Origin of the sequence: Streptomyces pseudovenezuelae, assembly GCF_029892565.1 — a bacterium.
GTDB classification, from domain to species: Bacteria; Actinomycetota; Actinomycetes; order Streptomycetales; family Streptomycetaceae; genus Streptomyces; species Streptomyces pseudovenezuelae_A.
In genome coordinates this window covers 115,344-172,355 of the sequence record NZ_JARXVH010000016.1, presented here as the reverse complement: position 1 = coordinate 172,355, position 57,012 = coordinate 115,344, and the positions used below count along the sequence as shown (strand labels likewise).

Annotated in this window: 51 protein-coding genes and 1 pseudogene (2 of these 52 running past the window's edge); 13 read left to right on the top strand and 39 right to left on the bottom strand. The window is 70.9% G+C overall.

Going from position 1 to position 57,012, the window contains the following annotated elements; all coding sequences use genetic code 11:
* On the bottom strand, window positions 1-977 hold the 5' portion of the coding sequence (locus M2283_RS38730; RefSeq protein ID WP_280881205.1) for an Lrp/AsnC family transcriptional regulator. It extends 49 nt beyond the left edge of the window; only the first 977 of its 1,026 coding nucleotides appear in the window; it begins with the start codon at window positions 975-977; its stop codon lies off the left edge, out of view.
* Window positions 978-1,092: 115 nt separating this feature from the next.
* Between M2283_RS38730 and M2283_RS38725 the strand changes: the two genes are divergently transcribed.
* Together M2283_RS38725 and M2283_RS38720 are read left to right on the top strand one after the other, a co-directional pair.
* Window positions 1,093-2,646, top strand: coding sequence for an AbgT family transporter (locus tag M2283_RS38725; RefSeq protein WP_280881204.1), 1,554 nt, complete (start codon window positions 1,093-1,095; stop codon window positions 2,644-2,646).
* Between the two features lie 57 nt (window positions 2,647-2,703).
* Window positions 2,704-3,888 (top strand): M20 family metallopeptidase, encoded by a 1,185-nt coding sequence (locus M2283_RS38720; RefSeq protein ID WP_280881203.1) that lies wholly within the window; start codon window positions 2,704-2,706, stop codon window positions 3,886-3,888.
* A gap of 23 nt (window positions 3,889-3,911) precedes the next feature.
* Here M2283_RS38720 and M2283_RS38715 read toward each other — a convergent pair whose 3' ends face one another.
* From M2283_RS38715 to M2283_RS38705, 3 genes are all read right to left on the bottom strand, one after another.
* The gene (locus tag M2283_RS38715) at window positions 3,912-4,754 is read right to left on the bottom strand and encodes a class I SAM-dependent methyltransferase (protein WP_280881202.1); all 843 of its coding nucleotides are present in this window, start codon (window positions 4,752-4,754) and stop codon (window positions 3,912-3,914) included.
* 67 nt (window positions 4,755-4,821) lie between these two features.
* Complete coding sequence (locus M2283_RS38710) at window positions 4,822-6,042, bottom strand: FAD-dependent monooxygenase (protein WP_280881201.1); 1,221 nt, start codon at window positions 6,040-6,042, stop codon at window positions 4,822-4,824.
* On the bottom strand, window positions 6,039-7,436 hold the full coding sequence (locus M2283_RS38705; RefSeq protein WP_280881200.1) for an MFS transporter: 1,398 nt from the start codon (window positions 7,434-7,436) through the stop codon (window positions 6,039-6,041). Before M2283_RS38705 ends, M2283_RS38710 begins: the two co-directional genes overlap by 4 nt.
* Window positions 7,437-7,514: 78 nt before the next feature.
* Between M2283_RS38705 and M2283_RS38700 the strand changes: the two genes are divergently transcribed.
* Window positions 7,515-8,177 carry a TetR/AcrR family transcriptional regulator gene (locus tag M2283_RS38700; protein ID WP_280881199.1) on the top strand — a complete coding sequence of 221 codons (663 nt, stop codon included), beginning with the start codon at window positions 7,515-7,517 and terminating at the stop codon, window positions 8,175-8,177.
* A 349-nt stretch (window positions 8,178-8,526) separates the two neighbouring features.
* On the opposite strand, the gene M2283_RS38695 is transcribed toward M2283_RS38700, so the two are convergent.
* A complete protein-coding gene (locus M2283_RS38695) occupies window positions 8,527-9,879 on the bottom strand; it encodes a cytochrome P450 (protein ID WP_280881198.1) in 1,353 nt (450 codons plus the stop codon).
* A gap of 201 nt (window positions 9,880-10,080) precedes the next feature.
* Complete coding sequence (locus M2283_RS38690) at window positions 10,081-10,377, bottom strand: putative quinol monooxygenase (RefSeq protein ID WP_280881197.1); 297 nt, start codon at window positions 10,375-10,377, stop codon at window positions 10,081-10,083.
* Between the two features lie 51 nt (window positions 10,378-10,428).
* Between M2283_RS38690 and M2283_RS38685 the strand changes: the two genes are divergently transcribed.
* Entirely contained in the window at window positions 10,429-10,956 is a 528-nt protein-coding gene (locus tag M2283_RS38685; protein WP_348538955.1) for a DJ-1/PfpI family protein, read from the top strand.
* Here the strand turns inward: M2283_RS38685 and M2283_RS38680 are convergent.
* Both M2283_RS38680 and M2283_RS38675 read right to left on the bottom strand, forming a co-directional pair.
* Window positions 10,917-11,219 (bottom strand): annotated as a pseudogene (locus M2283_RS38680) (AAA family ATPase); the annotation flags it as partial. The gene M2283_RS38685 and the pseudogene M2283_RS38680 sit on opposite strands and share 40 nt — an antisense overlap.
* Before the next feature lie 65 nt (window positions 11,220-11,284).
* Window positions 11,285-12,085: an amidohydrolase family protein gene (locus tag M2283_RS38675; protein ID WP_280881195.1), complete on the bottom strand. Its 801-nt coding sequence runs from the start codon at window positions 12,083-12,085 to the stop codon at window positions 11,285-11,287.
* A gap of 101 nt (window positions 12,086-12,186) precedes the next feature.
* On the opposite strand from M2283_RS38675, the gene M2283_RS38670 reads away from it, so the two are divergent.
* The 3 genes from M2283_RS38670 to M2283_RS38660 all read left to right on the top strand — a co-directional run bounded on the left by M2283_RS38670 (window position 12,187) and on the right by M2283_RS38660 (window position 17,264).
* Window positions 12,187-12,543: a MerR family transcriptional regulator gene (locus M2283_RS38670; protein WP_280881194.1), complete on the top strand. Its 357-nt coding sequence runs from the start codon at window positions 12,187-12,189 to the stop codon at window positions 12,541-12,543.
* A 68-nt stretch (window positions 12,544-12,611) separates the two neighbouring features.
* Entirely contained in the window at window positions 12,612-14,639 is a 2,028-nt protein-coding gene (locus M2283_RS38665) for a S9 family peptidase (protein WP_280881193.1), read from the top strand.
* Window positions 14,640-14,867: 228 nt separating this feature from the next.
* Complete coding sequence (locus M2283_RS38660) at window positions 14,868-17,264, top strand: M4 family metallopeptidase (RefSeq protein ID WP_432423182.1); 2,397 nt, start codon at window positions 14,868-14,870, stop codon at window positions 17,262-17,264.
* Window positions 17,265-17,350: 86 nt separating this feature from the next.
* On the opposite strand, the gene M2283_RS38655 is transcribed toward M2283_RS38660, so the two are convergent.
* From M2283_RS38655 to M2283_RS38645, 3 genes are all read right to left on the bottom strand, one after another.
* Complete coding sequence (locus M2283_RS38655; protein ID WP_280881192.1) at window positions 17,351-18,550, bottom strand: glycoside hydrolase family 64 protein; 1,200 nt, start codon at window positions 18,548-18,550, stop codon at window positions 17,351-17,353.
* Window positions 18,551-18,790: 240 nt separating this feature from the next.
* A complete protein-coding gene (locus M2283_RS38650) occupies window positions 18,791-19,546 on the bottom strand; it encodes a dienelactone hydrolase family protein (RefSeq protein WP_280881191.1) in 756 nt (251 codons plus the stop codon).
* A gap of 122 nt (window positions 19,547-19,668) precedes the next feature.
* A complete protein-coding gene (locus M2283_RS38645) occupies window positions 19,669-20,289 on the bottom strand; it encodes an L-threonylcarbamoyladenylate synthase (protein WP_185146275.1) in 621 nt (206 codons plus the stop codon).
* A gap of 156 nt (window positions 20,290-20,445) precedes the next feature.
* On the opposite strand from M2283_RS38645, the gene M2283_RS38640 reads away from it, so the two are divergent.
* Complete coding sequence (locus tag M2283_RS38640; RefSeq protein ID WP_280881247.1) at window positions 20,446-21,978, top strand: helix-turn-helix domain-containing protein; 1,533 nt, start codon at window positions 20,446-20,448, stop codon at window positions 21,976-21,978.
* A gap of 138 nt (window positions 21,979-22,116) precedes the next feature.
* Here the strand turns inward: M2283_RS38640 and M2283_RS38635 are convergent, their stop codons facing one another.
* From M2283_RS38635 to M2283_RS38605, 7 genes are all read right to left on the bottom strand, one after another.
* Window positions 22,117-23,349 (bottom strand): cytochrome P450 family protein, encoded by a 1,233-nt coding sequence (locus tag M2283_RS38635; protein WP_280881190.1) that lies wholly within the window; start codon window positions 23,347-23,349, stop codon window positions 22,117-22,119.
* Complete coding sequence (locus M2283_RS38630; protein ID WP_280881189.1) at window positions 23,346-24,584, bottom strand: cytochrome P450; 1,239 nt, start codon at window positions 24,582-24,584, stop codon at window positions 23,346-23,348. Before M2283_RS38630 ends, M2283_RS38635 begins: the two co-directional genes overlap by 4 nt.
* Window positions 24,581-25,186 (bottom strand): GTP-binding protein, encoded by a 606-nt coding sequence (locus M2283_RS38625; RefSeq protein ID WP_280881188.1) that lies wholly within the window; start codon window positions 25,184-25,186, stop codon window positions 24,581-24,583. The genes M2283_RS38630 and M2283_RS38625 overlap by 4 nt, the downstream gene beginning before the upstream one ends.
* Window positions 25,161-25,520, bottom strand: a complete 360-nt coding sequence (locus M2283_RS38620) for a DUF742 domain-containing protein (RefSeq protein ID WP_280881187.1) — start codon at window positions 25,518-25,520, stop codon at window positions 25,161-25,163. Before M2283_RS38620 ends, M2283_RS38625 begins: the two co-directional genes overlap by 26 nt.
* Window positions 25,517-25,939 (bottom strand): roadblock/LC7 domain-containing protein, encoded by a 423-nt coding sequence (locus tag M2283_RS38615; protein ID WP_280881186.1) that lies wholly within the window; start codon window positions 25,937-25,939, stop codon window positions 25,517-25,519. Before M2283_RS38615 ends, M2283_RS38620 begins: the two co-directional genes overlap by 4 nt.
* Complete coding sequence (locus tag M2283_RS38610) at window positions 25,936-27,306, bottom strand: ATP-binding protein (protein WP_280881185.1); 1,371 nt, start codon at window positions 27,304-27,306, stop codon at window positions 25,936-25,938. Before M2283_RS38610 ends, M2283_RS38615 begins: the two co-directional genes overlap by 4 nt.
* A 179-nt stretch (window positions 27,307-27,485) precedes the next feature.
* Window positions 27,486-27,980 (bottom strand): MarR family winged helix-turn-helix transcriptional regulator, encoded by a 495-nt coding sequence (locus tag M2283_RS38605; protein WP_280881184.1) that lies wholly within the window; start codon window positions 27,978-27,980, stop codon window positions 27,486-27,488.
* An 84-nt stretch (window positions 27,981-28,064) separates the two neighbouring features.
* Here M2283_RS38605 and M2283_RS38600 point away from each other — a divergent pair, with 84 nt between their 5' ends.
* Window positions 28,065-29,375 carry a multidrug effflux MFS transporter gene (locus M2283_RS38600; protein WP_280881183.1) on the top strand — a complete coding sequence of 437 codons (1,311 nt, stop codon included), beginning with the start codon at window positions 28,065-28,067 and terminating at the stop codon, window positions 29,373-29,375.
* A 94-nt stretch (window positions 29,376-29,469) separates the two neighbouring features.
* Here the strand turns inward: M2283_RS38600 and M2283_RS38595 are convergent, their stop codons facing one another.
* From M2283_RS38595 to M2283_RS38565, 7 genes are read right to left on the bottom strand one after another with little or no spacing between them, the layout of a single operon-like run.
* Complete coding sequence (locus M2283_RS38595) at window positions 29,470-30,270, bottom strand: N-acyl homoserine lactonase family protein (RefSeq protein WP_280881182.1); 801 nt, start codon at window positions 30,268-30,270, stop codon at window positions 29,470-29,472.
* 54 nt (window positions 30,271-30,324) lie between these two features.
* Entirely contained in the window at window positions 30,325-31,305 is a 981-nt protein-coding gene (locus M2283_RS38590) for a PDR/VanB family oxidoreductase (RefSeq protein ID WP_280881181.1), read from the bottom strand.
* Window positions 31,295-32,734 (bottom strand): glutamine synthetase family protein, encoded by a 1,440-nt coding sequence (locus tag M2283_RS38585; RefSeq protein ID WP_280881180.1) that lies wholly within the window; start codon window positions 32,732-32,734, stop codon window positions 31,295-31,297. Before M2283_RS38585 ends, M2283_RS38590 begins: the two co-directional genes overlap by 11 nt.
* Window positions 32,735-32,739: 5 nt before the next feature.
* Window positions 32,740-34,092 (bottom strand): aromatic ring-hydroxylating dioxygenase subunit alpha, encoded by a 1,353-nt coding sequence (locus M2283_RS38580; RefSeq protein ID WP_280881179.1) that lies wholly within the window; start codon window positions 34,090-34,092, stop codon window positions 32,740-32,742.
* A gap of 30 nt (window positions 34,093-34,122) precedes the next feature.
* Window positions 34,123-36,069: a primary-amine oxidase gene (locus tag M2283_RS38575; protein ID WP_280881178.1), complete on the bottom strand. Its 1,947-nt coding sequence runs from the start codon at window positions 36,067-36,069 to the stop codon at window positions 34,123-34,125.
* Window positions 36,066-37,760: a gamma-glutamyltransferase family protein gene (locus M2283_RS38570; RefSeq protein WP_280881177.1), complete on the bottom strand. Its 1,695-nt coding sequence runs from the start codon at window positions 37,758-37,760 to the stop codon at window positions 36,066-36,068. The genes M2283_RS38575 and M2283_RS38570 overlap by 4 nt, the downstream gene beginning before the upstream one ends.
* Complete coding sequence (locus tag M2283_RS38565; protein ID WP_280881176.1) at window positions 37,757-38,410, bottom strand: cyclase family protein; 654 nt, start codon at window positions 38,408-38,410, stop codon at window positions 37,757-37,759. Before M2283_RS38565 ends, M2283_RS38570 begins: the two co-directional genes overlap by 4 nt.
* Before the next feature lie 154 nt (window positions 38,411-38,564).
* Here M2283_RS38565 and M2283_RS38560 point away from each other — a divergent pair, with 154 nt between their 5' ends.
* Window positions 38,565-39,266: a GntR family transcriptional regulator gene (locus tag M2283_RS38560; protein WP_280881175.1), complete on the top strand. Its 702-nt coding sequence runs from the start codon at window positions 38,565-38,567 to the stop codon at window positions 39,264-39,266.
* 29 nt (window positions 39,267-39,295) lie between these two features.
* Here M2283_RS38560 and solA read toward each other — a convergent pair whose 3' ends face one another.
* From solA to M2283_RS38495, 13 genes are all read right to left on the bottom strand, one after another.
* Entirely contained in the window at window positions 39,296-41,767 is a 2,472-nt protein-coding gene (gene solA / locus M2283_RS38555; RefSeq protein WP_280881174.1) for an N-methyl-L-tryptophan oxidase, read from the bottom strand.
* Window positions 41,764-43,221: an aldehyde dehydrogenase family protein gene (locus M2283_RS38550; protein ID WP_280881173.1), complete on the bottom strand. Its 1,458-nt coding sequence runs from the start codon at window positions 43,219-43,221 to the stop codon at window positions 41,764-41,766. The genes solA and M2283_RS38550 overlap by 4 nt, the downstream gene beginning before the upstream one ends.
* 65 nt (window positions 43,222-43,286) lie before the next feature.
* A complete protein-coding gene (locus tag M2283_RS38545; protein ID WP_280881172.1) occupies window positions 43,287-44,135 on the bottom strand; it encodes a creatininase family protein in 849 nt (282 codons plus the stop codon).
* 32 nt (window positions 44,136-44,167) lie between these two features.
* Window positions 44,168-44,617: a cytidine deaminase gene (locus tag M2283_RS38540; RefSeq protein ID WP_280881171.1), complete on the bottom strand. Its 450-nt coding sequence runs from the start codon at window positions 44,615-44,617 to the stop codon at window positions 44,168-44,170.
* Window positions 44,614-45,378, bottom strand: coding sequence for an amidohydrolase family protein (locus M2283_RS38535; RefSeq protein WP_280881170.1), 765 nt, complete (start codon window positions 45,376-45,378; stop codon window positions 44,614-44,616). Before M2283_RS38535 ends, M2283_RS38540 begins: the two co-directional genes overlap by 4 nt.
* A gap of 11 nt (window positions 45,379-45,389) precedes the next feature.
* Window positions 45,390-46,352 (bottom strand): ABC transporter ATP-binding protein, encoded by a 963-nt coding sequence (locus M2283_RS38530; protein WP_280881168.1) that lies wholly within the window; start codon window positions 46,350-46,352, stop codon window positions 45,390-45,392.
* On the bottom strand, window positions 46,349-47,383 hold the full coding sequence (locus M2283_RS38525; RefSeq protein ID WP_280881167.1) for an ABC transporter ATP-binding protein: 1,035 nt from the start codon (window positions 47,381-47,383) through the stop codon (window positions 46,349-46,351). Before M2283_RS38525 ends, M2283_RS38530 begins: the two co-directional genes overlap by 4 nt.
* Window positions 47,380-48,069: an alpha/beta hydrolase gene (locus tag M2283_RS38520; protein WP_280881166.1), complete on the bottom strand. Its 690-nt coding sequence runs from the start codon at window positions 48,067-48,069 to the stop codon at window positions 47,380-47,382. The genes M2283_RS38525 and M2283_RS38520 overlap by 4 nt, the downstream gene beginning before the upstream one ends.
* Window positions 48,070-48,074: 5 nt before the next feature.
* Complete coding sequence (locus M2283_RS38515; RefSeq protein WP_280881165.1) at window positions 48,075-49,169, bottom strand: ABC transporter permease; 1,095 nt, start codon at window positions 49,167-49,169, stop codon at window positions 48,075-48,077.
* Window positions 49,166-50,104, bottom strand: a complete 939-nt coding sequence (locus M2283_RS38510; RefSeq protein ID WP_280881164.1) for an ABC transporter permease — start codon at window positions 50,102-50,104, stop codon at window positions 49,166-49,168. Before M2283_RS38510 ends, M2283_RS38515 begins: the two co-directional genes overlap by 4 nt.
* Window positions 50,097-51,737 carry an ABC transporter substrate-binding protein gene (locus M2283_RS38505; RefSeq protein ID WP_280881163.1) on the bottom strand — a complete coding sequence of 547 codons (1,641 nt, stop codon included), beginning with the start codon at window positions 51,735-51,737 and terminating at the stop codon, window positions 50,097-50,099. The genes M2283_RS38510 and M2283_RS38505 overlap by 8 nt, the downstream gene beginning before the upstream one ends.
* A 224-nt stretch (window positions 51,738-51,961) precedes the next feature.
* Window positions 51,962-52,462 (bottom strand): cysteine dioxygenase, encoded by a 501-nt coding sequence (locus M2283_RS38500; protein ID WP_280881162.1) that lies wholly within the window; start codon window positions 52,460-52,462, stop codon window positions 51,962-51,964.
* Window positions 52,459-53,346 carry an amidohydrolase family protein gene (locus M2283_RS38495; RefSeq protein WP_280881161.1) on the bottom strand — a complete coding sequence of 296 codons (888 nt, stop codon included), beginning with the start codon at window positions 53,344-53,346 and terminating at the stop codon, window positions 52,459-52,461. The genes M2283_RS38500 and M2283_RS38495 overlap by 4 nt, the downstream gene beginning before the upstream one ends.
* Before the next feature lie 168 nt (window positions 53,347-53,514).
* Between M2283_RS38495 and M2283_RS38490 the strand changes: the two genes are divergently transcribed.
* The 3 genes from M2283_RS38490 (at window position 53,515) to M2283_RS38480 (ending at window position 56,840) form a co-directional block, all read left to right on the top strand.
* Window positions 53,515-54,519, top strand: coding sequence for a LacI family DNA-binding transcriptional regulator (locus M2283_RS38490; RefSeq protein WP_280881160.1), 1,005 nt, complete (start codon window positions 53,515-53,517; stop codon window positions 54,517-54,519).
* 183 nt (window positions 54,520-54,702) lie between these two features.
* On the top strand, window positions 54,703-55,482 hold the full coding sequence (locus M2283_RS38485) for an alpha/beta fold hydrolase (RefSeq protein ID WP_280881159.1): 780 nt from the start codon (window positions 54,703-54,705) through the stop codon (window positions 55,480-55,482).
* A 116-nt stretch (window positions 55,483-55,598) separates the two neighbouring features.
* Complete coding sequence (locus M2283_RS38480; protein WP_280881158.1) at window positions 55,599-56,840, top strand: PP2C family protein-serine/threonine phosphatase; 1,242 nt, start codon at window positions 55,599-55,601, stop codon at window positions 56,838-56,840.
* Between the two features lie 2 nt (window positions 56,841-56,842).
* Here the strand turns inward: M2283_RS38480 and M2283_RS38475 are convergent, their stop codons facing one another.
* Window positions 56,843-57,012 carry the end of a hypothetical protein gene (locus M2283_RS38475; RefSeq protein WP_280881157.1) on the bottom strand. It continues 457 nt past the right edge of the window, so only the last 170 of its 627 coding nucleotides appear in the window; the start codon falls outside the window, past its right edge; its stop codon occupies window positions 56,843-56,845.

Sequence of the window (57,012 nt, the reverse complement as noted above, 5' to 3'; positions counted from 1 at the left end):
CGGTCCAGCCAGTAGCGGCGCGGTTCCGCGAGCATGACGTCGACGCTGACGGCGAGCAGGCCGGGGATCCTGGCCAGCTCGTGGTCGACGAAGAGCGCGAGGGCGGAGCGGTCGGCGACCAGACCGGTGGCGAGGACGGACATGTCGCTGGCGACGTGGGCGGCGAGCCGGGTCTGGGGGAGTTGGTCGATACGGCGCATGACGTCGGGGGTCTCACCCGGCGCCACGCGCAGGCGGAGGATGAAGGCAGTCCGGAAGCCGAGCCACTCCGACACGATCTCCAGCCGCGGCTTGACCCACCCCTCGTCCAGGACCCGGCGGACGACGCGGTGCGCGGTGGAGGTGGCCAGGCCGGCGGCCCGGGCGATGCTCGCGGCCGATGCGCGGCTGTCCTGGAGCAGTTGGGCGACGACGGTGCGTTCGCCCTCGCTGAGCGGTTTCGCGGGGGGCGTCGCGGTCGCGGTGCCCTCGGGACGGGCGCCGGTGAGCTTCAGCAGGTCGGCGCGCTCGGTCTCCGTGAGAAATTGGGGGTCCCAGGTTCTGCCCCGGCGCAGGGTGCTGAGCGCGGGCAGGGCGTTGACGCGGCGGACGCCGGGGACGGAGAACATCCGGTCGATCGCCTCGCTGGTGGCCGCCTCGGACGGGGCGTGCACGACGGCGTAGAGCGGGTAGTCGCCCGAGATCTGTGCCAGCAGTTGGATGTGGGGCAGGTCGTGGAGCCGGTGGAGGACCGCGAGAGGGGTCTCGCCGGTGATGTCGAGGAAGACGTGGATCGGCATGGCCGTGGAGTGCATGCCCCAGTCGGCCTGCCCGATCACACGGACCATCCGCGCCTCGTGCAAGCGGTCGTAACGGCGTTTGAGCGTGCTGGCGTCGGCGGCGAGGATCTCGCCGATGTCGTCCCAGGTGGCCCGGGGTGCCAGGTGCAGCGCGCCGATGAGGCGCCGGTCGAGCTCGTCGAGGAGAGGACGGGTCATGGTGCTCCACTTTAGGGTGCCGTTTAATCCCACTGTTACATCTAAGATATAGAGAATCTCTCACTCGGATGCCATTGTTCGCAGGAACATCCCCCCAATGCACGAAGAGGTACCGATGAGTGTCACCTCCGCTCAGCCTCAGCCGACCGAGCCACAGTCGAGAGCCCTCCGCATCGCGTTCCGGAGCTTCGCGGCGATCGAGAAGGTCGGCAACAAACTCCCCAACCCGTTCTGGCTGTTCTGGATCCTCGCGGGGGTCGTGATCGTCCTCAGCGCGGTGATGACGGCGGCCGGTGTCAGCACCGTGCACCCCGGGACGCACGAGGCCATCAAGGTGCAGAGCCTGCTCAGCAAGGCCGGCCTGACGACGATGATCGAGGGGGCCGTCGACAACTTCGCGACCTTCCCGCCGCTGGCCACGATCCTCATCGTGGGCTTCGGCATCGCCGTCGCCGAGGCGAGCGGGCTGTTCACGACGATGCTGCGCCGCATGGTCGCACGCGTACCGGGCAAGTACCTCACCTTCGCGCTGTCGATGACCGCGATGGTCGCCCACGTCGCCGGCGACGCCGCGTACGTCACCCTCATCCCGCTCGGCGCCCTCATCTACCGCGCCGCCGGCCGCAGCCCGGTGCTCGGCTGCATCGTCGCCTACGTCTCCATCTCCGCCGGCTACGACGCCTCCCCGGCGATCACCACGACCGACGTGCTCCTGTCGTCGATCTCCACGGCCGCGGCCCACACCATCGACGCGGACTACGTCGTCACCCCGGTGGCCAACTACTTCTTCGCGCTCGCCTCGTCGGTCCTGGTGGCCCTGGTGATCACGCTCGTCGTCGACAAGGTCATCGCCAAGCGCTCGGACCTGGACCCGGACGAGCCGATCACCGCGCTGAGCGCCGACGAACTGAAGACGATCGAGGTCACCGAGGTGCAGCGCCGCGCGCTGCGGATGACGGGACTGGTCGCGGTCGGCTTCGTCGTGGTCCTGGCGGTGGCTCTCATCCCGGTGTCCTCACCGTTGCGAGGCGCGGGCGGCTCCATCGTCGAGTCCCCGTTGATCACGGGCATGTCGCTGGTCCTCTTCCTGTTCTTCACGCTCCTCGGCTGGGTCTACGGCCGGATGGCCGGGACCTTCCGTGCCCCTCGTGACATCGTCGACGCGCTGGTCGAGGGCACGCGCACCTACGCCCCGATCCTGGTTCTCTTCTTCGCGATCTCGCAGTTCCTCGCCTACTTCAAGTGGACGAACATCGGGAACGTCATCGCCATCGAGGGCGCGGAGACCCTCAAGGACATGCACCTGGGCGGCTGGACCGTGCTGGTCGGCATCGCCGTACTGATCACCTTCATGAACCTCGTCATCACCAGCGGCTCCGCCCTGTGGGCCCTGGCCGCGCCCATCCTCGTGCCCATGCTGATGCTCATCGGCATCGAGCCCGAGACCACCCAGGCCATCTACCGCGTCGCCGACTCGGTCACCAACTGCGTCACCCCGATGAGCCCGTACTTCGCGATGGCGCTGGGCTTCATCCAGCAACACAAGAAGTCCGCCGGCATCGGCACGCTGGCCTCGTTCACGATCCCGATCGCCGCCGTCGTCTGGGTCGTCTGGGTCGCGTTCTTCGTGGCCTGGTACCTGCTGGGCATCCCCTTCGGCGTCAGCTGAAGCCGCACTCCGACAACAGAGCCCACCCCTCCACGCCTTCGTACGAGAAAGCAGATCATGACCGCATCACCCGCAGCCGCCACCCTCACCGCCCGCGCCCAGGACGTCTCGTCGCAGATCGTCGACGACATCCTGACCCTCGTCCGCCAGGAGACCGGCAGCTACGACCTTCCCGGCCTCGCCACCGGCCTGGACCTGCTGCGTGAGCTGACCGTGCAGCGGCTCGGCCGACCCGACCACGAACAGCGCCACCCCGGCGGCGAATGCGGCGACACGCTCACCCTGACCTACGCCGGAACCGGCGCCGGGCACGTCGCGCTCGTGGGCCACTACGACACCGTATGGCCGACCGGCACCCTCGCCGGATGGGAGCAGCCGGGGCCGTCGGACGACGGTCGCGAGAAGCTCGGCGGACCGGGCATCTTCGACATGAAGACCGGTCTGGCGCAAGGGATTTGGGCCCTGAAGCTGGCCCGGGAGAGCGGGGCGCCGCTGCCCACCGTCACCTTCGTCTTCAACGGCGACGAAGAGATCGGCTCGTTGTCCTCGCGGCCGGTGATCGAGGAGGTCGCGCAGAAGGTCGACGTCACGCTGGTGTTGGAGCCGAGCGCTCATGGCGCGGTCAAGACCGCCCGCAAGGGCACCGGGATCTTCCAGGTCACGGCGACCGGCGTGGAGGCGCACGCCGGGCTCGCGCCGCAGGACGGGGCGAGTGCGATCACCGCGCTGTCCGAGTTCGTGGTCGCCGCCGCGAAGGTCGCCGCCCCCGAGAAGGGGACCACGATCAACACCGGGCTCTTCAAGGGCGGTTCCGCCATCAACGTCGTCGCCGGGCAGGCCACCGCCGGCGTCGACATCCGGGTCAGCAGCGAGGCCGAACAGGACCGTGTCGACGAGGAGTTCGAGGCCATCGAGGTCAGCGACCCGCGCGTCCGCATCGAGATCGACCACGCCTGGAACCGACCGCCGATGACCCTCAACGCCGCGTCCGTGCCCCTGCTCGACCTCGCCCGCGCGGTCGCCCGCGAACAGGGCCGCGACCCCCTGCGCGACACCGCCGTCGGCGGCGCCAGCGACGCCAACTTCGTCGCCGCCCTCGGGCTGCCCGTGCTGTGCGGCATGGGCGCGGTCGGCGACGGCGCCCATGCCCAGGGGGAGTTCATCTACCCGGACACCGTGCCTGCCCAGACCGCGCTGGTCGCGGGGATGTTGGGACGACTGGTGCAGCCGCTGCGGGGCTGAGCCGTGATGTCAGAAGCGCCGGTTCATCGCGGGTCCTTCCACCAGACGAACACCTCGGTGCTCGGCTGGCGTTCGGAGAACCGGCCCGCGGGGGAGACCTCCCGCAGCAACTGACGCAGATCCGCCTCAAACTCGTCACGGCGTGAGCCGAACAGATGCGGGGCCGAGTACGACATCGAGAACACCCCCGCGACGAGGTCGTCACATGTGCGCTCCAACGCCTGGCCGCCCGGGACGACATGACGCTCCGGACCGGAGTATCCCGCCCGGGCGAACACGGCGGCCTCACCGCCGGGTGTTCCCCGCGGCAGCACGCCTCGGCCGGCTCTTCGGACCGGTCCGAGGTAGTGCCTGATCAGTTCATCGATCGCGGCGCAGGGCTCCGCCGGATACGGCAGCCCGTCGACCGTCCGGGTCTCCGACTTGAGGTCCGAGATGTGCACCAGCGCCCCGCCGGGCCGGAGCATGCCCCTGACGGTCGCCGCCACCAGGTCGCGATCCATCCAGTGGAAGGACTGGGCGAAGGCGGCCACCGTGAACGTGCCGAGATCGGCGGGCAGTTCCTCGGCCCGCGCCCGCACCCACCGAGCCTTCTCGGCCACTCCTCTCTCGACGGCCTCACGACCGGCTTCGGCGATCATCTCCCGGTCCGGGTCCAGGCCGACGATCTCGCCGAACAAGTGCGCCAGACTCAGCGCGACGACTCCCGGTCCGCATCCCACGTCGATGAGGCGCCCTCGCCCGGCGAGCTCCAGAACCTCGGCGAGTACGTCCGCCAGCCCGGGCGCATAGGGAAGCCGCCCGCGCCGGTAGTAGGCGGCGGTACCCGCGAACAGCGTGTCATCCCATTCCCAACCGGCCACCACGTACGTCCACCGCTCTCACAGAGATCCGCAATTGCCCGGCTACCGATCATTCCACTTGCAGGTCATCTCAATGCACGGGCATGAACTCGGGCAGGGTGAGCGCCGAGTGGGCCGGTCGTCCCTCCGTGGCCGGCATGTTGCTGAGATTACGCAGCATGTCGTTGCGCTGCTCCAGGGCCCGAGCCGTGGTGGGGAAGAGTGCGGCGTCGCCCTCGCCGATCTGGTCCTGGTTCAGGGTCACGAACTCACGGGTGTCGCGTTCGTAGGCCGCGAAGCCCTCGGCGGCGTCCCGGTCGGCCAGGGAAGCGGCGAGCATGTACGCGCCGACGAGCGCGAGGCTGGAGCCCTGTCCGGTGAGGAACGACGGTGCGTACGCGGCGTCTCCCACCAGCGCGACCCTGCCGCTGGACCAACGAGGCAAGCGGATCTGGCTGACCACGTCGAAGAACAGATCGTCCGCGTCGCGCATGGCGGTGATCATGCCCGGGACTTCCCACCCCGCGTCGGCGAAGATCCCGGTGACCAGGTCCCGTTGGGCCTCTGGGTCACGGAACGCGCCGAAGGGCGCTTCCGGGCGGGCGAAGTTGAGGAAGGCGTGCACTTCGTCGCTGTCCCCCACGGCGTAGAGAGCCGCGGCCCTGCCCGGGGTGTTCCACATCGTGACCTCGTTGGAGAGACCGAAGGTGTTGCGCATGGTGAACCCGGCGAAGCAGTAACCGAGGTAGCGGTGGAACTGCTCTTCGGGGCCGAACAGGAACTCCCGGGTACGCGAGTGCAGACCGTCCGCGCCGAACACCATGTCGAACGTACGGCTGCCGCCCCCGCGGAAGGTGACATCGACCCCGTGGTCCGACTGGTCGAGGGTGTCGATGGAGTCGTTGAACACGAACTCCACGTCGTCACGGACCGCCGCGTAAAGAGCGTCGGTCAGCTCCCCGCGGGGCACCTCGATGTCCTGTCCCGCGACACTGCCGGCGACGGCATTCGGGTCGACCGAGGCCACCTTGCCGCCGTCTCCGTCGAGAAAGGTGATACGGCGCAAGTCGACGTGCAGGTCCTGGAGTCGGGGCAGGATCCCCATCCTCCGGACGACCTCCAGTGCGGCGCCGCGCACGTCGATGGGGTAACCACCGCTGCGCAGTGAGGCCGCCTTCTCCACCACCGTGACGGCGTATCCGTGGCGGTTCAGCCAGAACGCGAGGGCGGGACCCGCGATGCTGGCCCCCGAGATCAGGACCTTGCGCCTCGGCGTGGTAGGGGTATGCGTCAACTGATCGGTACGGGTCAAGTCTTGACTCCTTTGTTCAGGGTGCGGACGACAAGCAGGGACAGCGCCGTGACGGCGCCGGCGATGACGAAGCCGGTGACGAAGGCCGATTCGGCCGGGTCGTCCATCCCGGGTTGGGTCCCGGCGGTGAGGAAGGCGCCGCTGACCTGTGCGCCCGCGGCGAAGCCGATCACGCGGGTCACCAGGACCAGGCTGGTGGCGGTGCCGGTGTTGCCGTGATCGACCGAGGTGGCGGTCTTGACGACCATCGCCGTGATGCAGACACCACTGGCCAGGGCGATCAGCGCCTTGGCGACGATGAGGTGCCAGACCTCGCCGTGCAGGAACGCGAGGGCGACCAACGTGGCCGTCATGACGCCGATTCCCGTTGCGACCACGGCGCTTGAGCCGAAACGCCGCGCCGCGATCCCTCCGAGCGGCCCGCTGATCGCCGCCGTGACGGCGCCGGGTAACAGGTACCGCCCGATGTCGGTGGAGCTGGCCCCGAAGCCGTATCCGTCGGCGGACACCGCGAGCAGTTGCGGCACGAGATACATCGCCACCGAGGTGCCTACGCAGACGGCGAAAGTGATGACGTACGAGCTCCATATCGCGGGCTTGGCCAGCAGGTTCAGATCGACCATCGGCGAGGGTGACCGGCGCTCGACGACGGTCCATCCGGTCACGAGGAGGGCCAGCAGTACGAGGAGGGCGAGGAGTACGAGCGGTTGGCTGCCGGCGCTGGGCGCCAGCGCGAGCACGAACATGAGCGTCAGCAGAACGCCGCTCAGCAGGGCCAGGCCGGGCCAGTCGATCCTGGCGTCCGACCGGGCCGGCGGATCGTTCGGCATCAGCCTGTGGACCAGCACGGTCGCCACGACGATCGCGATCGTCGGTATCGCGAACATCCAGTGCCGGGACAGGCCTTCCGCGACGGGCCCGGCGATCAGCGTCCCCAGCATGCCGCCGCCCACGAACAGCCCGCTGACCACCCCGATGGCCACCTGGGACTCTCCGGTCGGGAGGTGCTTGCGTACGAGGATGAACGAGAGGGGCATCGCGCCGACCATCGCGCCCTCGAGTACCTGACCGAGCAGCAGCACCGGCAGGTTCGGTGCCAGCGAGGACACCAGACCACCGGTCGCGACCACCGTCATCAGCCGGAGCATGACCCGTTTCCCGCCGTAGCGGTCACCGAGGTTGCCCGCGACCGGCGTGACGAGGGCGCCGGTGATGAGCATCGTGATGCTGAGTAACGCCCCTTGGGCGGGGCTCATGGACAGTTCGCGCTGCAACAGCGGGAGCGTCGGTGTCACCACCGACTCCAGGGTCCCGGTCGCGGCTGCCAGCATCCCGAGCGCCCAGACGGCGGCCTTCCCGACGCGGACCTGGGGAGCGGCCAGGGTTGTGGTCATGAACGTCCTTCCTTCGTTGGCGGGCGAGCAATCGAAATTACACTACACCGTACAGTGTAGTCAGGTTAGAGTATGGCCATGCCGACCACGAAGACGCCGAGCCCGAAGAAGCCGACCGCGAAGACACTGCGCGAGGGGTCCACGCCGAAGCGGACCGCCATCCTCGCCGCGGCCCGGGAACTGTTCCTCGCCGACGGTTTCGACCGGACCAGCGTCGACGCGGTCGCCGCCCGGGCCGAGGTGTCCAAGCGGACCGTCTACGACTACTTCGGCGACAAGCAGACGCTGCTGCAAGCGGTCGTCGACGGCGTCGGCCAGTCACTGATCAGCACGATCCGGCGCATTCTCGACGACACCCTGACCGACCCCACCGAGGCCGCCGACCTGGAGGACGTTCTGGTCGCGTTCTCGATGCGTATCGCGACCGACATGCTCGGCTCGTCGGAGTACGTCACGCTGCAACGGTTGGTCCGGGCGCAGTCCCACCACGTGCCGGACGGGGGCGAGAACTCCATGGCCGACGCACCTGAGGAGGCACTCGCCGAGCGGTTCGCCGCTTTCGCCGAGGCCGGGTTGCTCGACGTCCCCGACGCCCTGCTCGCGGCCGACCAGTTCATCGCGCTGACCTTCAACGTCGCGCTCAACAGGTTCGGTTCGGCGAATGCCGCGGAGGACGCCCGCGTCCGGCCGCTCATCGTCGAGGGAGTGCGGACGTTTCTGCGGGCGTACCAGGCCAAGTAGGCCTGGTAAGGCGTGAGTTGTCAGCCAGATGGCCGGGTGCGACGGAACAGGGCGACCCGCGCGAAGCGAGACCACACCTGTGCGTCCCGGACGGACACCTCAAAGAAGTGCCTGTTGCGGCGCGCGCAGGGAATGAGCGTCACTTCAGGCAGCGCGAGCACTTTGCCGCGTAGGCACCGCTGCAGTTCATCCCGAGTGAACGTCTGAATGCTCCACGCCCATCCGGTTACTTGGAGAAATAGTCGGCCAGGACTCGCGCCGTGACGAGGCCCGCGTACCCTCCGCCGATGACGACGGCCTTTCCCCACGTGGGAGCGCATTGCGGTGTGACCGTGGTACTCCAAAGCCGTCACACGCGGGTTCGGGGCGTGACGCGCATGTGCAGCCGCTGTGGACTCAGGGTGAGCGCCAGGGAGGGGCGAACTCGGCTGCCCGGCAACGGTTCCAGGCGCCACTGGGCGGCAACCGTGGCCAGGATGATGACGGCTTCCGTGATGCCGAACTGGTCGCCGATGCACTTACGGGCCCCGCCACCGAACGGGATGAAGGAACCGTCCGAGGGGTTGAGGCGCTGAGGACTGCTCCAGCGCTCGGGGTCGAAACGCTCGGGATCGTCGTACTGGTCGGCGCGGTGGTGGAGCAGATAGGGGCTGTAGATGATGGCCGTACCGGCGCGCAGGAAATGCCCGCCGAGTCGGGTGTCGGCGGTGGTGGTACGGCTGATGAGCCAGCCCGGCGGGTACAGCCGCAGCGTCTCGTTGATGACCCGGCGCGTGTACTCCAGCCTGGGCACATCGTCGAAAGTCGCCGCGGCGCCGGCGAGAACACTGTCGACCTCGGCGTGCAACCGCTCCTCGATACGGGGATGGCGCGTCAACAGATGCAGCGACCATGCCAGGACGGCGGCGGTGGTCTCGATCCCGGCGAAGAAGAAGTCCATCAACTGGTCGATGATCTCGGCATCGGACAGGCCCTGGTCCCTGTCGCCCTCAGCGGAGGCGGGACTGTCCAGGAAGACCGACAACAGGTCGTCGTCGCCGGTGCCGCCTGAGCGGCGATCCGCGATGACTCGGGCCATCGTCTCGCGCAGACGAGAACGCGCCTGGTGGTACCGGCGGTTGCCGGGGGTGGGGAGCCCGTTCAGCCACGGTGGCGTGATCATGCGCCTGAAGATGCCCTCCGTGATGACGCCGAAATCCTCCAGCATCTCGGCGAGGGCGGAGGCGGACAGGGTGTCGGCGAACACCGTCGCCACGAAGCTCTGGGCAGCGATCCTCTGCATCTCCACGTAGACGTCAAAGGTCTGTCCGTCGTGCCAGGAGCCGGTGACGGCCGCTGTCACGCGGGTCATCACGCGCGCGTACGCGGGAAGTCGGGCGGCGCGGAACGCCGGCTGGACCAGCCGCCGTTGGCGACGATGTTCGGCATGCGGGCAGAGGGGGAGACCGTTGCCCAGCGCTTCCCTGGCCTGTTCGATCTGCGGTCCGCCCTTGTCGAAAGTCCGGTCGTCGACGAGGACTTGGCGAGTCAGGCCGGGGTCGCACACCGCGAGGGCCTTGAGAGGGCCGATACGGATGTAGACCAGGTCGCCATGAGCGGGCAGTGACGTGAGGAACCGCAGAGGATCGCGCATCAGCGGGAGAAGGTGGCCGAGGAGGGGAAGCCCTCCCGGCGCCGAGCCGACGGAAACGGCCGTTGTCATGACTACTCTCCGATCGGAGACCGATCCTCAAGGCTTGCCGACGCGGTCCGTGCGGGGAGGGGCGCTCGGGGGAGCGTATGGATGCAAAAGGGATCGCCGATGATTCCCCACAACCTCCTAACTGGGTAACTGATGCTCTCAGTTACTGCTGCTGTTCTCGGCGACCGCGGACGCCCGGGCGGGCCGGGCGTCCGCGTCGGTTCAGGAGGCCTTGACTCCCAGCAGGTCGACCGGGGCGATCACCGGCGCCGCGCTGAGCTTCGTCCGCGCGGCCTCCCCGAGTGCCGCGGCGATCCGGCCCGCCAGGTGTGCCTGGCGTCCCTGTTCGTCCTCGAAGGTGTCGAACACCCCGAAGGTGGTGGCGTTCTCGCGGAACGCGAACCAGGTCACCGTGCCCTGCTCCTGCTCGGCCAACTCCTGCGCCCCGCGCAGCATGGCCTCCACCTCATCGGCGTATTCCGGCTTGGCCTCGATGCGTACCAGCAGACCGACCTTCATGTGACCGCTCCTCGCGTAGGGACCGCCGGTTTCCCGGCGCACGACGAACCTATGGCGGCGGTCAGTGATCACATCAGCGGCAGAAACGACACGGTGGATAGTGTTCCCGCCAAACAGGTAGCGGTCGTCGTCTACGACGGAGTGTTCGACTCAGGGCTCGCGGCCATCCTCGATGTGCTGGACAACGCCAACGCACTGGGCGGACAGATCCACGAGTCGTCGCCCACGTGGAAGGTGACACTGGTCGGCCCCGAACCGCAGGTACGGACCGGGGCGGGATTCCTCGTGGCGCCCGAGCCACTGGAGCACGCGCGGACGGCGGACCTCCTGGTCGTCCCGGCACTCGCGGGGAGCGATCCCGCGGCCCTGCTCGACCATGTCGGCGGCGACGCGTCCCGCGCCGTGCGCGACCTCATCGCGGAAACCCGTGCCCGCGGTACGACCATCGCGTCGGCCTGCGCCGGTACCTTCCTGCTGGCCGAGGCGGGTGTGCTGGACGGCCTGCGCGCCACGACGACCTGGTGGCTGTCACCGGTGTTCCGCAGCCGCTTCCCCTCGATGCCGGCCAACAGCGGCTGAAGAACCTGATGGAGCCCCGCGAAACTGATGGTGCTCTCGAACTCCACACCGGCAGCACGCACCATCCGCGCGCCCGCACCGTGAGCCTGCTCGGCCGCCGCGTCAAGCAACACCGTCTTGCCGACTCCGGCGTCCCCGGACAACAGCAGTGCCCCGCCGGAGAGCGTGGCCTCGTCGACGAACCTCTGAATCAGTACGAGGTCGTCGTCGCGCCCGATCAGCTGTGCCGTCGGACCCGGCAGTGGAGACCCATTCCGGTGCATGTACATCTCCCTTCCGACCTCGGCACTTTACCTGTGGGCATCGGCAGACGGGCATCGGTCGCCGGTCAGGACAGGTGGAGCAGCTCCGCGAGGTTCCCGCCCAGCACCCGTTCCCGGACCTCCCCTGGCTGAGTGACCCGTTCCACCGTGGTGCGGGCTACGACGGGGTCGCCGTAGGGGGCGTCCGAGCCGAAGAGGGTGCGGGAGGGGAGTTCGCGGATCGCGAGTCGGACCGCGAAGATCAGGCCGGCCGTGGAGAGCTCCAGATAGACGTTCGGCGAGGTCCGGGCCAGTTCGATCGCTTCCATCCAGTTGGTTCCGGCCAGTTGGCCGATCACCAAGGGGACTCGCGGGTAGCGGACCGCCAGGCCGACGAGCGTGCGTACGTCCGCCGCGGTCGTGGGGGCGAAGCCGTGGACGACCACGGGCAGCCCGCCGTGGTCGTGCGCCGCCTGGAGAACCGGCTCGACCAGGTCCGCCCGGTCCGGCGGGGGAGTCAGCTCACCTATGCCGTGCAGTCCGCGAGCGACCACGTCCCGGTCCACGGCGGCCGCGATCTCGGCAGCGGGGCGGTCCAACCGGACGGAGCCGAAGCCCAGGAACCGGTCGGGGTGAGCGGCCAGGGCCTCGTCCAGCTCCCGCCACGCCGCGGCACGGCCGTCGTCCCCGCGCGTACCGGCGGTGCCCCCGCCACCCAGGGCATGGTCGAGCACGCTCATCTCGCGGCGCAGGGAGGCCAGATCCGTCGCCCGCTCCGGGTGCGGGCGGGTGGGAAAGAGGACGGAGCGGTCCACACCCGCGTCGTCCAGCGCGGACAGGTGCACGTGGAGGGGGTCGTGGACGTGGCTGTGGGCATCGATGATCATGTCTGCCTTCCGGAGTGGTACGGCCCCCGACGGAATGCCGGCGGCCGTGAGCAGTGTTGATCTCTGACACCGTTGGAAGGTCAAGCGAGAGGGGCGGGCCGATGCTGATCGGGGAGCTGGCCGAGCGGACCGGGACCAGCGAACGGCTCCTGCGCTACTACGAGCGAGTAGGGCTGCTGAGGCCCGAGCGGCTGCCCAACGGCTATCGCCTGTACACCGATTCCGACACCACCGCCGTACTGCGCATCCGTTCCCTTCTCGCCGCCGGGCTGCTCACCCGCGTCATCCGCCAGGTCCTGCCCTGCACTTCAGGCACGGCCGCCGTGCGGGCCTGCCCGGGAGTGCTCGACGCGCTTCGGGACGAGCTGCATGCGCTCGATCGGCGGGCCGCTGAACTGGACGCGGCCCGCGAAGTGTTGCGGGACACGATCGCGCGAGCTGCGACTGAGCGGCTCTAGCCGCGTCGCCTCAAGCAAGCATATTCGAACGTACGTTTAATTCTGATGCCGGGTGGAAGGTGCCGCACGTGGCGATCTCCCCTCTCCTCGAACAACTCATCCGCACCGACCGCTTCACCCACGGCGTCCCCGCCCACCTCACCCTCACGCCCGACGGCAACACCGCCCTGTTCCTCCGCTCCCGCGCCGGAGACGATCCGATCGCCTGTCTCTGGACGCTGGACCTCGGCTCCGGGGCGGAGCGAGCGGTGGCGGACCCAGTGGCTTTGCGCGGTCGGGAGTCGGTCGGCATCGGGGTATACGCCACGAGCCGAAGCGGTGATCTGGTCGCCTTCGTCCTGGCGGGGGAGCTGTGGGCGGTGCGCGTCGCCGACGGGCGGCCGTGGCGCCTGCCGGCATCAGGCCCGGTGTCCGACCCGCGTCCCGATCCCGCAGGGCGCCGGATCGCGTACGTCACCGGTGGCGCCCTGCGTCTGATGAACGCCGACGGCACCGGGGATCGAGCCGTCGCCGAATCCGACGTCCCCGACGTCGAGTTCGGGACCGCCGTACACGCGGCCGCCACCGCATCCAACGGCCCGCTCGGCCATTGGTGGTCCCCCGGCGGCACCCAACTCCTCATCGCCCGAACGGACTCCGGCCGCGTCCACCCCTGGCCCGCACTCGACTCCGAGACACCGACGCCCGGACGGCGTTTCGCGGCCGTCGGTACGCCCAATGCCGACGTCACGCTCTGGATCGCCGATCTCAACAGCCCGCTGACACAGGCCAGTTGGGACCGAAAGTCATTCGAGTACGTCGTCGGGGCCGGCTGGGACGGGCACGGGCCCTACGCCGTCGTGCAGTCCCGTGACCAACGCACCGTCCGCTTCCTCGCGATCGACCCCGGCGACGGGAGTACGACGGTCCGCCACGAACAGCGCGACGACCGCTGGGTGCACCTCGTCCCCGGACTCCCCGTCCGCACCGACTCCGGCACCCTCCTCGCTCACACCGACCTGGACGGCACTCGCCACCTCACCGTCGACGGCGTCCCCGTCACGCCACCCGGGCTCCAACTCCGGTCCGTGCTCGGCGTCGACGCCGACGAGGTGCTGTTCGCCGCGTCCGAATCTGACGAGCCCACCGAGACGCACCTCTACAGCTGCCAACCCGCGGCCGGCATTCGTCAGTTGAGCTCGGGTCCCGCCTTCCATTCCGGCCTGTTCCGTGGCGGCACCCTCGTCCAGGTCGCCCGCGGCGCGGACCGACCCGGTGGGCGAACCCACGTGCGGCGGAGCGGGCAGCCGGTCGTCGCGATTGCCTCGTACGCCGAGCAGCCCGTACTCGACGTGCACCTCAGCCGTCTCGTCCTGGGCCCGCGCGGGCTGCGCGCCCGGCTCCATCTGCCGTCCTGGTACCGGCCGGGGAGCGGTCAACTGCCCGTCCTCGCCGATCCGTACGGGGGTGCGGCCGCGCAGCGGGTCACCGCGGAGTTGGACTGGCGGGTGCTGGTGTCGCAGTGGTTCGCCGAACACGGTTTCGCGGTGCTTGCCGCCGATGGGCGGGGGACTCCGGGCCGTGGGCCGGAGTGGGAGCGTGAGGTCCACGGGGACCTGTTCGGGGCGGCGATCGACGACCAGGTCACCGCGCTGCGGGAAGCCGCCCGGCTGCATCCCGAGCTGGATCTCGGGCGCGTCGGCATCCGGGGCTGGTCCTTCGGCGGGTCCCTGGCTACCGCCGCCGTCCTGCGTCGCCCGGACGTCTTCCACGCCGCCGTGGCCGGTGCGGGTGTCACCGACCAGCGGCTGTACAACGCCCACTGGCGTGAGCGGAGTCTTGGCCACCCCGACCGGTTTCCGGAGCGGTACGAAGCCTGCTCGCTCGTGCGGGACGCACCGCGCCTCGCACGGCCGTTGCTGCTGATGCACGGACTCGACGATCGCAACGTGCCGCCGCTCAACACGGTGCGTCTGTCCGACGCGCTTCGGGAGGCAGGGCGCCCGCATGAGGTGTTTCTGCTGCCGGGGGTCGGTCATCAGCCTGTCGGGAGTTCGGTCACAGAAGAATTGATGAGCCGTCAGGTTCGGTTTTTGCAACGGCACTTGGGCGGATGAGGGGTCGTCCCTCTGTGTCCGTCCGGCGCAGAGGGATAACCCTCGATTGTCCCCGGCCTTGCTGACATGCCTAGGTCAAGCCTGTCATCCTCCCCCCAACTGCGGCACGTACCCCCCACGTTCTCTTCACGCAGTCTCGGCCCCGCACAGCTCGGCTCGTCCCGGTCAGCACACCCGGCTGACCGGTCTGTCCGGCCGCCCCACGCGGCCACCGCAGTAGGAGAACGAGTGAGACGCATCGCCCGCAAGCGGATGGCGGTAGGAGCCCTGGTCTCCACCGCAGCCTTCCTCGCCGTCGGCATCCAGTCGGTTCCGGCGAACGCGAAGCCCGCTGCCCCCCACCCCAGCCCCGTGCGCACCGGCGGGCTGGAGGCCAAGCTCACCCCCGCCCAGCACACCGCGCTGATCAAGAGCGCGGCGCAGAAGACCACGGCGACGGCCCGCACGATCGGCCTCGGCGCCCAGGAGAAGCTGGTCGTCAAGGACGTCGTCAAGGACAACGACGGCACCCTCCACACCCGCTACGAGCGCACCTACGCCGGCCTGCCCGTCCTTGGCGGCGACCTGATCGTGCACACCCCGCCGGCCGCCGAGGCCACCGGCACGGTGAGCACGACGTTCAACAGCAAGCGCAGCGTGAAGGTCGCCTCCACCGCCGCGACCTTCACCAAGGCGTCCGCGCAGACCAAGGCCCTCAAGGCGGCGAAGTCCCTCGCCGCCGAGAAGCCCACCGCCGACAGCGCCCGCAAGGTCATCTGGGCGGGCAGCGGCACCCCGAAGCTCGCCTGGGAGACGGTGGTCGGCGGTCTGCAGGACGACGGCACACCCAGCCAGCTGCACGTCGTCACCGACGCCACCAGCGGCGCCGAGCTCTACCGCTACCAGGGCATCAAGACCGGTACCGGCAACACCCAGTACAGCGGCACGGTCACGCTGAACACCACGCTGTCGGGTTCGACGTACCAGCTGTACGACACCACGCGCGGCGGCCACAAGACGTACAGCCTCAACAACGGCACCTCGGGCACCGGCACCCTGATGACGGACGCCGACGACGTCTGGGGCACCGGAGCCGGCTCCAACACCCAGACCGCCGGCGCGGACGCCGCCTTCGGCGCCCAGACGACCTGGGACTTCTACAAGAACACCTTCGGCCGCAGCGGCATCAAGAACGACGGTGTCGCCGCCTACTCGCGCGTCCACTACAGCACGGCCTACGTCAACGCCTTCTGGGACGACAGCTGCTTCTGCATGACCTACGGCGACGGCACGAGCAGCACCCACGCGCTCACCTCGCTGGACGTGGCCGGACACGAGATGAGCCACGGCGTCACCTCCAACACCGCCGGGCTCAACTACACCGGTGAGTCGGGCGGGTTGAACGAGGCGACCTCCGACATCTTCGGCACCGGCGTCGAGTTCTACGCCAACAACTCCACCGACGTCGGTGACTACCTCATCGGCGAGAAGATCAACATCAACGGCGACGGCACGCCGCTGCGTTACATGGACGAGCCCGACAAGGACGGGGGCTCCGCCGACAGTTGGTACTCAGGCGTCGGCAACCTCGACGTGCACTACTCGTCCGGTCCCGCGAACCACATGTTCTACCTGCTCTCCGAGGGCAGCGGCACCAAGACCATCAACGGCGTCACCTACAACAGCCCGACCTCCGACGGCGTCGCCGTAGCCGGCATCGGCCGGGCCGCCGCCCTGCAGATCTGGTACAAGGCGCTGACGACGTACATGACGTCCAGCACCAACTACGCCGCCGCCCGCACCGCCGCGCTCAACGCCGCCGGGGCGCTGTACGGCACCAGCTCCGCCCAGTACGCCGGAGTGGGCAACGCCTTCGCCGGCATCAACGTCGGCAGCCACATCACCGTGCCGACCACCGGCGTCACGGTCACCAACCCGGGCAGCCAGTCCTCCACCGTCGGCACCGCGGTCAGCCTGCAGGTCTCGGCCAGCAGCACCAACAGCGGCACCCTGACGTACGCCGCGACCGGACTGCCCACCGGCCTGTCCATCAGCAGCTCGACGGGCGCCATCGCCGGCACCCCGACGACGGCCGGCACCTACAGCACCACCGTCACGGTGACCGACAGCACCGGGGCCACCGGTACCGCCGCCTTCACCTGGACCGTGAGCTCCAGCGGTGGCGGAAGCTGCACCTCGACCCAGCTCCTCGGCAACCAGGGCTTCGAGTCCGGCAACACCACCTGGACCGCCACCAGCGGAGTCGTCACCAATGACAGCGGTGAGGCCGCCCGCACCGGTTCCTACAAGGCCTGGCTGGACGGCTACGGATCCACCCACACGGACACGCTGTCCCAGTCGGTGACCATCCCCAGCGGCTGCACCGGCACCACCTTCACCTTCTACCTTCACGTCGACACCGCGGAGACCACCACCAGCACCCAGTACGACAAGCTGACGGTCACCGCGGGGTCCACCACCCTGGCCACCTACTCCAACCTGAACGCGGCCTCCGGCTACGTCCAGAAGTCCTTCAGCCTGTCGGCCTTCGCGGGGACCACGGTCGCCCTGAAGTTCTCCGGCGTCGAGGACTCCTCGCTCCAGACCAGCTTCGTCATCGACGACACCGCGGTGACCACCAGCTGACCGACATCAGCACGACGTGAGGCCTCACCCCGCGCAGTGCGGGGTGAGGCCTCGGCCGTCGGGTCGTAACTCTCGCCCGGAACCGTCTAGTTGAAGGGATCCAGCGTCAGGTACGCCTGCTGCGGGTTCCCGTCGTGGACCAGCGACTCCTGGTTGCCGACGTCGTCGAAGGCGAACGCGTAGGCCTTGCCGTCCGCCATCTGCGCGTGGATCTTGCGTGCGTAGTGGTTGGTCACCGAGTCCAGGTAGAAGTTGGCCGTGCCGGTGTCCGGCTGGTTGGGGTTGACCAGGAGCGTGGAGCGGTTGAAGCCCGCGCACAGCGTGCGCGAAATCGGGCCGCGGACCAGGTCGTTGGGCGCGTCGAGGTACTTGTAGCAGCCGAAGATGCTGGCCGCGTCCGGCTTCTGGAAGCTGGTGACGACCGCGCCCGAACTGTTGGTGAAGTTCATGACGTTGCCCGACACCCGGCCGAAGTACTTCGTGTTCGGCTGATCGGTGAACGGGGTGACGGTCAGGTTGGTCGTCGCGTACTTCTGCCATACGCGGTTGATGTAGTCGTTCATCACCGTGGCGGGCAGGGCTCCCGTCTCCAGCCCGTAGGTGGGTGACAGCGCCCGCAGCACGGTGCCGTCGGACCGGGTCTGGATCAGGTTCGCCCAGCCGCCCGGCTGACCGCGCAGCGCGTTGAAGAACCCGGTGTAGCCACCCGACTTGAGGTGACCGGTGTTCAGTGTGCTCCCGTCGGAGCGCTGCACGCCGACCGCGTAGGGCGCGGAGAACATGTCCACCTGGGTGCTGTTGATCCACAGGCCGGAGTCGTTGAGCGTGTACTCGGACCAGTTGAACAGGATGTTGCGGTTCGGATCGGTCGGGTTCTGGACGGCGGGCTGCACCAGACCGCCCGTGGTCAGCTTGAAGACGAGCTTTTGACCGTAGGAGAAGTAGATCCGGCCGGAGAACTTCGGGATCCGGATGGTCTTCGTCTGCCCGTTGGCGGGACCCGCGATGGACGCGTCCGGCGCCGGCGTCGGCGGATTGCCGCCGGCCGGCCAGGCGTGGAAGGTGCCGTTCGCGTCCGCCCAGCCCTGCTGCCCCGTACTGAGCAGGGTGCCCAGGGTGTAGACGTAGACCGCGTCACCGCGGCCGGAGTTGTTGGTGAGCTTCAGGGGGATCGTGGCGGGCACCGCCGCGTCCGCGGACGACGGTGTGATGACCGTGAGGACGGCGCCGAGCAGCGCGGCCGCCACCGCCGGCGCCAGGATCCGGCGAGTGAGCTTTCTGAGCACGCTCCACCTCCGTGTGGGGGGTCACTGGGGGAGATTGGTCCGTACCTGTTCTGAGAGCGCTCTCAAAGTGACACTGGGATCGCGTGCATGTCAACGTCCGGAACACATTCAAATCCCGCCCGCGCAGGGCGAGTCGAAAGAGCGGTGGGCATCCGAGAGCCTGGTCGACGCCTCACGGAAACGGGTCGGCGCCCGCAGATCGCAACCGCGGGCGCCACTGTGCGGGTCGGAGGGTGTCGGTCAGAACGTGCGGTCGAGGAGGTCGAGCAGCGCCGCCCAGTGCCGCTCGTCGCCCTCCTTGTTGTACGAGGAGGTGTCCGCCTGCGTGTAGCCGTGGTGCGCGCCGGGGTAGACCTCGCTGCGGTGCCGTACGCCCACCCTGGTGAGCGCGTCCTCCAGGCGCTGCTGCTGCTCGGGCGGCAGCGACTGGTCCTCGTCGGCGTGGCCGAAGTACAGCTCGGCGGTGATGTGTTCGGCCACCAGGTGCGGGCTGTCCGGCGCGTCGGTCGCCAGCCGTCCGCCGTGGAAACCGGCCGCCGCCGCGACCCGGTCCGGGTAGGTGCCGGCGGTGAACAGGACCAGCCGGGCGCCCATGCAGTAGCCGGTCAGCGCGACCGGACCGTCGGTGACGAGCGGGGAGTCGGCCAGCCAGCGCAGGTAGGCGTCCGCGTCCCGCATGGCGAGCTCGGGCGTCAGGGTCTGCACCACCGGCATGATCTGCTCGAAGATCTCCGGCCGCGCCGACGGGTCGATGAACTCGGGCAGGTCGAAGACCGGCGTACGGCCGTTCCGGTAGAACACGTTCGGAACGAGCACCGTGTAGCCGGCCGCGGCGAGCCGGTCGGCCATCGACTTCAGGTGCGGGCGGATGCCGAAGGCGTCCTGGTAGAACAGGACGCCCGGGTGGGGACTGCCGTTATCGGGGTGGGCCAGATAGGCGTCGGTGACGCCGTCCTGGGTGGGGATGTCCACGTCTGATCCCTGTACGGAGGTCATGGGGGCTGCCTCTCTGCGCAGTCGTCGGCGAGCGACCGGGCGGCCTGACGGGCCGGGTCCCGGTCATCGTTGCACGCACCATCCACCTGCCTGAGAGGACCCCCGCCGTCGGGCGAGCGGCCTCACTCGAAGCGCGAGGTGTCCCCGGCTCCCTTGCGGATGATCTCGGCCTCGCCGCCGGAGAAGTCGATGACGGTCGTCGGCTCGGTGCCGCAGTCCCCGGAGTCGACGACCGCGTCCAGTACGTGGTCCAGCCGGTCCTTGATCTCCCAGCCCTGCGTCATCGGCTCCTCCTCGTCGGGCATGAGCAGCGTGCTGGACAGCAGCGGCTCCCCGAGCTCGGCGAGCAGGGCCTGGGTGACGACGTGGTCGGGGATGCGCACGCCGACCGTCTTCTTCTTGGGGTGCTGCAGCATGCGCGGCACCTCCTTCGTCGCGGGCAGGATGAAGGTGTAACTGCCCGGCGTGGACGCCTTGATGGCGCGAAAGACGTCGTTGTCGATCCGTACGAACTGACCCAGCTGCGCGAAGTCCTGGCACACGAGCGTGAAGTGGTGCCGGTCGTCCAGGTGCCGGATGGTCCGGATCCGGTCGATGCCGTCGCGGCTGCCTAGCCGGCAACCGAGCGCGTAACAGGAGTCGGTCGGGTAGGCGACCAGCCCGTCGGAGCGGATGATGTCGGCGACCTGGGAGATGGTGCGCGGCTGGGGGTTGTCGGGGTGCACGTCGAAGTACTTGGCCATTCGACGAGCTTAGGGCGTGCCCCGGCGGCGGGGCGCGGGACGTCCGGCCGGTCGCACCCCGCGACCGGCGGGCAACCGTGAGGTAACGTCCCCGACCGAAACGCCGACGTCGATGCGATGCACGAGAAGAACGAGATGAACCGGGAGAAGGCCGAGATGGTAGGCCGAGAGGACGGGAGCCGCCCCGCGGACGGGACGGACGTCGATGGTGCGACCTGGGCACGGGAACTGCTGGACCACCTGCGGCCGGGCGGACGGGACCTACGCAAGGTCGTCGCGTGGCTCGCGGACGCCGTGGCGGGAACGGCCTGCTTGGAGGACGGCGCAGGGAACCTCCTCGCCGGCACGCGGACCCCGCTGGACCGGCAGCTCGTCGCGGACCTCGTCACCGGTCGTATCGCCTCCGCGGCCTGGGAGGACGCAGGCCGCCACCAGCGTCTCGTCCGGGTCGCGTCCACGGACCCCGGCGCGGCGGCCGTGCTCGCCGTCTGTCGCACGACCCCCTTCGACCGGCGGACGTCCGACATCGTCACCCACACCGCCCAGGTGGTCGAGCTGCTGCTCAGGGCGCGCGAGACGACCGCGGCCGGCCGCCGACTGGCCCGGGCCACCTCCGACCTGCGGCTGGCCATACTGCAACTGCTGATGGTGGAGGACACCGTCTCCGCGCGCCGGGTGGCCTCGGGCCTGTGGCCCGGGCTCCTCGACACCGACTCCGCATGCGTGTACGTCCTGGAGGGCCGGGCCGAGGACCGCGACCGGATCGCCGAGGAGTGCCTGGACGCCACGGCCGAGCACGCCCTCGTCGTGCGCTGCCCCGCGACGGACGAACACGTCATCGTCGTCACCCCGCGCGATGCCGCGGGGCGGGAGCTGCGGTCCGTGATCGACCGGCGGGCGACCACCTTCCTCGGCGGCAGCGCCCCGCACAGCCTCGCCCGCACCGCGACCGCGTACGGCCAGGCCGTCAGCGCCCTCGCCGTCGCCCGCTTCCGCCCGGACAAGCAGGCCGTGTACGCCGAGCGCACCCACCCCGAACGGCTGATGGACCCGGACACGCTGCACGGTTGGACGGCCCAGGTGCTGCGCCCGCTGGACACACTGGCCCACCACACCCGCGCCGAACTCCTGGCCACCACCCGCCTCGGCCTGGAGTTCACCGCCGTGAGCGCCGCGAAGATCCTCGGCGTCAGCCGCAACACCGTCCGCGCCCGCATGGAGCGCGTGGAGGCGCTGCTGTCCGCCGACTTCACCGGCCTCACCGTCCGCGCCGTCGTCCACCTTGCCCTCAACTCCCAGGTGGGCCTGGCCGACGAGCCGCGGCTGCCTGCCGCCGCCGCAGCGGCCGACGCCCGCATCGGCGACCTGCTCGCCGGACCGGCTCTACGCGCGTGGGCGCATGACCTGCTGGGCCGCCTTGACCCGGACGCCCGCGACCTGCGCCGCACCCTGCGCGCCTGGATCGCCGCCGGCGGCAACGCCGAGCGGGCCGCCCACGCGCTGGGCATGCACCCGCAGACGGTCCGCGACCACGTACGCAGCGCCGAACCCGTCCTGGAACGCCAGCTGCTGGCCGCCGGCAGTGATCTCTACGAGGTCGTCCTCGCCCATCTGGCCCTCGGCGATCTCGACCCGCCCGCCCTGCACCGGACAGAACCGGACCATCCGGGCTCACCTGTGCACAGGTGAGCCCCGCGGACACCGCAGGGGGCATCGGCACGATTCACAACGTATACGTCCCGCGCGTAGGTTCGACGGACCGCGGGGGGCACGACCGGAACGGGGGACCGGTCGGGCCGCCCGTGTCCCGATTCCCGGCCCCCTGCCTCAGGCTCGCAGCCGCACGGGCACTTCCTGCCAGCCGAACGCGATGAACGACGGCACCTGCCGCAACTCGTCGGCGTCGGCGGCGAGGCGCACGTCCGGGAAGCGGTCGAAGAACGCGGGCAGCGCGGTCAGTGCCTCCACCCGGGCCAGTGGCGCGCCGATGCACCGGTGCACGCCGATGCCGAACGCCATGTGGTCGTCCGCCCCACGCGCCGCGTCGAAGACCTCCGCGTCCGGCCCGTAGTGCGCCGGGTCGAGACCGGCGGCGGCGTACGTCGTGATGATGGCGTCACCGGCGGGGATCGTGATCCCGTCGACCGTGATGTCCTCGACGGCGTAGCGCAGCGGCAGCGAGGCGATGGACGGGTGCACCCGCAGCGTCTCGTCGACGACCGCGTCCCAGCCGACCTTCCCGGACCGCACCGCCGCCAGCTGCTCCGGCTGCCGGAGCAGCGCGACCACGGCGTTGCAGATCAGGTTGACGGTGGTCTCGAAGCCGGCACCGATGACCAGCAGCAGCGTGTACAGCAGTTCCTCGTCGTCGAGCCGGTCGCCGTCCTCGTCGCGTACCCGGATCAGCTCGGTGGTCAGGTCGTCCCCGGGATGCTCGGTGCGGTGCGCGATCAGTGCCGGCAGCACCGTGCCGATCTGCCGCTGCACGGACTGCGCATGAGCCGGCGTCGGGTCGGAGGTGTCCATGATGGCCGCGATCATCCGCCCGGTGTCGGCCGTCAACTCGTCGGGCACGCCGAACAGTTCGCAGATCATCCGCATCGGCAGCGGATACCCCAGCAGTGCCCGTACGTCGACCGTCTCGCCGTTCTCCCCGGCCGCCGCCAACTCGTCGAGCAGTTCGGCGGTGATCGCCTCCACCCGGGGCCGCATCGCCTCGGTACGCCGTTGCGTGAAGCTCGGTGCGACCAGCTTGCGCAGCCGCGCGTGGTCGACGCCGTAGGTGTTGAGCATGTTGACCACGCCGACCCAGACCAGGATCCAGCCCCAGGACGGGTGTTCACCGATCTCGGGCCACAACTTCCAGTGCAGCCGGGGGTCCTTGCTGACCCGCGGATCGAGGATCAGTTCCTTGAGGGTGTCGTAGCCGGTCGGCGCCCAGGCCGGGATGCCGCCCGGCAGCTCGACGGGCACGATCGGGCCGAGCGAGCGCAGCCGCTCGATCTCACCGGCGATGTCGGTGCCTAAGGGGTCGAGGGCGATGCGGTCGGTCACGGTCATGACGGATCTCCAGGCTGGTCGGGGGAGCGGGGAGTGAACCGGACGGGCAGCGCGGTGAGCGATCGGTGGAACGGGCCCGGCCGCCAGGTCAGCCGCTCTCGCGGCAGGACCGGCTCCAGGTCGGGCAGCCACTGGGTGAGCCGCTCGATCGCCTCCGTGGCGATGAGCAGCGTGTGCTGCTTGACCGGACAGGCGTGCGGGCCCGCCGACCAGGACAGATGGGAGGCGTCCTTCGGATGCCGGCCGGTGGTGACCTCCTGCTCGGCGAAGTGCGCGAGCGCACCGAACGAGATGACGACCGGCACGGCCGCGCGGATCCACGCCCCGTGGAAGGCCAGGGGCCGACGGGCGAAGTGGACGCCGTAGTTGGCCAGTGGCGTCTCGTGGTGCAGCACCTCCACCACGGCGTCCATCACCGGCCGGGCGCCGCCGGTGAGAGTGGAGTAGTACAGCGAGTGACCCAGGATGCGGGAGAGCGCGTTGGACACCAGGTTCGCGGTCGGCTCGTGCCCGGCGCCGAGGGTGAGGAACACCTGCCAGGCGACCTCCTCCGGGGTCAGCCCGGCCGGATGGTCCAGCAGCCAACTCGGCAGATCGTCGCCGCGCATCTGGGCCTTGGTCCCGATCAGCTCCAGCACATAGCCGCCGAACTCCGCCTCGCCCGCGGCAGCTTGGTCCCCGCCCTCCATCATCTTTCCCAACGCGGCGTTGAGCCGGTCGCTCTGGCTGTCCGGCAGTCCGAAGAGGCTGTTGAACACCAGCGCCATCAGCGGCCGGGCGAACTCGCCCACCAGATCGGCCTCGCCTCGCGGCCCGATCCGGTTCACCAGCACCCGCACCGCGCGGTGCACCAGCGCGCGCAGGTCGTGCGGCTCGATCCGGTCGAAGGTGTCGATCAGCGAGGACCGGTAGCGGACGTGCGCCGCGCCGTCGGCGAACAGCGAGTTGGGGCGCCAGCGCATCATGCCGAGCACCGGCGAGTCGTCCGCGACCGTCGTCTCCCACGCCCGCGGATCGTGCGAGAACGTCTCCTCGTCGTGCAGCAGGTCCAGCGCGGCCCGCCGGTCCGTCACGACGTACGCGGGCACGCCCGGCGCCAACTCCGCCCAGCCGACCGGACCTTGGGCGCGCAGGGTGTCGTAGTAGGTGTACGGGTCGAGAGCGAAACCGTCCTCCCACAGGCGCACCGGCGCCGAGAGGTCGAAGTCCTGCTGGTCGGGGGGATAGGTGGTCACCGGTGCTCCGAGGGGTCGCGGTCGATGAGGTGGTGGACCAGGGCGAGCAGCGCGTCGAGGGACGAGTCGGCGTCACGCGCGTCGCACGTCACCATCGGCGTCGTCGGATCCAGGTCGAGCGCGGCACGCAACTGCGCGTCGGTGTGGTGGCGGGGCGAGTCGGGGAAGGCGTTGAAGGCGACCGCGTACGGCAGTCCGGACTCCTCCATCAGCCCCAGCACGTCGAACGACGCGTCGATCCGCCGGCTGTCGACCAGCACGAGCGCCCCCAGCGCCCCGTACGCGATGTCGTCCCACAGCGCCCGGAACCGCTCCTGCCCGGGCGTGCCGAACAGATACAGCACGACCCCGTCCGGCAGGCTGATCCGCCCGAAGTCGACGGCGACCGTGGTCGTCACCTTCTCCCGCACCCCGTCCAGGTCGTCCACCTGCGCGGACGCCTCGGTGAGCTGCTCCTCGGTGTGCAGCGGCCGGATCTCCGACACCGAGTCGATCAGGGTCGTCTTGCCCACCCCGAACGGACCCGCGACCAGGATCTTCACCAAGTCGTGGGCGGTGTCGGGCAGGTGGACGGCACTAGTGCTTGAGGGCGCGGAGGCCATCGGCCACTCTCTTCAGCAGGTCGGGGTCGAAGCGGTCCGCCGCCGGGATCGGCGCGCGGGACAACAGCAGCCCCCGGTCGATCAGGTCCGCGGCCAGCACCCGCACCGCGGAGACCGGAAGCCGCAGCAGGGCGGCGGCCTCCACCACGGTCAGCGAGCCGCCGGCCAGGACGTCCAACAGGGCGAGCCCGGCCGCGGGCAGCTCGGCCGGGGCGGGCGGGCCGGCGGCGGTCAGCACCGACAGCCGCTCCAGGTGCGAGCGACTGGGGCGGGCCACACCGCCGGTCGACAGATACGCGGGAACCAGGGGACGGCCGCCACGGCGGCCCGTCATGCCGGCGCGCCGCCGTCGGCTCCTCGGGGCCCTGCGGCCATCGCCTTCTCGCCCAGCTTCGCCACCTGCGAGTGCACCCGGTGCGCCAGCAGGTCCAGGCGCACCTCGACGTTCCCGTACGCGGCCACGCAGGTGCCGTGGTCCGTGGGCACGATCAGCACGTACCCGAGGTCCGACTCGATCACCACCTGCCGCACCTCGGCCCGGTCCTGGTCGGCGAAGGCCGCCGCCGCGGTACGGGCCGCCCCCTGCACGGTGCCGGTGATGGCCGCCACCCGCTCGGCCGACGCCTGCGACAGCGCGTCCGTGTACCCGGACACCAGCCCGTCCCGGGTCAGCAGTACGGCGGCCACCACATGCGGCACCTGCAGGATCGGATCGAGCACCCACGCGTGCTCGCCTGTCTCGCGGCTGGTCATCTAGCCGCTCCCCCTTCGACGTCGGTCTGATCGGTGTCGTCCCCGGCCCGCGCCGCCGCGGTACCGGACTGCAGCGCGCCGAGCGCCGCGGCCGAGTCCGCCGGGCGACGCACCGGCTGCTTCTTCGGAGCGCCCGCCTCCTCGCCGGTCGCCCGCACACGACGGCGCCGCTGCGGCAACTCGCCCGCGTCACGCGGACTTTGATGCCCTGATACGGCGGTGGAGGCGCCGTCGTCCCCCTCGGCGCCGAACCCGTGCGAGGCGACGGAGACCGCCGTGCCGTCCCGCGCCGGCTTGCGCGTCGAGCGCGGCGCACTGGCCGCCGGCGGCTGCTCCACCGGGTCGACATGGCTCAGCAGATGGCTCTCGACCCGCAGGACCGCCCGCACGCCTCCGTACGCGGAGGGCGAGGACACGTCGACGCCCAGGTCGAACTGCCGGGTCAGCTGGCCGATCGCGGCGAATCCCATCCGCGGCGGATCGCCGAGGTCGGTGAGCAGGACAGGCTCGGATCCGGCCACCAGTCCCTGGGCGCGGGCCCGTTCGTCCTGTGTCATGCCGACGCCCGCGTCGTCGATCGTGACGCACACGCCGTGGTGCACCTGCTCCAGATTGACCACGACGTCGGTGTCCGGCGCGGAGTGTCTGAGGGCGTTGTCCAGCAACTCGGCGACGATGATCGCGACCGGTTCCACCGCGTGCGACACCAACGCGGTGCCCGCCTCAAGGTGGTTGTTGACGCGCACCCGGTGGTAGCCCGAGAGCCGGGCCTGACCGCCGGTCACCGCGTCCACCAGATGCGACTCCTCGCGGGCCAGCCCCACCCACGCCCCGCACACCACCGCGGCCACCTGGGCACGCCGCAGCGACTGCTCGTTCTCGTGGTCCAGCTGGAAGAGCGTCTGCGTCAACTCCGGTTCGTCGTACTCCTGTTGGAGCTTCCGCAGCGCGTCCTGCAACCGGTACAGCGCGGCCTGGATCTCCCGCGTGGCGCCACGCATTCCGGCCTGCGCCGCCGCGTCGATGCGGGTGCGCTGCGCGACGAGCTCGGCGCGCAGCGACCGAAGGACGCTCTCCAGACCGATGCCGAGCGGCGACGAGGAGGTCCGCGGTTGCAGGGGACCGGGCACCAGCACGTTCGGATGCGTCAGTTGCCGCGCGGCGGCGGGCACGCGCTGCGCCGCGAGGTGCTCGACCTCGGAGGTGAACATCTGCAGTACGCCGTCGAGTTGACCGCGCAACCGGGCGATCTCCGCGCGTTGCACGGCCAGTCGGCGCCGTGATCGCAGAAGTCCGCCGCCGAGGGCGAGTGCGGACAGTGTGCCGAGGGCGAGACCGCCGGCGGCCAGGTCCGGTAATTCGATCATCGAATCGGTTCCAGGGGGAAGTCGGGCAGGGCAGAGTCCGCGTCCCCTCGGGGAGGCATGCGCAGCACAGTACACACAGTCATCGATCGATCTCGCACGGTTGAACGAGACTTCGCTTCGAAACTTCCCGACCCCTGTTCACTTCTGTGCGAAGTGTCTGAATTGCCGTCTGGGCTACGTCAGTTGCGGCCCTCGCGTCCCTCCATGACCTCCACGAGCCGCCCGAGCGCCTTCAGGACCCACTCCCGGTCCTCGCCGAGCCCCTTCAGCAACGCGACCTCGGCGGCGAGTTGGCGGGGGAAGAAGGCGTCGACGGCCTTCGCGCCGGCCGGTGTGATGGTGACCAGGGCGGCGCGCCGGTCGGCGGGGTTCGGGGTGCGGGCGATGAAGCCGCGCTTCTCCAGTTTCGCGAGGGTCTTGCTGACGCCGGCGCGCGAGAGGCCGAGACCGTCGGCCAGGCCGCGGGCGATCATCGGATCCTTCGCATGCCGCAGGGGGATGAGCATGTCGACCTCCGGCGCGGTGAGCGGGGCGCCCGCGTAGAGAGGCTCGACGGCATGGGTGAGCAGGCCCGTGACGTGTTTCAGCAGGCCCACCAGTTCCATGGGGGAGGTGTCGAGCTCGGGGTGGTGCTCGGCCCATTGGGCGCGGACCTCGGCGGGGGAGGAGGGCATGCGGCTCGTGTTCTCGCTTCCGGACTGTCGTGTTTGCTGACCAGTATATTTGTTAACTAGTGAATCATTGGTTACCTTTATTCCATGGTATCGCCGTCCCCCTCCTCTGGCGCCTCCTCACGCGCCCCCGTCGCAGTCACTTCCCCGCCGCAACCCGCCCCGTCCCAGCGGTCCGCCGGGGCGCTGGTCGCGGTCCTGGCTGCCCTGACCGCGGTGGCCCCGCTCGCCATCGACATGTACGTGCCCGGCTTCCCCGAGATGGGGGACTCGCTCGGGGCGAGCAGCTCCGCGGTGCAGCTGACCATGACGGCGTTCCTCGCGGGACTCGTCGTGGGCCAACTGCTGATCGGCCCGATCAGTGACGGACTGGGCCGGCGCAGGCTCCTGACCGGCGGCGCGATCGCCTTCATCGTCTTCTCCCTCGCCTGCGCGGTCGCACCGAACATCGCCGTCCTGACCGGCGCCCGCTTCCTCCAGGGCGTGGCCGGAGCGGCCGGCATGGTGCTGGCCCGAGCCGTCCTCACCGACCGCTTCCACGGGCCCGAACTGCCCCGCTACTTCGCGGTGTTGTCCCAGATCATGGGCGTCGCACCGATCGCCGCCCCCGTGCTCGGCGGGGCGCTGCTGGCCGTGTCCACGTGGCGTGCGGTGTTCGTCGCCCTCGCCGTGGTGGGCGTCCTGCTGCTGTACGGCGTGGTGCGCGGTGTCCCGGAGTCCCTGCCGCCCGAACGACGGCACCGCGGCGGCGTGCCGAGCACCTTCCGCGCGATGGGGACGCTGCTGGCCGACCGTACGTTCATGGGCTACGTCCTGGTCCTGGCGATGATCTCGGCGGCACTGTTCGCCTACGTCAGCGGCTCCAGTTTCGTCTTCGAGAACCTGCACGGCGTCTCGTCCACGACGTACTCCCTCATCTTCGCGAGCAACGCCGTCGGCATGCTCATCTCCGGCGCGGCCTTCTCCCAACTGGCCTCACGCGTCGGCCTGAACGCCCTGCTCACCGCGGGTGTCGCCGTCGCGGCGCTGGGCGCCGTGGCCCAGGTGCTGCTGGTGTCGACCGCGGGAGAGACCCTGGCGGGCACCTGGGCCACGCTGTTCGTCACCGTCCTCGGCATCGGCCTGGTCATTCCCTCGACGATGGCCATAGGCCAGACCCTCGGCCGCAGCGCCCCCGGCGCCGCCTCCGCACTCCTCGGCGGCTTCCAGTTCTTCTTCGGCGCCATCGCCTCGCCCCTGGTCGGCCTCTTCGGAGAGGACAGCTCCCTGCCCATGGCCGTCATCATGCTGATCGCCGCGGGTGCGGCGGGAGTCGCGCTGGTACTGCTCGCCCGGCCGTGGCTGGGGCTCGGGGAGCCCACGGCGGTGAAGGCGGGGAGTGAGAACCGTCCCTCGTGAGGAAGGCGTGGTCCCGGCCGCGGCGGAGTGAGCAGGGTGTGGCCTTGGCCGAGTCGGAGTTGGCAGGGCGGGCCTCGGCCGCGCCGTAGGACGGTCAGCGCACGGTTCCCTGACGCTTCATCAACTCCGGCCACACCACCGGATCATGGCCCGGAACCAACTCGTACCCCTTCTCCTTCGCGAGGCGCTTGAGCCGTCGGATGGGTTCGACGGTCGCCTGCGGGTCCACGCCGATGGAGGCGCCGACAGGACGTTCGTCGGTGATGTTCTCCGTGAGATCGGCCGCGTCGAAGGCGAAGACGAAGCCGCCGCCCCCGGCCAGGTCCACCACGAAGCTCTGGTGGCCGGGGGTGTGGCCGGCGGTCAGTACGGCCGTGACGCCGGGGACGATCTCGGTGTCGCCGTCGGCCTGGCGCCAGTCGATGCGCGGATCGTCGAAGTCCACCCGGAAGATCGTGTGCCGCTCGACCTCCGGCCGCCCCGACAGCCCGTACGCCAGCTCCGCGCGCTGCACATGCACGGGAACGCGCCCAGCGAAGTGCTTCAGGCCGCCCGCGTGGTCGGCGTGGAGATGGCTGACGGCGACCGCCGTGACGTCCTCGACGGCTATTCCGACGCCGACCAGCGCTGCCTCCAACGGCTCGCCGGGGCCTGGCAGTTCGGGTTGGTAGGAGGGGGAGGGATAGTAGCGCCGGCGTAGGGCGGGGTCCCGCAGCAGGGCCGTGTTGAACCCGGTGTCCAGCAGCAGCCAGCCGTCCTCGCACTCCAGCAGGATCCCCGGGACGGGCTCGCGCAGCCGTTCCCCGTGCGGGGCGCCGTGCACCGAGACCGACTTGGGCAACTCCTCCCAGCCGAGCAGCAGCGGCAGGACGCGTCGTACACCGCGACGGGGCATGGGTTCTCCTCTGTGAGCGTGGTCGGAACGGGATGGGGCAGAGAACGGGATGGGTCAGAGGTCGAGTTCGAGGACCGGTGACGCGGAGCGGCTGACGCAGATCATCATCGACGTGGCGGTGGCACGTTCCGACGGTTCGAGCACCGTGTCGCGATGGTCCGGCGACCCGGCCAGCACCGGTGTCTCGCAGCTGCCGCAGTAGCCCTCCTCGCACGAGTAGGGAACGTCCGGCTGCCGCTCCCGTACGACATCCAGAATCGACCGGTGGGCGGGCACCGTCAGCCGCAGGCCCGACCGGCACAGCACGACGTCGAAGTCCCCGTCGGGGCGGTCGAGCTGGGGTTCGGCATCCGGGGCGGCGAAACGCTCGACGTGAACGGGCCGCTCCGGTACGGCGGTTCGGCACAGGGCGGTCACCGCGTCCAGCATCGGCGCCGGGCCGCACGCGTACACGATGTGATCGGGCGGGGCGGCGGCGAGTTCGGCGGACAGGTCGGGCAGGCCCGCCTCGTCCTGCGGGACCAGCAGGATCCGGTCCCCGCCGAGCGCGGTGAGTTCTTCCGCGTAGGCGAGGCGCGAGCGGTCCCTCGCGCCCAGCATCAGCCGCCAGGGCAGCTCGCCGGCGGCCAGCTCACGGACCATGGGCAGCAGCGGCGTCACGCCGATGCCGCCCGCCAGGAACAGATAGCCCGCGGCGGGGACCAGCGGGAAGCGGTTGACCGGCCCGTCGACCACCAACTCCCGCCCTACGAGGGCCGTTTCGTGGATCTCGCGGGAACCGCCACGACCGTCCGGGTCCCGGTGGACGGCGATCGTCCATGCCGAGCGGTCGCCCACCGCGCCGCACAGCGAGTACGGCCGGCGCAGTCCCGAGGGCAGTGTGAGGTTCACATGGGCTCCGGGCTCCCAGGCAGGCAGTACATCGCCGTCCGGCCGGGTGAGACGCAGCTCCAGCACGTCCTGGGCGATCCAGCGGGCCTGCTGGACCAGGAGTCGTCGGGTCGTCGCGGACGGGGAGTCGAGGTCAGAAGACACGGAAGTACTCCCGCTGTTCCCAGTCGGTCACCTCTTGGTCGAAGCGGGCGATCTCGGCGCGCTTGATGCTCGTGTAGTAGGCCACGAAGTCCTTGCCGAGGCGGTCGGCGAGCACGCGGTCGGAGTCCAGCGCGTCCAGGGCCTCGCCGAGAGAACGAGGGAGCGGTTCGGCCTGTGCCGCGTAGGGCTCGTCGGCGGCCGGTCCCGGGTCCAGGTCGCCCGCCACGCCCTCAAGGCCGGCGGCGAGTTGGGAGGCGAGGTAGAGGTAGGGGTTGGCGGCCGGCTCGCCGATCCGGTTCTCCAGCCGGGTTGATGACGGTCCGTCACCCAGGACACGCACCATCGCCCCTCGGTTGTCGCGGCCCCACACCGCGCGGTCGGGTGCGAGTGAGAGCGAACGGAACCGTTTGTAGCCGTTGAGGGTCGGTGTCGAGAACGCGCTCGTGGCGCGTGCGTGGCGCAACAGGCCGCCCAGAAAGGCCGTGCCGTACGGGGAGAGGCGGGGCCCGTCATCCGGTGCGGCCGTGCCCGGCTCGGGCGCGAAGACGCCGGCGCCGTCCCTGAGGACGCTCTGGTGCAGATGCCAGCCGCTGGAGAACACCCCCGGCAGATGGGGACGGCACATGAAGGTGGCGTGGTGCCCGTGCCGTGCGGCGACCTGCTTGACGGCACTGCGCAGCAGCACCATCGCGTCCGCCGTACCGAGCCCGTCGGCCGGCTGCAAGGTCAACTCCACCTGACTCGGGCCGAATTCGACCTCCATGCTCCGCAGCGGTAGTCCAAGACCCTCGATGTTGTCCCGCAACACGTCGAGAAGCGGGTCGAGTTCGTCGTAGCGCAGTTCGCTGAGGTACTGGTAGCCGTGGTTGAGCACGCTCACCTCGGGCGCCGCGCCCGGCTGGCCCATGTCGGCGACGCCCAGGCGCGGATCGGCGAGCCGGAAGAGGTGGAACTCCACCTCCAGGCCGGTGCGGTAGGTCAACCCGTCGGCCTGCTCCAGCACCGAGCGCAGCAGTCCCCGCGTGCAGAGCGGGACCGCGGTGCCGGAGGTGAAGCGCAGGTCGCACAGCAGCCAGCCGGTCCCCGGTGACCAGGGCAGCATCCGGAAGGTGAGCGGGTCGGGCACCATCACCATGTCGGCGGCGCCGCGCAGTTCGGGCAGGCCGAGCGGGGTCTCCTTGGTGAAGAGCGGGAAGACGGTCCGGCCCGAGGTGTCCTTGGCCAGCAGCGACGAGGCGATGCCCGTGCCGTCGCGGAGGACGTTCGCCACCTCGTCGGCGGTGACGGTCTTGCCGCGCAACAACCCGTGCTGGTCGGCGAAGACCAGCCGTATCACCTTCAGACCACCACCCTCGGCGCGGGAACGGATCTCCTCGGCCGCCGCGGCCTGTTCGGGCGTCCACAGAGCGTGGCGTTCGACGAAGCCCACGCCGCTCAGCCGTCCGTGCCCAGCGGCTGCGCCCAGCCGCTGTCGGCGCGCTGTTTGGCGGTCACCGTCGCCCAGTGCTCCGACCAGCCCTCGGTGGGACCGATGCCGTCGAGGGTGACGGGGCCGCGCAGCTCGGCCGCCCGTTCGGCGGGCAGCACCAGGAGCGGGTCCTCGCCGCGCTCGACGGCGGAGATCGCCTCGCCCAGCATCCGCCGGTACATCACGATCGCCTTGTCGGACCGGCCCAGATGCTCACGGGTACGGTCCTGGATCGCACCCTGGCCCTCCACCGCCCACTGATCGTGCACGTTGATGTCCGTGCCCAGCCCGGTGTACGTGGTGGTGAGCTGCTCGGCCGGGTCGTAGCCGTAGCCGTTGGTGCGGCCGAAGCGGGGCCGGTAGTCGGGGAGGGTGACCGCGCCGACCCGCTGGCGGCGCATCTCGGCCCGGTCGACCGGCCCGCCGACGCTGGTGAACAGGGCATACCAGTAACTGGAGTTGTCGTCGATCGGCACGTGCCACTGGGTGATCGCGGTCTCCGCGTCCAGCGGGATGTGGAAGGCGTGCGGGAAGACCTGATGGGTGACGCGGACATGCGTGCGGCTGCCGTCCATCGGACGGCCCGCGCTGTCGGTGCCGTCGAGGGTGCGCAGGGCGGTGATGCGGATGCCGTACGGGGTGCGGGCGGCGTCGATGTCGGGGCGGCCGTACTCGCGCAGGATCTTCGTCATAGGCAGGTCGGTGCCCTGCGAGGCCGCGCGGAACTGTCTGCCGTAGCTGTCCTCCGGGTCCTCGTCCTGGAAGAAGCGGTGCAGATAGGAGGCGTGGGCCGGATCGATGCCGACTTCCAGGGCCTGGAGCCAGTTGCACTCGAGCAGGCCCTTCCAGGCGAACGCGTGGTCGGCGGGGGCCTGGAAGCAGTCCAGGGCGGGCAGTTCGGGTGGCTCGCCCGGGCCGAGGTAGCCCCAGATGATGCCGTTGATCTCGCGGACCGGGTAACTGCCCAGGAGGACCCGGGACTTGAGTGGGCTGTCGGCGGGCTCGGCGGGTGTGTCGAGACAGGATCCGTCGCGGGCGAACAGCCAGCCGTGGAAGCAGCAGCGCAGTCCGCCGTCCTCCAGCCGCCCGAGCGCCAGATCGGCGCCCCGGTGCAGGCAGCCGCGGTCGACGAGACCGAGTTCGCCGTGCTCGTCGCGGAACAGCACCAGGTCCTGGCCCAGCACCTTGGGCGCCACCAGCGGTCGTACGCCGTCGAGTTCCTCACCGAGGGCGATCGGCTGCCAGTAGCGGCGCATCCAGTCGCCGGCCGGGGTGCCGGGCCCGGTCCGGGTGAGCCGTGTGTTCTCTTCCTCGCGCATGGGACGCCTTTCGGGGGAGGGGAGGCGCGGTCAGCCGCAGCAGTGGTCCGGTGCCGTGGGGCTCGGCGTGTGGCAGGAGACGGGGGCGGGCACGTCCAGGGCAGGGTTGCGATCGAAGAAGCCGTCCGGTTCCAGCCGCAGCCGTGCCTTGGCCACCGGCATCACCGGCCACTCCTCGGGGCGCGGGAAGTGGTGCGAGCCGACGGTGGCCCACAGGACGAGATCCGTGCCGTCCAGCGACCGGTTCTCCTCCTGCCACTTGTGCACGCCGTCGGCGCCGGGTTCCGCCTGGTTGGGGTACTCGCCGGCCACGAATCGGCGGGCAGAATCGTAGGCAGTTGCCCACAACTGCCGTCCCACGAAGGGCGCGCGGCGGGCGCAGACGCTGTCCTCGCGTACCGGCAGCACGGCCGTGTTCTCCACGTGCAGCCGGTAGGCGGTGGGTTCGCCCATGCGGTTGCGAGCCTCGGTGTTCTCCACCCGCCAGTGCAGGGCGCGGGAAGGGTCGGTGCGCCGGGCGCCCTCGGACTCTGTGCGGATCGGTCGCAGCACGGTCCGGGCGGCGTTGCCGTACGGGTCGAGCGCCGGGTCGGGTTCGTGCTCGGCGGTGACCTCGACGAGGCGGTTGCTCGGACCGTCCACCGCCATGTCCAGCCGTACGGCGAAGTGGTGTTGGTGGTTGGTGACCGCCACGTTGGGCGCGACGCGCCGTGCGTACGGTGTCTCCTCGTCCTCCGCGACACCCGTCGCGGACAGGATGCCGGTCATCTTGATCTCCAGCATCACCGAACCGTCCTGGTACAGCGACCAGTAGAAGCCGTAGTCGTAGTTGGCGACAGTGGCGAACGCGGAGATGATCAGGCGCCGGGAGCGACGCACCTCGGTGCGGCCGGTGCGGCCGTCGTGGTGCTTCCAGAGGATGCCGTCGTCCTCCTCGTGCAGGCAGATCGCGTTGGGGATGAGACGGGGCACGCCGTCGCCGCCGAGGACCGCGGCGTCGAAGTACTGGATGACGCCGAGGCAGTCGCAGCCCAGCGCAAGGGAGTTGGTGAGCGGTCCGGCCCCGTACTCGCCCCAGTCGAAGAAGTTCTTGCGGTACTGGGTGGAGGCGGTGTCGAAGTACGGCACGTACATCTCGTTGACCGCCGCACGTCGAATCACCTGCCGGGGGCCCTTCCCGGCCGCGTCGAAGGTCAGGTCGTGCAGCACCAGGCCCTCGCGGTGGCTGAAGCCGACCCGCAGCGACCAGCCCTGCCAGTCGATGCGCCGACCGGTGACCGCGAAACTCGGCCCGTCCGGCTGGACCACCTCCAGCGGCCTGAGCCCCGCCCGCTCGGGCACCGTCCCCGCGGCGAACACACCGGACTCCTCCGACAGGGGAACGACCCCGTGGTCCTCGACATACAGAACCTCCATCGACTCCATGTCGATGAGCGGCACCACACCCTGCACCGGCCGGGCATAGCCGTTGTCGTCCTCGGACGTGCGGTGCCAGACGCTGCCCCAGGTCAGGCGGCGGCCCGCGTACTCGGGCGGCTCGAAACCGCCGATCGACTCCGGGTCCACCATCACAAGGGACACGTCGTGGATGCCCCGCAGCGCCAGCGCCTCACGGAAGCGCGGGTCCGCCCGGCACACGGCGGCGGCCTGCCGTGCCTCCTCCGACGAGCAGCCCGGACTGCGCACGTCCAACCCCCGCCAGGCCGTGGACTGCGGCTTCTCACCGAGTTCGACGTCCACCTCGTAGGCGCGGCGCACGGAGGGGCAGAGCACCACGGCCCGCGCCCGCCGCGTGTCCTGCGGGCCGGCCACGCGCGCGTGATGCTCGTCGAGGGCCACACCCCAGAACCGGGCGTCCTCGGTGACCCGGGAATCGGAGCGCAACACCCTTACGACGACGGCGAGTTCGTCGACCGTCAGCGGATCGAGCGGGTGCGGTGCGGCGGTGGGTACGGGCTCGGGGGCGAGCGTGCTCATGCGTGCTTCCCTTCCGGGGTGGTGCGGGTGGTGGCAGATGTCGAGGCGGAGTCGGCGCGGTCGTGGCGGGGGATGGACGCGGGGTCCACGGGGGTGCCCGGACGGTCACCCGTAGCCGTCGGCAACTGCCCAGTCCTGTCCGGGAGATGGCGTACGACTCCGCCGTCGGCGCGCGGGTCGGAGGCGCCGTCGAGTCGCCCGTCGCGGGTCAGTCGGACGACCTGGGTGTGACCGGCCAGGTCGGAGGGGCCGGCGGTCACGACGACCGGAACTCCCTTGAGTGGCGCGAGTGTTGCGGCCGGGACCGATCCCGGCTCGGCCAACAGGGTCTGCTCCTCCTGACCGATGTCGCGCGCGCCGATCACCCAGCGCGGACGGTCGAGCACGGCCACGGGATCCGCCGCCGGGTCGACGAGAAGCGGCAGCGTCTGGGCGAGGATCTGCGGCTGGGCCCGCCCGCCCTGACAGCCGGCCGCCAGCAGCAGATCGGCGGAGGCGCCGATCACGGGGCAGAGCGTGTGCGGCGGGCGTGCGCCCGGTCGGAGCACGCCGGGATGGCCGGGCGTGAGGCTGAACGCCGATCCCCGGTTGTGCAGGACGATGCCGGTGCCCGGATCGCACAGACCGGAACCGAAGGTCTGGTAGACGCTCTGGATGAGGGACACGGCCAGCCCCGAGGAGTCCACGGCGGTGATCGCGACGGTGTCGCCGGAGGGTCGGAACGGCGGCTTCGGAGGCAGTGCGCCCGCCAGGGGCGCCGGATCGAGGAGTCCCTCCACGTCGATGTGCGCGCCGCGTGGGTCGCCGAGGAGTCGGTCCCGAGCCGCCCCGGCCTCCTGGCAGCGGGCGGCCAGCAGCCAGGTGCGCTCCGGTTCCGACCGGGCGACGGCAGTCTTGAGCAGCGCCGGGAGGATCACGCCCTGGCTGGGCGGGGGAGCGGTCCACCAGCGGGTGCCCGCGAGTTCCAGCGTCAACGGCTCGGCGAGTCCGGTCTGGTGGGCCGCGAGGTCGGTGGTGGTGAGCGGGCTGCCGAGGCGGCGCAGACCGGCCGCGAGGGCGTCGGCGATCGCTCCCCGGTAGAAGGACGCCGGATCGTCGGCTAGCTGCCGCAGTACCTCGGCCAGCCTTGGCTGCGGAAGCGGGGCGCCCTCGCCCAGCGGGCGGCCGTCGGCCCCGGTCAGCAGCGCGGACAGGCCGGGGTCGGCCGCGATCTGCGCGGCACGCTCGCGGACGGCGCGGGCCAGCCCGGCCGAGACGGTGGCGCCCTCCTCGGCGAGCGCGGCGGCGTCCCGCAGGGTGGCGGACAGTGCGCCCGGAGTGCCGTACGCCTCCGCGAGTGCCGTCCAGCCCGCGACCACTCCGGGCACGGTCACCGTCTGCGGGCCCTGGGCGGGCATGCGGGAGTCGGCCGCGCGCAAGGCCTCGACGTCGACGGCGAGCGCGGCGGCCCCCACCGAAAGCACCGCCCGCACAGTGCCGCCCGGCGCGTGCACGAGGGCGATCAGGTCACCGCCGAGGGAGCACTGGTGGGGGTACACCACCGTCAGCGCGGCAGCCGCGGCGAGGGCGGCGTCGACGGCGTTTCCGCCGCGCCGGGCCGCCTGCCGGGCGGCGTCCAGCGCGGCCGGATGCGGCGCGGCCACGATCAGCTCGGGACCGCCGGTCAGACCGCCCGTTGGATCGCCCGTCACGTCTCGTCCCGGGGCAGGAGCAGCGTGCGTGAGGGCGCGGCCTCGGCTCCCTGCAAGGGAATCGGCAGCGAGAGCATGTCGTACACGCCCGCCGGGGTGTGCAGCAGGTCGACCACTTCGAGGATCAACACGTCGGCGGAGCAAAGGAGTTGGTGGGTCTCCCAGTGCGTGGTGTAGGCGACGGCCTCGATGCTCAGGTAGTCGATGCCGGCGGTGCGCACACCGGCCTCGATGAGCCGTTCGGCGCCGTCCGGGGCCAGCCCGACCCACTCCCGCGCCTTCCACGGACTGCGCAGCACGCCCGCGGAGTTGCTGGTGCGCAGCAGCACCCGCTCCTCGGTGCCGAGCCCCGCTGCGTCGAGGTCGGCGGCCGTGATCTGCTCCTTGACGTGGGTGAGGTCGAGCACCCGGGCGGTGCCGTTGAGGGCGGTCAGGTCGAGCCGGTCGACCGTCTTGCCGCCGTCCACGAAGTGGGCCGGGGCGTCGATGTGCGTGCCCGTGTGCGCGCCGATCCGCCAGCGGCTGACGTTGGAGGGGTCGCCCGCGGTACGCGACTCGACGACCTCGACCTCGGGGCGGCGGCCCCAGTGCAGCATGCCGGGGTGTATGGGGACGGAGACGTCGATCGCCTTGCTCACGTCAAGATTCATCAAAGCTCCCAGATCGATCAAAGCTGGTATTGGATGCGGTTACTCTTGGAATGGATCCAATATCAATGGGCCGAGCGCGCTGTCTCCGACGTGGCAGACTGCTCCACCTCCGCGCGGCCCCCGTCAGCCCCCGAGAAGGGTGAGACCCACTCCGATGACGCCCCAGACAGACGAAGGCGCCCTCGTCGACGACATCGCGGCCCGTATCCGTGCGCAGATCATGAGCGGTGAGCTCCCGATCGGGAAACCGCTGCGCCAGGCGGCGCTGGCGGCCGAGTTCGGGGTGAGCCGTACGCCGGTGCGTGAGGCGCTGCGCCAGTTGCAGCACGGTGGACTGATCGAGATGCAGCCGCATCGCGGTGCGGTGGTCCGGGTGCCCACCCCTTGGGAGGTGCGGCAGGCCTACGAGGTGCGCGCCGAGCTGGAGGGACTGGCCGCCCGGCGCGCCGCCTCCCGCATCACCGAGCGCCAACTCGCCGAACTGCGCCGCCACAACGACGTGTTGCACGCGGCGCTGGAGGGCACGGCCACCGGCGCGTCGAGCGGCCCGCTCGCCACCACGCAGGCCAACGACTGCTTCCACACCGTCGTGTGCGAGGCGGCCGACAACCCCTGGCTGCGCCGGATGATCGACCGGATCAACGAGAGCTTCCCGCGCAATGTCTCCTCGATGGCCCTCGCCGGCGACGAACGCCACCGACAGCTGAATGTCCGCCAACACGACGCCGTGGTCGCCGCGTTGACCGCCCGGGACGCCGACCGGGCGCAGGAGGCGATGCGCGAGCACGTCATCAGTTCCGGTGAGCATCTGACGGCCTGGTACGAGCGGCGCTCGCAGATCGTCTTCCACGGCTGAGCCGGCCTCGTCCCGCGCGGCGGCGGCCCTCACCGGGCACCGCCGGGTACCAGCCGCGCCGGCGACAGGAAGGCCAGGTCCGGGCGGGGGAGTCCGCACACCAGGTCGGCCAGGGCGGCGCCGATCGCCGGACCGAACTTGAAGCCGTGCCCCGAACACGCCGAGGCCATCAGGGCCTGAGGCACACCGGGCACCTCGCCGACGAGGAAACGCCGGTCGGCGGTCATCGTGTACAGGCACGTCAGGCTCTCGGTCACCGGACCCGCACCGGGCAGCACCCGCGCCACCGCCCTTGCCAGCAAACGGAGTTCGTCCTCGGTCGCCGCAGGCCGGGCAGACTCGGGGTCCCAGTCCGGACCGGAGTCCAGCCCCGCCTTCAGCCCCCGGCCGTCCGTGGCCGGGAAGCCGTACAGCAGCCCTTCCGGCAGATCGACCGAGAAACTGCCCAGTCCCGCGCGTCCCAGCGGCCCACCCGGATCGGCGGCGAAGTAGGCGTTCACGATCCGAGTGGTCGTCAGATGCGCTGCGAGTGACGGGACTTGGTACGGCATCCACGGCCCGACGCACAGCACCAGGCGCCGGGCACGCGCCTCGCCGTCGGCGGTGTGCACGACGACCCCGTCGCCGTCCGGCTTCCAGTCGGTGACCGGCGTGCGGTCCATGATCCGCGCCCCGGCCCGTTCGGCGAGTCTGAGCTGCGCCCGCAGGGTCTCGCGGGCGTCGATGATCCCGGCCCGGGGGTCGTGTACGGCGCTGAATCCCTCGGGCAGCCGCAGGCCGGGGAAGATTCCGGCCGCCTCCTCGGGACCCACCTGTCGGCAGCCGGGGCCCCGCAACGGGTCGGGCCGGCCGTCCGGCGCCGCGTACAACCCGCCGGTGACATCGACGAGTTGAGTCTTCGCCGAGTCCTCCAGCTCCGCCCAGGCGCGGTAGGCGGTGTCCACCAGACCGTCCCAGTCCGGGTGCGGATACGCCCGGCGGATCATGCGGGTTGCGCCGTGCGAGGAGCCGAGTGCGTGTCCGACCGCGAACTGCTCCAACCCCAGCACGTCGAGGCCGCGTTCGGCCAGCCGGCGGAGCGCCGCGCTGCCGTGCACTCCGAGGCCGACGACGATCGCGTCGTGGCGGGGGGTGGGGTCCGGCCGTGTTCCGGATGCCGATGCCGATGCCGATGGGGCGAGAGATTTACGGGTGCCCGGAGACTCCGCCTCCCGAGCTGAGGCCTTGCCGCTCGCGCTCGCCCGAGGTGCCCCGGCCGCGATCTCCGCCACGCCCTCGACCAGCGCGTCGAGATCCCGCTCGTCGGTATAGACGTGGACCGACGCCCGTACCACCTTCTCCAACCCGCGCGGATCCATGTCCCACCGCCCGTGATCGGCCGGTACGGCGACCAAGTGCACCCGCCTCAAGGCGAGTTGGCGTTGCACCTCACCGCCGTCGAGGCCGTCGACCACGAAGGTGACGATCGCGCCGCCGGACGCCGGGGGATCGGTGACCCGTACGCCCGGCAGTGCGGCGAGACGTACGCGCAGGGCCGAGGCCAGCTCGGCCAGGTACCGGAAGACGGAGTGCGGGTCGAGTGCGTGCAGGTCGGCCAGGGCCGAGCCCAGCCCCAGGCGCAGCGCGTGTGCGGCCTCCCACAGTTCGAACCGGCGGGCGTCCGGGGCCAGTTCCCAGGTCCGCTCCGCCGTCCAGCGGGCGCCGCGTACGTCGGGGGCCTGCGGGGCGAGTCGTTCCAGGAGGGGGCGGCGTACGGCCAGCAGGCCGGTGCCACGCGGGGCGCGGAGGAATTTGCGGCCGGTGCCGATGAGCAGATCGCAGCCGATGGCGGCCATGTCGACGGGCAACTGGCCCAGTGACTGAGTGGCGTCGAGCAGGAAGGGCACCCCGTGGGCGCGGGCCAACGCGCCGATCTCGGCCGCCGGTTCGACCAGGCCGGAGGAGGTCGGCACATGCGCCGCGGTCACCAGCGCGGCCGGTCCTGCCCGTAGCGCCCCTTCCAGGGCGTCGAGGTCGGTGGCGCCGTCGGGCCCGCTGGGCAGCACCTCGACGCGGACCCCGCTGTCGCGCTCGGCGGACAGCAGGTGCAGGGCGCTGCTGACATAGCTGGAGCGGGCGGCCAGCACGCGGTCACCGGGCCGCAGCCGCAGCGCCGCCACCACGCGCTGCCAGCCCGCGGTGGCGCTCTCGACGAGGGCGACCTCGTCCGCGGCCACGCCGAGCAGCCGGGCCGTACCGGCGTAGACGGCGGCCAGGTCGTCGGCGGCCGACTTGGCGGCCTCGTAGCCCCCTTGGAGACTCTCGGCGCGCAGATGGTCGATGACCGCCTCGACGGTGTCGTTGGCGAGGAGGGCGGCGCCGGCGGCGTTGAAGTGGTGGCCGGTGGCGCAGCCCGGGGTGCGGGCGCGCTGGGCGGCCACGTCGAACGAGGGGGTGGCGGCGGTCGGGGAGGCCGGGTCCGGGTGGGAGGCGGCCGTCCCGGTCGTCACGGAGGCGCTCACAGCGCGATCGTGACGCTCTTGAGCTCGGTGAACCCGTCGACGGCCGCGTCTCCGAGGTCCCTGCCCAGCCCGGACTGCTTGATGCCGCCGAAGGCCACGGCGGGGTCGAACTCGTTGTAGGTGTTGACCCACACGGTGCCCGCAGCCAGCGCGGACGCCGTGCGGTGCGCGCGGCTCAGGCCGGTGGTCCACACCCCCGCCGCGAGCCCGTAGTCGCTGTCGTTGGCCAGCGCGATCGCCTCCTCCTCGGTGTCGAAGGGCAGCACGGCGGCGACGGGTCCGAAGATCTCCTCTCGGGCGATCCGCATGTCGGGGGTGACCTCCGTGAACACCGTCGGCGGCACGAACCAGCCGGGTCCGGGCAGGGGTTGGCCGCCCACCGCCACCTGCGCCCCCTCGGCGCGGCCGAGTTCGACGTAGCCGGTCACGCGGTCGAACTGCTCCTGGGAGACGAGCGGCCCGATGTTGATCCCGCCGCTGAGACCGGGACCGATCCGCAGGGTCTCCACGGCCGGCACCAGACGGTCCAGGAACTCCTTGAGGACCGAGCGCTGCACCAGCAGCCGGCTCCCGGCGGTGCACATCTGCCCGGAGTGCCCGAACACCGCGCGCACCGCCATCGGTACGGCGGCGTCGAGATCCGCGTCGTCGAAGACGATGTTGGCCGACTTGCCGCCCAGTTCGAGGGTGAGCCGCTTGATCGACGGCGCGGCGGCGGCCATGATCATGCGTCCGACGTCGGTGGACCCGGTGAACGAGACCTTCGCGACGCCCGGATGCCCCACCAGCTCCGCCCCGGTACGCCCATCACCGGTCAGCACGTTGACGACACCCTCCGGCACGCCCGCTTCCAGGCACAGCGCGGCCAGCCGCAGTGCGGTGAGCGGGGTCTGCTCGGCGGGCTTGACCACGACCGTGCAGCCCGCCGCGAGGGCCGGGGCGAGTTTCCAGGCGGCGATCATGAACGGGAAGTTCCACGGCAGTACGGCCGCGACGACGCCGACCGGCTCGCGCACGCTGTAGACGTGCCGGTCGGGACCGGCGGCGTGCACGGTGCCCGTCAGCCGGGTGGGAGTGCCCGCGAAGTGCCGTATCGCCTGCAGCCCCAAGTCCACGTCACCGCGGGCCCGTTCGATCGCCTTGCCGTTGTCCAGGGTCTCCAGGACGGCCAGCTCCTCGGCGTCTCGCTCCACCAGATCCGCGAGGCGCAGCAGCACATCGCGTCGCCGCCGGGGCGGCAGCGACCGCCAGCGCCCGTCGCGGTGCGCGGCGGAGGCAGCGGCCACGGCGGCGTCTACGTCGCCGTCGCCGGCCTGGGTGACGGTGGTGAGGAGGTCCCCGGTGGCGGGGTCGAGCACCGGGATCCGCTGCGTCGAGGTCCCCTTGGTCCAGTCGCCGCCGATGAGCATGGGCTCGTGCTCGGGCAGGCGGGGGAGGGTGGTGCTGGGGTCCAAGGTGTACTCCTTGTCGGGCGTCGGCTTTGGCGTGGGGTCGGTGAGCCGGAGCAGTGGCCTCGGTGTCAGGTCGGCGTGCCGGGGCGGTGGATCGCGCTGGGCCAGGGCTCGCGGACCGCGGTGGAGACCGCGCGGGCCGTGGTGAGGACGCAGCGGTCGAACTCCGCCTGGCCGTGCTTGGCATCGGCCTCGGTCACGTCCCTGCCCCACACGCCGGTCTCACTGACCTGGTCCATCCGGTAGTCCCAGAAGGAGTCGACGTCGACATGCGAGGTGGCCCGGTCCATCCGCACCAGCTCGGGAGCGAGGTGCAACATCACCGAGGTCTCGAAGTGGTTGGCGTGCATCAGCGCACGGCCGTACGTGACGTGCCCGTCGACCTCGGGCCCCGGGTACATCGTCACGTACCCCAACGCCCTTACCCGGGCGTCCCGATGACGCACCCTCAGCTTCTCGGCCGACACGTCCAGCGCGCCGTTGTTCCAGATGTGCCCGTTGAGCAGGACGAACTGCCGTACCCCACAGGCGTAGAGGGAGTCGATCACGTCCTCCACGACGGCGATCAACGTCTCCGGGCGCAGTGCCACCGTGCCGGCGAAGTCTCCGTGCGATGCGGACACGCCGAAGCTCAGGGGCGGCAGGACCGGGACGCCGGTCAGCGCGGAGACGCCCAGGGCGACGGCCTCGCAGATCCGGGTGTCCACCGCGAGCGGCAGATGGGGGCCGTGCTGTTCGGTGGCGCCCACCGGGATGATGACGGCGTCCTGGCCGGCGACCGTGGTCTCGGCCTCCTGCCAGGTCAGGTCCTCCCAGGGGCGCGGCGTTCCGGTTCCGCCGAGCTGTGCGGCGAGTTCGGGGACGTCCAGGGCGGTGGGGATGGTCAGGCCGGTCGGACCGGTGATGACGGACGACATGTCACTCCTCACTTTTTCGGGCTCGGGACTCGTCACCACTTGCGTCGGCTCTTCTCCGGCAGCAGGTCCAGCGCACGCACCGGCACGGGCCGGTCGTCCTCGACGGTCGTGATCCACACGGTCGCGTCGGGGCAGTAGTCGCTGATCAGCTCGCGGCACACCCCGCACGGGGCGATGATCCGGAACCGTCCGGCCGGCTTGATCTGCACGGACACCACCGACGTCACCTCCAGCGGCGCCCCGGTCGGGAGCGCGCCCCGCGCGGTCCCCAGGGCGACCCCCTCCGCGCAGATCGAACTGCGCCGGCAGGAGCCCTCCACATGGACGCCGGTGTGGATCCGGCCGTCGGCGGTGCGCAGCGCGGTCGCGACCTCGTGGCGGTCGGGTCGCCAGACCCGGTCGAGCAACGCCTGCGCCACGGACAGGAGTTCGGCGTCGGCGGTGCTCATCTCCGGCGGGGCGGACACGGGTGCGGTCGTCATGCCGTCAGCCCCAGCAGCCGGGCCATGTTGCCGCCCTCGATCAACGCCCGGTCCTTCTCGTCCTCGACCGCCTTCGCGATCTTCATGCGCTCCAGGTCGAAGTCCGAGCCGGGCCACTCGCTGCCCATCAGGATCTGCCCCGGGCCGAGCCGCGCGTACGCCCGCTTGACGTCGCTCATCAGCGTCGCCGAGGTCTCCAGGTAGATGTGCGGGCGTCGTTCGGCCACGATGATCGCCTCCGGCACGTTCCACACCGCGCCCATGTGCGCGATGACCGTCGGCACGTCGGGGTGGTCCCGGGCGATCTCCTCGATGGCCAGCGGCGCGCAGAACGCGTCGTCGAGCGCGTTGACCAGCACCAACAGTCCCCGTCGCGCACAGGCCTCGAACACCGGGTCCAGCAGCCCGTGATCGGCCACGTGGTAGCCGTGCAGGCTCGGATGCAGCTTCAGCCCGACCAGGCCCGCGTCGGCGATCCGGTCGATCTCCTCGATCGCGTCGTCGGCCTGCGGCAGCACCTGCCCGAAGCCGAAGAACCGTTCGGGATAGGCGGCGACCAGCGTGGCGATGAAGTCGTTCTCGATGCGCTGGGCCAGTGAGCACACCATCGCCATGTCCACCCCGGCCGCGTCCATCCGGTCGAGGATGCGCCGCGGTTCGAAGGGCTTGTACGGCGGTGGGGCCTCGCCCTTGCGGGCGCCGGTGAGGTAGTCCGAGCGACCGCGGACGTCCTGCGTGGTGTTGTAGGCGTCGATGATCAAGGCACGGGTCCTCACTCGCTGGGCAGCAGGGGCAGATGGCAGCGCACGCTGCGCCCGGGCGCGATCTCGCGCAGCTCGGGGCGGCGGGCACGGCAGTCGTCGGTGGCGAACGGGCAGCGGGTACGGAACAGACAGCCCTCCGGCGGATCCGCCGGGTCGGGCAACTCGCCCTCCAGCGGCTGCTGTTCGCGAGCCGGGCCCGGGCGCAGTACCGGCACGCTGGACAGCAGGGCCTGGCTGTAGGGGTGTGCGGGACCGGCGAAGAAGTCGTCGCGCGAGGCGACCTCGATGATCTGGCCCAGGTACATCACGGCGACCCGGTCGGCGATGTTCCGCACCACCCCGAGGTCGTGGGAGATGAACAGCATCGTCAGACCCCGGTCGCGCACCAGGTCCGACAGCAGGTTGAGCACCTGTGCCTGGATGGACACGTCCAGCGCCGACACGGCCTCGTCCGCCACCACGAACTGTGGTGAGGAGGCCAACGCCCGTGCGATGCCGATGCGTTGGCGCTGGCCGCCGGAGAACTCGTGCGGCTTGCGGTCGCCGGCCTCGGCCCCGAGACCGACCAGGTCGAGCAGCTCGCTCACCGCCCGGTCCGCCTCCGCACGCGAGGCGCCCCGCGAACGCAGCAGCGGCTCGGCGACGATGTCGGCGATCCGACGCCGGGGGTTGAGCGAACCGAACGGGTCCTGGAACACCATCTGGAGCTCCGCCCGGGTCCGGCGCAGCCGTCGCCCGCGCAGCCGCGTCAGGTCGGCGCCGAGGAACTCGATCCGTCCCGCCGAGGGCTCCACCACCCGCAACAGCGCCCGCCCCAGCGTCGACTTGCCGCACCCCGACTCGCCCACCAGACCGAGCGTCTCGCCCCGCGCGATGTCGAGATCGACGTCCCGCAGCGCCCGCACCCGGCCACCCGCTCGCGAGGGATACTCCACCCGCAGCCCGCGCGCGCTCAGCAGCATCTCGCTCATCCGGCACTCCTCACCGCGCGGATCGCCTCGGGCAGCACGCACGCATCGAGATGCCCGGCGCCACCGTGCCGCCGCCGCAACTCCGGGCGCTCACCGCACGCGTCATGGGCGAACGCGCAGCGCGGCGAGAAGCCGCAGCCGTTCGGCCGCTCGATCCCGCTCGGGGGGCTGCCCGCGATCGCCGGTAGCCGCTCGGGTACTGGCCCCTCCAGTGGCGGTACGGAGCCCAACAACCCCATCGTGTAAGGGTGTTGAGGGCGGAACAGCACCTCGTCCCGCGTCCCCTGCTCCACGATCCGGCCCGCGTACATGACCGCCACCCGGTCGGCGACCTCGGCGACCACCCCGAGGTCGTGGGTAATCAGCAGCACGGACGTGCCGTGGTCTCGCTGGACCCGCTTCAGCAGCGCCAGCACCTGGGCCTGGATGGTGACGTCGAGTGCGGTGGTCGGCTCGTCGGCGATCAGCACGGCCGGGTCGTTGGCCAGTCCCATCGCGATCATCACGCGTTGCCGCATCCCGCCGGAGAGTTGATGCGGATAGGCGCGGGACGCCCGTTCCGGGCCCGCGATACCCACCTCGCCTAGCAGTTCGACGGCCCGGCTCGCAGCCGTGGCGCGCGGTACGTCGGCGTGCGCCCGGATCGTCTCGGCGACCTGCGTGCCCGCCCGGTGCAGCGGGTTGAGGGCGGCGAGCGCGTCCTGGAAGACGACCGCGACCTCCTTGCCGCGCACTGTGCGCAGCTCCCGCTCGGACGCGCCGACCAACTCGCGTCCCCGGAAGGAGACCGAGCCGCTGACATGGGTACGCGGGCCGCGGTTGAGACCGACCAGGCTCATCGACAGGGCGGACTTGCCCGACCCGGACTCACCCACCAGCGCGAGGATCTCGCCCTTGCGGAGCGTCAGATCGACGCCGTCCACCGCGGGCAGCCGGCCCGTGGGCACATCGAAGTGCACCCGCAGATCACGGACTTCGAGCACCGCCTCGGCCTCGGCCTGCGTCGGCCGGCTCTCCACCAGTGACGTCATGCGGCGCCGCCGACTGCCAGCGCGGCCGTGTGGATCAGATCGGCGACCCGCTCCGGCCAGACCAGCGTGGTGTAGTGACTGCCCGGAACATGCTCCACGGTCGCCTTCATCCGCGTCGCCATGTCGTTCTGGATCTCCGGACGCAGCGTCCGGTCGTCATCGGCGACCAGGTACCAACTCGGCAGCGTCCGCCAGGCCGGCACACCGGTGGCCTCGGTGAAGATCAGGTTCTCGGCCCGGCGCCCCTCCGCCTCGACGATCTCCCGCTGCTCGGCGGACAGATCCGGACCGATCTCCGCCCAGAACTCCGGACCGGTCTCCGACTTCCAGTCGCCGTTCGGGCCGCGCCGCATGTACTTGGAGATCTCGGCGGGCTCGTACCGCTCCACGATCCGGTTGACCGTCTCGCCCTCGTCGGGCCCGAACGCGGCGATGTAGACCAGCCCTTCGACCCGCGGATCGCGCCCCACGTTCGTGATCACCGCGCCGCCGTAGGAGTGCCCGACCAGCAGCACCGGCCCCTCGGTCTCGTCCAGCACGGCCGCGGTGTTGGCGACGTCGTCCGCGAGGGAGGTCATCGGATTGGTGACCGTGAACAGCCGATGGCCGCGGGCGGCCAGCAGCGGCTGAACCGCCGACCAGGTCGTGGGTCGTCCGCCCGCACCGTGGACCAGCACGATGTCCATGCCGATCATCCTTTCCGTATCCGCGGATCGAGGACCGTGTAGAGCAGGTCCACCGCGTGGTTGACGAGCGTGAACAGCAGGGCGATGGCGAGCGCGGCGCCCTGCACCACCGGGTAGTCGCGCTGCAGCACGCCCTGCACGAGCAGCCGGCCGACACCGGGATAGGAGAAGACCGTCTCGGTGATGACCGAACCGCCCAGCAGCGAGCCGAACTGCAGGCCCAGCACGGTGACGATCGGCAGCCACGCGTTGCGCAGGACGTGCCGGCGGACCACCGCACCCTCCGACAGACCCTTCATCCGGGCGGTGCGCACGAAGTCGTCGCCGAGGACCTCCAGCACGGAGGCGCGGACGATCCGGGTGATGAAGCCGGCCATCGACAGCGCGAGCGTCACGGCGGGCAGGATCAGATGCTGGATCCACGGCCACACCAGCTCGGGCCGGTCCTGGAGGATCGCGTCCAGCAGAACGAAGTTGGTCGTCGGGGTGTAGTCGAGGGAGCTGGGCAGCCGGCCCAGCACGGGCAGCCAGCGCAGCCACACGCCGAACACCACGATGCCCAGCACGCCCAGTGCGAACCACGGCAGCGAGAAGCTGACCGTGGCCACGGCCCGCGTCGAGGTGTCGACCCAACTCCCCTTGCGCAGCGCGGCGATCACCCCGCTCAGGACGCCGATCAGCACGGCGACGGTCATGGCCGCGAGGGTGAGTTCGACGGTGGCGGGGAGGGCGTCGCCGAGTAGGCCGAGCACGCTGTTGGAGCCGTAGAAGGAGGTACCGAGGCGCAGATGCACCAGGTCGTCGAGGAAGTGTCCGTACTGCGTGAGCAGCGGCTGGTCGAGGCCGAGCGCCTTGGTGACGCGCTCCTCGTTGACGTCGAACTGCTGGGCGGAGGTGGAGTTTCCGCCCGCCGCGAGCGAGGTCGCAGGGGAGCCGGGCAGCAGGCGGATGGCGAGGAAGACGAGGGAGGCGAGCGCGAACAGCACGACGGGGATCACGGCGAGCCGGCGCAGGAACACCCAGACCGGGCCCGACAGCCACCTCGGCCGCGCCGGCCGGGGCAGACGAGGGCGTACGACCGTGCTCGTCCCGGCGCTCATGCCGTGCCCCGAGGGTCGAGCGCGTCGCGCAGGTCGTCGCCGACGAAGTTGCACGCGACGACGAACAGCAGGGTGAACATGGCGGGCAGGACCACCAGCCGGGGCGCCGAGAAGAGGAACTCCTGGCCCGCCTGCACCATGTAGCCCCAGTCCGGCGTCGGCGGCTGGATGCCCAGCCCCAGATAGGACAGTCCGGCCGCGAACCCGGCCGCGATGGACAGCGTCATGACGACCTGGGCGAGCAGCGGACCGCCGATGTTCGGCAGCAGTTCGCGGACGAGGATGCGCGGGACGCCGGTGCCGCCGATCCGGGCGGCGACGACGTAGTCGCGGGCGGCCTCTCGGGCGGTGAGCGCACGGGCCAGCCGGGCGAGTCCCGGCGCGAGCGAGATCCCGATGCCGAAGACCAGACTGACCGTGCCCGGCCCGGCCGCCGCCACCAGCAGGATCACGAGCAGGATCGAGGGGAAGGCCAGCGCCAGATCGACCAGCCGCATCAGCACCTGCTCGACGATGCCGCCCACATACCCGGCCACCAGCCCGATCAGCGTGCCGACCCCGGCGGCCAACGCGGTTGCCGCGAACGACACCAGCAGCAGCGGCCTCGCACCATGCACCAGCCGGGCCAACTCGTCGCGGCCCAGGTCGTCGGTCCCCAGCGGATGCCCCGCCGCACCGGGCGACAGCAGCGCGGAAGACGTCTGCCGCAGCGGATCGGCCGATACGAGCAGCGGGCCGACGAGCGCGACGAGGACCAGGCCGGTCAGCAGCAGCCAGGACAGCACCGCGGGCAAGGACCGGGCCAGTCTCCGCCCGCGCAGCGCCCGGACCACGCTCCGGCCGGCTGCACGTGCCGGCGGGACCGGCGGCGCCCCCACGAGGGGCGCCGCACCACCCGCCGCGACGGCGTCCACCGCGGCCCGGGTGTCAGACACTGGCTTTCTCCATGTAACAGCGGTGGTTGGCCAGCGCGTCGGTGTTCATGCCCTTCACGCCGGAACCGCTGACGACCAGGTTGCTGAAGCAGGCCAGCATCGACAGCACCATGTACTCCTCGGCCCAGGTGCGCTGGATCCTCGTATAGGCGGCCGTGCGCTTCTTGGTGTCGGTGAGGTTCTTGGCCTCGTACAGGTCCTCGGCGAGGGAGGTCACGCCGGCGAGGGTGTCCATGCCGGAGAGCTTGGAGCCGTAGATGCTGGTGGGGCTGGCCATGGCGCCGACCATGTCGTCGGGGTCGGGCACATAGGTGTTGCGTTCCCAGATCATCAGGTCGTGGTAGTCGTCGTCCTTGTCGAGCAGCCGGCTGAAGTAGGTGGCCGGGTCGACCGAGGTGGTGGCGACCTTGAAGCCGACGTCGGTGAGGTTCTGGGCGATGATCTGAGCCGCCTTGGGGTGCCAGGAGTCGCTGGCCGCCATGAGCCGGATCGTGCGGCCCGTGGCCCCCGCCGCGGCGACGAGTTTCTTGGCCTGTGCGGTGTCCTGGGTGCTGAGGTCGGCGAGCGCGGTGTCGTAGCCGGCCTGGGCGGGCGGGATGGCGTAGCCCTTGGGTTCCGCGCCGACGCCGTAGAAGGCCTGCTGGAGGATGGCCTTGCGGTTGATGGCGAGGTTGATGGCCTTGCGCACCTTGAGCTCGGGGATGCGCCGGGCGTCGATCATCATGATCGCGTCGGCGTTCTGCGGGGTGTCGTACACCTTGACCGAGTTGTCCTTGCGCAGCTGCGAGACGGCGGAGTACGGCGCGAACTGGGTCGCGGAGACGTCGCCGCTGAGCAGTGAGCTGACGATCGTGGACGGGTCCTGGACCTGGCGCAGCACCAGCCGGTCGATGGGCGGCTTGCCCAGGCGGAAGTCGTCGAAGGCCTTGAGCGTGATGGACTGCCCGGAGGTGGCGGCGGAGAAGACGAACGGCCCGGTTCCGATGAGGTGCTTGCCGATGTCGGCGCCGTACTTGTCCAGCGCGGCCTTGGAGATGACCCGCCCGCCGATGTCGGACAGCTTGCCGAGCACGGTCCGGTCGGGCTTCTTCAGGACCATCTTCACGGTCAGGTCGTCGGGCGCGGTGAGCGAGTCGACGTTGGCTCCCAGGCTCGCCAGTGGCCGGGTGGCGCCCTTGGGCAGCGTCTTGTCCTCGGGGTCGAACTGCCGCCCCAGGCTGGCCAGTACGTCGGCCGAGGTCAGGGTGGTCCCGTCGTGGAACTTCACGCCCTCGCGCAGGGTGAAGGTGTACGTCAGCCGGTCGTCCGACAGTGTCCAGCTCTTCGCCAGGTCGGGAGTCGGCTCGTTGGTCTCGAAGGAGATGAACGTCAGACCGCGACAGATGCAGTCGACGGCCATCCAGTCACCCAACGACGTATAGAAAGCCGGGTCGTTGACGGCACTGGTGGCGTCGATGGCCAGCGTGAGCGTGCCGCCCTTGCCGCTGCCCTGCGCGTCGTCGGCCGCGGCACCGCAGGCGCTGAGCAGGGCCGGCAGCCCGAACCCCACGCCCACCCCGAGCAGGCTCGCCCCCCGGAGCATCGTCCGGCGCGATACCGCCTGCGAGGGCGATCCAGGTGATTGGTCGGGCATGGGAGCCTCCTCGGGCACCGAACCTGAAAGTGGATTTAATCTGCGCTGGATTGGATCCAAAATCATGCTCAGTGGTCCCGGATTCCCTCTCGTATCCCGTGAGTTAAAGCCGTGTGAACGGGACGGCGGGGGAGTAGGCGGCTCACGGGGAGGGGAAACGCCCCGCGAAAACACCGGTGCGGGTGGCCTGATCAGGCCACCCGCCCGGTCATGCGCCCGCCGGTTCAGGCGGCCGGCGCGTCCAGCGGCCGCAGTTCGTCCGCGTACGAGACGGAGATGCGGCGCATCAGCCCGTCCTCGGTGATGTCGTACTGGCCAAGGCGCCACAGCGGCGGCGAGTACGCGTGGATGGAGACCGCGTCGTCGGTCGCCCCGGTGAGGCGGTGGATGTGCTCCGGGCCGAAGCAGAAGGACTGGCCCGCGGGGACGGTGACGGACAGATGGGTGCCGCCGATGCGCGGGTTGGACTCGTTGAGCGCGCCCTGGACGACGCCGACGGCGCCGGACGAGATGTCGTGGTCGTGCCAGCCGGTGTCGTTCTGCCGGGTCCAGCACAGCAGCCAGACGTCGACGTACTCGTCGCGGTACAGCGAGGCGTAGTGCCGCTGTTCGTCGGAGAACGCGACCTGCTCGCGCCACAGGTCGGGCCGCGCGGTGAGTTCGTCCACGAGTGCCTGGAGTTCGCGCTTGTCGAGCGTGCGGTCGGGCAGTGCGTCGTACGTCATCGGGTGGCTCCCTTCAGCAGGCGGGCGGGGTTGACGGTGCGCACGGCGTGGGCGGCGGCGTCCGCACCGAGGTCTGCGGGGGTGGCGTAGGGGCGGTCGCTGCCGGCGACGAGCACGTCGATGCCGACGGCCCGCACGAGCGCGTCCACCGCGCGCGTGCCGTACGAGGAGGTCTCGTAGAACGCGTCGAAGTCCACCTCACCGCGCCCGCCCCCACGGGCCGCGAGGCGCTCGCCGTGCAGCGGCGCGAGACCCGCGAGCGCGGTGAAGCAGACGCGCAGGCGCGGGTGACGTGCGCGGCCGAAGGCGCGGAAGGCGAACCAGGACGCGTGCATCTGCTGGAGATAGGGGACGAGCGCGGCCCACCACGGGGGAGCGCCGGGCGCCGGCGGGGCGACTCCGGGGTGCACGAAGAGGGGCTTGTCGTGGCGGGCGAGGACGTCCAGGAGGGGTGCGCGGCGCTGCCAGCCGGCCTCGTCCAGCAGTGCCGTGGCCGGGAGTTGGAGTCCCACGCAGCCGCGGCGGAGTTCGCGCTCGACCGCTTGCGGTTCCGGCGCGGAGAGGCAGACCGAGGCCCAGGCGCCGAAGGGCGGCGGAAGCGCGAGTACGCCGTCGTGGAACGCCGTGAGCAGGGGCTCGGCCTCGGCGGGCGGCAGGTACTCGATGCCGAGCGGGCCGGACAGCGACACCAGGGCCAGGTCGAGGCCGTCGTCGACGGCCAGGCGGCTGCGGGCCGCGAGGTCGTGGTCGGCCGGGTCGACCTCGTACGGCGGCTCGCCCGCCAGGTGCAGGGTCCAGCCGTCGAGGTACGGCGGTGTCGTGCGGGCGCGCAGCAGTGCGGTGAACTCGGGTGGCCAGAAGTGCTGGTGGACGTCGGTGGGCACGGGGCGGTCCTTGTGAGCGCGGCGTGAGCGGGCTCGGTCGATAGGTAGTTAAGCGCTTCACTGATGCGGTTAAGTTAAGCGATTAACAAGAGTGTGTGTCAAGGGCACGGGTAGGCGCGCGGGCGCGGCGGCGGGACCCGGCGGAGCGGCCCCGGTAGGCTTCCGCACATGGCCAGGCCCGCTAAGCGCACCACCCTCCGGGAGGTGGCCGAGGCCACCGGTCTCTCCACCGCCGCCGTCTCCTATGCCCTGCGCGGCAAACAGGTCTCCAAGGAGACGGAGGAGCGGGTCCGCAGGGCTGCCGCCGAACTCGGCTACGAGGCCGACCCCATCGCCCGCGCCCTGGCCAGCGGCCGCACCAGCATGGTCGGCGTGCTCGCGGGCGACCTCAGCGATCTGTGGCAGCAGCAGCTGATGGCCGCCATCGGCCGGGAGCTGCTGGCCTGCGACCGCTACGCGCTGACCGTCGACGCCGGCGGCGACCCGCACCGTGAGCTGGCGCTCGCCAAGCAACTGCGCGACCAGCGGGTGGACGCGCTGCTCGTGTCGCCGGTCGACCCCTCGGCCGAGGAATGGGCCGCGCTCGCCGAAGCCCTTCCCATCGTGGCCGTGGGCGACTCCCTGCAGAAGGCCCGCACGGCCGGACAGGTCATCTTCGACAACCGCGCCGGCATCGACGCCGTCCTGGAGTACCTGTACGGACTGGGACACCGCCGGGTCACCGTACTGACCCCGACCCGCCCCAGCACCCCGGACCGGCCCGCCGACGTGTACGTGTCCGAGGCGGCCGGGCGACTGGGCCTGCGCACCGAACTCGTCCCCTGCCCACAGGAGTTGGGCGAGGCGACGGCGGTGGCACGCCGGGTGCTGGAGGGGCCGCGGCCCGCGACCGCCGTCTTCTGCTTCTCCGACTCCCTGGCCTACGGGGTCTACGCGGCCGCGGCCGAGGTCTCGCTGGAGGTCGGGCGGGACGTCTCCGTGGTCGGCTTCGACGACCACCCGGTGTCCCGGGTGCTCACCCCGCCGCTGACCACCGTCGGCTGGGGCCAGGCCGGCATCGCCGCGGAGGCCGCCCGGCTGACCGTCGCGGCGATCGAGGGGAGAAGGGTGCGGCGGAAGCGGATCCTGTGCGCGCCGCGGATGAGCGAGCGGGGGTCGGCGGTGCGGGTGTAGGGCCCCGGGATGGGCTCGTCCACCGCGGATCCAGTGCCCCCCGGTGGAGTCGCCCACAGGCAGACACGGTTGGATTGCGCGCGTATCGGATTCTGCGGCTGATCTCTTGTCGAGCCGCGAGTGACACCGCTGCTCCGCACCGCCAGTGACCCCACCGCATCGCACCGCATCCAGGAGACACGCATGCCGCAGCTCGAAGTCGACGGCGCAGCCCTGACGTACGACGACGAGGGGCCCCGCGAGGGCGACGGCGTGCCCCTGGTGTTCGTGCACGGCTGGACGGCCAACCGGCATCGCTGGGACCACCAGTTCGAGTACTTCGCCGGGCAGCGGCGGGTCGTACGGCTGGACTTGCGCGGACACGGTGAGAGCACGGGTGCGGGAGTGCGGACCGTGGAGGAGCTCGCGAAGGACGTGCTCGCCCTCCTCGACCACCTGGAGATCGACCGGCGCGTCCTGATCGGCCACTCCATGGGCGGCATGATCGCCCAGAGCATCACCCTCGACCACCCCGACCGGGTCGAACGCCTGGTGCTGGTGGACTCGATCAGCCGCATGACGTACAGCTGGGCCCGAGGCCTGCTGATGGGTGTGTCGACGCTCCTGCCGTTCAAGGTGTTCGTCGCCGCGAACATTCAGCGGGCCTTCGCCCCGGGCTTCCCGCGCGAGGAGATCCGCACGTACACAGCGGCTTCCGAGGCGACCCCGAAGGAGGTGGTGATGACGTTGTACGGCGCCATGCGCGCCTTCGACGTCCTCGACCGCCTCGGTGCGATACAGGCGCCGACCCTCATCGTGCACGGCTACCACGACATCCAACTGCCGCTGAACCAGATGCTCCGGATGGCCAGGGGCATCCCGGACGCGCTCGTCCGCATCATCGACGCCGGCCACGAACTGCCGGTGGAGAAGCCCGCGGAGCTGACGGCCACCCTCGACGCGTTCCTCGCCGACCGAGTCTGAGTCGCCCGACCGCGCGGCCACGCCCACCGCACCACGGACGGGTCATTACCGCTCGATCGGCCGTACTGGTGTTGGGATGGTCACGGCGGAAGGGGATGGCGTTGGACGGTGACCGGATGGCCGGGCCCGCAGCGGGCGCGGCGGATAGGTTCGCCCTCGCGCAGCGGGCCGTCGGCATGATCGGAACGACGCTCGACGAGCGCAGGACGGCGTCGGAGTGCGCAGGTTTCCTCGTCGGGGAACTGTGCGACGCCGCGGCCGTGGACCTCTTCCCGGACGAGTTCACGGAACCGTTCGCGGACAAGCCGACGTGGGAGGAGGACCGGCGGGCCGACCGTGGCACGCTGCGGGCCGTCGCGTCCGCGGGCCGCCGCGCCCTCCTGGACAACCTCCAGCACGTGCCGCGCGGCGACATCCTGGTCCGGGCGCTGGACGCGGGCCGCCCCATCACGGCCTCCTTCACCCCCGACGACCAGGAACCCGTGGCCGCGCTGTCCGTCCCGCTCCTGGCCTGGGAACGGGTCTACGGCGCACTCCTCGCGGTCCGTACCGGCCCGCCCTTCGACGACGACGAGGCCGCCGCGATCCACTACACGGCCCGCCTGACCGCCGCCCACCTGCACCACGCGGCGGAGCACCGCCGCCTGCGGGACACGGCGTTCAACCTCCAGGAGGTCCTGCTCGCCGAGCCCAGCCGCCCCCACCCCAACCTGGACATGGCCACCCGCTACCTGCCGACCGGCAGCAACGCCGTGGTCGGCGGGGACTGGTTCGAGACCGTACGCCTGCACTACGGCCGTACGCTCCTGGTGATCGGCGACGTCATGGGGCACGGCCTGGACGCGGCGGTCGACATGAACGCCTACCGCTCGATGCTGCGCTACGTCGCCTCCACCGACCTGCCTCCGCACCGCATCCTGCGCCAGATGGACACGGCCATGTCCAAGGACGGCAACCGCCGACCGGCGACCTGTCTGCTCGCCCTGGTGGACCCCGCGCGCGGTACGGCCGCCTTCGCCACCGCGGGCCATCTGCCGCCCGCCGTCTTCCACCGCGACGGCACCGGCGAACTCATCACCCTGCCCGTCGGCCCACCGCTCGGCACGGGACTGGCCGACTACGAGACCACGACCCTCGCCCTCGCCCCCGACGACACCCTGGTGATGTTCACCGACGGACTCGTCGAGCGCCGCGGAGAGGACATCGACGCCTCCCTCTCGCGCCTCGCCCACCTGCGCCTGCGCCCCGACCAGGACGTGAACGCCGTCCTCGACGAGATCCTCACGCACCTCGACGCCCAGCAGGCGGACGACGACGTCGCCGTCATCACGGCCCGCCTGCACCCCCGTCCGAGCTGACGTCAGGGGCCGCGCCGCCCCCATCCCCACCGCTGTCGCCGCGCCACCGGAGACACACGCTCGCGCTCGTATCCCGTATGGGTGAGGAACGCCTCGATCACCTCCGCCGCGGCCCGGTGGGGCGGCGCCACCCTGAGCTCCGCTTCGTATCCGTCCGGCAACGGTGGTGCCA

Excerpts from the sequence above, each read along its gene's own strand:
- M2283_RS38610 (WP_280881185.1), bottom strand. The coding sequence starts at position 27,306 with ATGATCGAATTACCGGACCTGGCCGCCGGCGGTCTCGCCCTCGGCACA.
- M2283_RS38625 (WP_280881188.1), bottom strand. The coding sequence starts at position 25,186 with ATGGCCTCCGCGCCCTCAAGCACTAGTGCCGTCCACCTGCCCGACACC.
- M2283_RS38615 (WP_280881186.1), bottom strand. The coding sequence starts at position 25,939 with ATGACCAGCCGCGAGACAGGCGAGCACGCGTGGGTGCTCGATCCGATC.
- M2283_RS38690 (WP_280881197.1), bottom strand. The coding sequence starts at position 10,377 with ATGAAGGTCGGTCTGCTGGTACGCATCGAGGCCAAGCCGGAATACGCC.
- M2283_RS38685 (WP_348538955.1), top strand. The coding sequence starts at position 10,429 with ATGGCGGCGGTCAGTGATCACATCAGCGGCAGAAACGACACGGTGGAT.
- M2283_RS38530 (WP_280881168.1), bottom strand. The coding sequence starts at position 46,352 with ATGAGCGAGATGCTGCTGAGCGCGCGCGGGCTGCGGGTGGAGTATCCC.
- M2283_RS38485 (WP_280881159.1), top strand. The coding sequence starts at position 54,703 with ATGCCGCAGCTCGAAGTCGACGGCGCAGCCCTGACGTACGACGACGAG.
- M2283_RS38635 (WP_280881190.1), bottom strand. The coding sequence starts at position 23,349 with ATGACCGTGACCGACCGCATCGCCCTCGACCCCTTAGGCACCGACATC.
- M2283_RS38645 (WP_185146275.1), bottom strand. The coding sequence starts at position 20,289 with ATGGCCAAGTACTTCGACGTGCACCCCGACAACCCCCAGCCGCGCACC.
- M2283_RS38620 (WP_280881187.1), bottom strand. The coding sequence starts at position 25,520 with ATGACGGGCCGCCGTGGCGGCCGTCCCCTGGTTCCCGCGTATCTGTCG.
- M2283_RS38595 (WP_280881182.1), bottom strand. The coding sequence starts at position 30,270 with ATGCCCCGTCGCGGTGTACGACGCGTCCTGCCGCTGCTGCTCGGCTGG.
- M2283_RS38515 (WP_280881165.1), bottom strand. The coding sequence starts at position 49,169 with ATGAGCGCCGGGACGAGCACGGTCGTACGCCCTCGTCTGCCCCGGCCG.
- M2283_RS38695 (WP_280881198.1), bottom strand. The coding sequence starts at position 9,879 with ATGACAACGGCCGTTTCCGTCGGCTCGGCGCCGGGAGGGCTTCCCCTC.
- M2283_RS38650 (WP_280881191.1), bottom strand. The coding sequence starts at position 19,546 with ATGACCTCCGTACAGGGATCAGACGTGGACATCCCCACCCAGGACGGC.
- M2283_RS38725 (WP_280881204.1), top strand. The coding sequence starts at position 1,093 with ATGAGTGTCACCTCCGCTCAGCCTCAGCCGACCGAGCCACAGTCGAGA.
- M2283_RS38505 (WP_280881163.1), bottom strand. The coding sequence starts at position 51,737 with ATGCCCGACCAATCACCTGGATCGCCCTCGCAGGCGGTATCGCGCCGG.
- M2283_RS38575 (WP_280881178.1), bottom strand. The coding sequence starts at position 36,069 with ATGAGCACGCTCGCCCCCGAGCCCGTACCCACCGCCGCACCGCACCCG.
- M2283_RS38720 (WP_280881203.1), top strand. The coding sequence starts at position 2,704 with ATGACCGCATCACCCGCAGCCGCCACCCTCACCGCCCGCGCCCAGGAC.
- M2283_RS38540 (WP_280881171.1), bottom strand. The coding sequence starts at position 44,617 with ATGACGACCGCACCCGTGTCCGCCCCGCCGGAGATGAGCACCGCCGAC.
- M2283_RS38600 (WP_280881183.1), top strand. The coding sequence starts at position 28,065 with ATGGTATCGCCGTCCCCCTCCTCTGGCGCCTCCTCACGCGCCCCCGTC.
- M2283_RS38520 (WP_280881166.1), bottom strand. The coding sequence starts at position 48,069 with ATGGACATCGTGCTGGTCCACGGTGCGGGCGGACGACCCACGACCTGG.
- M2283_RS38640 (WP_280881247.1), top strand. The coding sequence starts at position 20,446 with ATGGTAGGCCGAGAGGACGGGAGCCGCCCCGCGGACGGGACGGACGTC.
- M2283_RS38670 (WP_280881194.1), top strand. The coding sequence starts at position 12,187 with ATGCTGATCGGGGAGCTGGCCGAGCGGACCGGGACCAGCGAACGGCTC.
- M2283_RS38560 (WP_280881175.1), top strand. The coding sequence starts at position 38,565 with ATGACGCCCCAGACAGACGAAGGCGCCCTCGTCGACGACATCGCGGCC.
- M2283_RS38490 (WP_280881160.1), top strand. The coding sequence starts at position 53,515 with ATGGCCAGGCCCGCTAAGCGCACCACCCTCCGGGAGGTGGCCGAGGCC.
- M2283_RS38565 (WP_280881176.1), bottom strand. The coding sequence starts at position 38,410 with ATGAATCTTGACGTGAGCAAGGCGATCGACGTCTCCGTCCCCATACAC.
- M2283_RS38545 (WP_280881172.1), bottom strand. The coding sequence starts at position 44,135 with ATGTCGTCCGTCATCACCGGTCCGACCGGCCTGACCATCCCCACCGCC.
- M2283_RS38580 (WP_280881179.1), bottom strand. The coding sequence starts at position 34,092 with ATGCGCGAGGAAGAGAACACACGGCTCACCCGGACCGGGCCCGGCACC.
- M2283_RS38480 (WP_280881158.1), top strand. The coding sequence starts at position 55,599 with ATGGCCGGGCCCGCAGCGGGCGCGGCGGATAGGTTCGCCCTCGCGCAG.
- M2283_RS38705 (WP_280881200.1), bottom strand. The coding sequence starts at position 7,436 with ATGACCACAACCCTGGCCGCTCCCCAGGTCCGCGTCGGGAAGGCCGCC.
- M2283_RS38700 (WP_280881199.1), top strand. The coding sequence starts at position 7,515 with ATGCCGACCACGAAGACGCCGAGCCCGAAGAAGCCGACCGCGAAGACA.
- M2283_RS38525 (WP_280881167.1), bottom strand. The coding sequence starts at position 47,383 with ATGACGTCACTGGTGGAGAGCCGGCCGACGCAGGCCGAGGCCGAGGCG.
- M2283_RS38605 (WP_280881184.1), bottom strand. The coding sequence starts at position 27,980 with ATGCCCTCCTCCCCCGCCGAGGTCCGCGCCCAATGGGCCGAGCACCAC.
- M2283_RS38500 (WP_280881162.1), bottom strand. The coding sequence starts at position 52,462 with ATGACGTACGACGCACTGCCCGACCGCACGCTCGACAAGCGCGAACTC.
- M2283_RS38675 (WP_280881195.1), bottom strand. The coding sequence starts at position 12,085 with ATGATCATCGATGCCCACAGCCACGTCCACGACCCCCTCCACGTGCAC.